This is a genomic window from Shinella sp., assembly GCF_049651085.1.
GTDB lineage: Bacteria > Pseudomonadota > Alphaproteobacteria > Rhizobiales > Rhizobiaceae > Shinella.
The window spans coordinates 1-57,671 of the sequence record NZ_JBASBL010000018.1 but is presented as its reverse complement, the minus strand read 5'-3'; the positions used below and the strand labels follow the sequence as shown (position 1 = coordinate 57,671).

At 64.2% G+C, this 57,671-nt stretch carries 41 protein-coding genes (1 of these 41 running past the window's edge); 11 read left to right on the top strand and 30 right to left on the bottom strand.

Annotation, left to right across the window (positions count from 1 at the left end; genetic code table 11):
- The 5 genes in view from kdpA to WA950_RS10270 are tightly spaced (at most 10 nt apart) and all read left to right on the top strand, a layout consistent with a single transcriptional unit that may run on beyond the window.
- Positions 1–517: the end of a potassium-transporting ATPase subunit KdpA gene (gene kdpA, locus WA950_RS10290; RefSeq protein ID WP_424551618.1), read on the top strand. It extends 1,193 nt beyond the left edge of the window; only the last 517 of its 1,710 coding nucleotides appear in the window; the start codon falls outside the window, past its left edge; it ends in the stop codon at positions 515–517.
- A 10-nt stretch (positions 518–527) separates the two neighbouring features.
- Positions 528–2,564, top strand: a complete 2,037-nt coding sequence (kdpB, locus tag WA950_RS10285) for a potassium-transporting ATPase subunit KdpB (RefSeq protein ID WP_424551617.1) — start codon at positions 528–530, stop codon at positions 2,562–2,564.
- A 2-nt stretch (positions 2,565–2,566) separates the two neighbouring features.
- On the top strand, positions 2,567–3,136 hold the full coding sequence (kdpC, locus tag WA950_RS10280; protein ID WP_424551616.1) for a potassium-transporting ATPase subunit KdpC: 570 nt from the start codon (positions 2,567–2,569) through the stop codon (positions 3,134–3,136).
- 8 nt (positions 3,137–3,144) lie between these two features.
- Positions 3,145–5,838, top strand: a complete 2,694-nt coding sequence (locus WA950_RS10275) for an ATP-binding protein (protein ID WP_424551615.1) — start codon at positions 3,145–3,147, stop codon at positions 5,836–5,838.
- The gene (locus tag WA950_RS10270; protein ID WP_424551614.1) at positions 5,835–6,530 is read left to right on the top strand and encodes a response regulator; all 696 of its coding nucleotides are present in this window, start codon (positions 5,835–5,837) and stop codon (positions 6,528–6,530) included. Before WA950_RS10275 ends, WA950_RS10270 begins: the two co-directional genes overlap by 4 nt.
- A gap of 294 nt (positions 6,531–6,824) precedes the next feature.
- Here the strand turns inward: WA950_RS10270 and WA950_RS10265 are convergent, their stop codons facing one another.
- The 5 genes from WA950_RS10265 to cyoA form a co-directional block, all read right to left on the bottom strand.
- Positions 6,825–7,574: an SURF1 family protein gene (locus tag WA950_RS10265; protein ID WP_424551613.1), complete on the bottom strand. Its 750-nt coding sequence runs from the start codon at positions 7,572–7,574 to the stop codon at positions 6,825–6,827.
- 16 nt (positions 7,575–7,590) lie between these two features.
- Positions 7,591–7,989: a cytochrome o ubiquinol oxidase subunit IV gene (gene cyoD / locus WA950_RS10260; RefSeq protein ID WP_424551612.1), complete on the bottom strand. Its 399-nt coding sequence runs from the start codon at positions 7,987–7,989 to the stop codon at positions 7,591–7,593.
- Positions 7,986–8,606: a cytochrome o ubiquinol oxidase subunit III gene (gene cyoC, locus WA950_RS10255; RefSeq protein ID WP_424551611.1), complete on the bottom strand. Its 621-nt coding sequence runs from the start codon at positions 8,604–8,606 to the stop codon at positions 7,986–7,988. The genes cyoD and cyoC overlap by 4 nt, the downstream gene beginning before the upstream one ends.
- Positions 8,607–8,609: 3 nt before the next feature.
- Positions 8,610–10,613, bottom strand: a complete 2,004-nt coding sequence (cyoB, locus tag WA950_RS10250) for a cytochrome o ubiquinol oxidase subunit I (protein ID WP_424551610.1) — start codon at positions 10,611–10,613, stop codon at positions 8,610–8,612.
- A gap of 89 nt (positions 10,614–10,702) precedes the next feature.
- Entirely contained in the window at positions 10,703–11,806 is a 1,104-nt protein-coding gene (gene cyoA, locus WA950_RS10245) for a ubiquinol oxidase subunit II (RefSeq protein WP_424551609.1), read from the bottom strand.
- A gap of 262 nt (positions 11,807–12,068) precedes the next feature.
- Here cyoA and WA950_RS10240 point away from each other — a divergent pair, with 262 nt between their 5' ends.
- The 3 genes from WA950_RS10240 to WA950_RS10230 all read left to right on the top strand — a co-directional run bounded on the left by WA950_RS10240 (position 12,069) and on the right by WA950_RS10230 (position 21,860).
- A complete protein-coding gene (locus WA950_RS10240; RefSeq protein ID WP_424551608.1) occupies positions 12,069–13,394 on the top strand; it encodes an MFS transporter in 1,326 nt (441 codons plus the stop codon).
- Positions 13,395–13,542: 148 nt separating this feature from the next.
- A complete protein-coding gene (locus WA950_RS10235; RefSeq protein WP_424551607.1) occupies positions 13,543–14,928 on the top strand; it encodes an NAD(P)/FAD-dependent oxidoreductase in 1,386 nt (461 codons plus the stop codon).
- Positions 14,929–15,050: 122 nt separating this feature from the next.
- The gene (locus WA950_RS10230) at positions 15,051–21,860 is read left to right on the top strand and encodes a beta strand repeat-containing protein (RefSeq protein ID WP_424551606.1); all 6,810 of its coding nucleotides are present in this window, start codon (positions 15,051–15,053) and stop codon (positions 21,858–21,860) included.
- On the opposite strand, the gene WA950_RS10225 is transcribed toward WA950_RS10230, so the two are convergent.
- Positions 21,845–23,119 carry a GGDEF domain-containing protein gene (locus tag WA950_RS10225; protein WP_424551605.1) on the bottom strand — a complete coding sequence of 425 codons (1,275 nt, stop codon included), beginning with the start codon at positions 23,117–23,119 and terminating at the stop codon, positions 21,845–21,847. The two genes, WA950_RS10230 and WA950_RS10225, sit on opposite strands and share 16 nt — an antisense overlap.
- 223 nt (positions 23,120–23,342) lie before the next feature.
- On the bottom strand, positions 23,343–23,747 hold the full coding sequence (locus WA950_RS10220; RefSeq protein WP_424551604.1) for a MerR family transcriptional regulator: 405 nt from the start codon (positions 23,745–23,747) through the stop codon (positions 23,343–23,345).
- A 53-nt stretch (positions 23,748–23,800) separates the two neighbouring features.
- On the opposite strand from WA950_RS10220, the gene WA950_RS10215 reads away from it, so the two are divergent.
- Complete coding sequence (locus WA950_RS10215; RefSeq protein WP_424551603.1) at positions 23,801–24,583, top strand: MauE/DoxX family redox-associated membrane protein; 783 nt, start codon at positions 23,801–23,803, stop codon at positions 24,581–24,583.
- Between the two features lie 45 nt (positions 24,584–24,628).
- Here the strand turns inward: WA950_RS10215 and WA950_RS10210 are convergent, their stop codons facing one another.
- Genes WA950_RS10210 through WA950_RS10190 form a run of 5 tightly spaced genes read right to left on the bottom strand, consistent with a single transcriptional unit; the run spans position 24,629 to position 30,838 of the window.
- On the bottom strand, positions 24,629–26,359 hold the full coding sequence (locus WA950_RS10210) for an acetyl/propionyl/methylcrotonyl-CoA carboxylase subunit alpha (RefSeq protein WP_424551602.1): 1,731 nt from the start codon (positions 26,357–26,359) through the stop codon (positions 24,629–24,631).
- A gap of 10 nt (positions 26,360–26,369) precedes the next feature.
- Positions 26,370–27,962 carry a 5-oxoprolinase/urea amidolyase family protein gene (locus WA950_RS10205; RefSeq protein WP_424551601.1) on the bottom strand — a complete coding sequence of 531 codons (1,593 nt, stop codon included), beginning with the start codon at positions 27,960–27,962 and terminating at the stop codon, positions 26,370–26,372.
- 7 nt (positions 27,963–27,969) lie between these two features.
- Positions 27,970–28,779 (bottom strand): putative hydro-lyase, encoded by an 810-nt coding sequence (locus tag WA950_RS10200; protein WP_424551600.1) that lies wholly within the window; start codon positions 28,777–28,779, stop codon positions 27,970–27,972.
- A 9-nt stretch (positions 28,780–28,788) separates the two neighbouring features.
- On the bottom strand, positions 28,789–29,556 hold the full coding sequence (locus WA950_RS10195; RefSeq protein WP_424551599.1) for a LamB/YcsF family protein: 768 nt from the start codon (positions 29,554–29,556) through the stop codon (positions 28,789–28,791).
- Between the two features lie 16 nt (positions 29,557–29,572).
- The gene (locus tag WA950_RS10190) at positions 29,573–30,838 is read right to left on the bottom strand and encodes an NRAMP family divalent metal transporter (RefSeq protein ID WP_424551598.1); all 1,266 of its coding nucleotides are present in this window, start codon (positions 30,836–30,838) and stop codon (positions 29,573–29,575) included.
- A 242-nt stretch (positions 30,839–31,080) separates the two neighbouring features.
- On the opposite strand from WA950_RS10190, the gene WA950_RS10185 reads away from it, so the two are divergent.
- Entirely contained in the window at positions 31,081–31,743 is a 663-nt protein-coding gene (locus WA950_RS10185; protein WP_424551597.1) for a GntR family transcriptional regulator, read from the top strand.
- A 33-nt stretch (positions 31,744–31,776) separates the two neighbouring features.
- Here WA950_RS10185 and WA950_RS10180 read toward each other — a convergent pair whose 3' ends face one another.
- From WA950_RS10180 to WA950_RS10130, 11 genes are all read right to left on the bottom strand, one after another.
- Entirely contained in the window at positions 31,777–33,402 is a 1,626-nt protein-coding gene (locus WA950_RS10180) for a GMC family oxidoreductase (protein WP_424551596.1), read from the bottom strand.
- Entirely contained in the window at positions 33,399–34,928 is a 1,530-nt protein-coding gene (locus WA950_RS10175; protein ID WP_424551595.1) for an FGGY-family carbohydrate kinase, read from the bottom strand. The genes WA950_RS10180 and WA950_RS10175 overlap by 4 nt, the downstream gene beginning before the upstream one ends.
- Before the next feature lie 31 nt (positions 34,929–34,959).
- Complete coding sequence (locus WA950_RS10170; RefSeq protein WP_424551594.1) at positions 34,960–35,802, bottom strand: class I fructose-bisphosphate aldolase; 843 nt, start codon at positions 35,800–35,802, stop codon at positions 34,960–34,962.
- A complete protein-coding gene (locus WA950_RS10165; protein WP_424551593.1) occupies positions 35,775–37,523 on the bottom strand; it encodes a glycerol-3-phosphate dehydrogenase/oxidase in 1,749 nt (582 codons plus the stop codon). Before WA950_RS10165 ends, WA950_RS10170 begins: the two co-directional genes overlap by 28 nt.
- Positions 37,524–37,535: 12 nt before the next feature.
- On the bottom strand, positions 37,536–38,531 hold the full coding sequence (locus WA950_RS10160; protein ID WP_424551592.1) for an aldo/keto reductase: 996 nt from the start codon (positions 38,529–38,531) through the stop codon (positions 37,536–37,538).
- On the bottom strand, positions 38,528–39,535 hold the full coding sequence (locus WA950_RS10155) for a sugar-binding transcriptional regulator (protein ID WP_424551591.1): 1,008 nt from the start codon (positions 39,533–39,535) through the stop codon (positions 38,528–38,530). Before WA950_RS10155 ends, WA950_RS10160 begins: the two co-directional genes overlap by 4 nt.
- 1 nt (position 39,536) lies before the next feature.
- Positions 39,537–40,526 carry an ABC transporter permease gene (locus WA950_RS10150; RefSeq protein WP_424551590.1) on the bottom strand — a complete coding sequence of 330 codons (990 nt, stop codon included), beginning with the start codon at positions 40,524–40,526 and terminating at the stop codon, positions 39,537–39,539.
- A 22-nt stretch (positions 40,527–40,548) separates the two neighbouring features.
- Positions 40,549–42,075, bottom strand: a complete 1,527-nt coding sequence (locus WA950_RS10145) for a sugar ABC transporter ATP-binding protein (protein ID WP_424551589.1) — start codon at positions 42,073–42,075, stop codon at positions 40,549–40,551.
- Between the two features lie 64 nt (positions 42,076–42,139).
- A complete protein-coding gene (locus WA950_RS10140; RefSeq protein ID WP_424551588.1) occupies positions 42,140–43,168 on the bottom strand; it encodes a substrate-binding domain-containing protein in 1,029 nt (342 codons plus the stop codon).
- Positions 43,169–43,378: 210 nt separating this feature from the next.
- A complete protein-coding gene (locus WA950_RS10135; RefSeq protein ID WP_424551587.1) occupies positions 43,379–45,820 on the bottom strand; it encodes a GcvT family protein in 2,442 nt (813 codons plus the stop codon).
- A complete protein-coding gene (locus WA950_RS10130; RefSeq protein ID WP_424551586.1) occupies positions 45,817–46,728 on the bottom strand; it encodes a phosphotransferase in 912 nt (303 codons plus the stop codon). Before WA950_RS10130 ends, WA950_RS10135 begins: the two co-directional genes overlap by 4 nt.
- Before the next feature lie 228 nt (positions 46,729–46,956).
- Between WA950_RS10130 and WA950_RS10125 the strand changes: the two genes are divergently transcribed.
- Entirely contained in the window at positions 46,957–47,718 is a 762-nt protein-coding gene (locus WA950_RS10125) for a DeoR/GlpR family DNA-binding transcription regulator (RefSeq protein ID WP_424551585.1), read from the top strand.
- An 88-nt stretch (positions 47,719–47,806) separates the two neighbouring features.
- Here WA950_RS10125 and WA950_RS10120 read toward each other — a convergent pair whose 3' ends face one another.
- From WA950_RS10120 to WA950_RS10090, 7 genes are all read right to left on the bottom strand, one after another.
- Positions 47,807–49,969, bottom strand: coding sequence for a TonB-dependent siderophore receptor (locus tag WA950_RS10120; RefSeq protein WP_424551584.1), 2,163 nt, complete (start codon positions 49,967–49,969; stop codon positions 47,807–47,809).
- A 158-nt stretch (positions 49,970–50,127) separates the two neighbouring features.
- Positions 50,128–51,012: a helix-turn-helix domain-containing protein gene (locus WA950_RS10115; protein WP_424551728.1), complete on the bottom strand. Its 885-nt coding sequence runs from the start codon at positions 51,010–51,012 to the stop codon at positions 50,128–50,130.
- 124 nt (positions 51,013–51,136) lie between these two features.
- Positions 51,137–52,642 (bottom strand): tripartite tricarboxylate transporter permease, encoded by a 1,506-nt coding sequence (locus WA950_RS10110; protein WP_424551583.1) that lies wholly within the window; start codon positions 52,640–52,642, stop codon positions 51,137–51,139.
- Positions 52,643–52,651: 9 nt separating this feature from the next.
- A complete protein-coding gene (locus WA950_RS10105) occupies positions 52,652–53,113 on the bottom strand; it encodes a tripartite tricarboxylate transporter TctB family protein (protein WP_424551582.1) in 462 nt (153 codons plus the stop codon).
- A gap of 91 nt (positions 53,114–53,204) precedes the next feature.
- On the bottom strand, positions 53,205–54,188 hold the full coding sequence (locus WA950_RS10100; protein WP_424551581.1) for a tripartite tricarboxylate transporter substrate-binding protein: 984 nt from the start codon (positions 54,186–54,188) through the stop codon (positions 53,205–53,207).
- A 197-nt stretch (positions 54,189–54,385) separates the two neighbouring features.
- Positions 54,386–55,741 (bottom strand): sigma-54-dependent transcriptional regulator, encoded by a 1,356-nt coding sequence (locus WA950_RS10095; RefSeq protein WP_424551580.1) that lies wholly within the window; start codon positions 55,739–55,741, stop codon positions 54,386–54,388.
- On the bottom strand, positions 55,738–57,561 hold the full coding sequence (locus WA950_RS10090; protein WP_424551579.1) for a sensor histidine kinase: 1,824 nt from the start codon (positions 57,559–57,561) through the stop codon (positions 55,738–55,740). The genes WA950_RS10095 and WA950_RS10090 overlap by 4 nt, the downstream gene beginning before the upstream one ends.
- Positions 57,562–57,671: the final 110 nt, after the last annotated feature.

Sequence of the window (57,671 nt, the reverse complement as noted above, 5' to 3'; positions counted from 1 at the left end):
TGCCGGTCTCATGGTCGGGCGCACGCCGGAATTCCTCGGCAAGAAGATCGAGGGCCGCGAGATGAAATATGCCATGCTCGCCGTGCTCGTCCTGCCGCTCGCCATTCTCGGCTTCACCGCGGTTTCCGCCATGCTGCCCGTCGCCGTGGCAAGCATCGGCACGCCCGGCCCGCACGGGCTTTCGGAAATCCTCTACGCCTACACTTCGGCGGCCGGCAACAACGGCTCGGCGTTCGGTGGCCTCAGCGGCAACACTGTCTGGTACAACACGACCCTCGGCATCGCGATGCTGCTCGGCCGCTTCGCCTATGTTGTGCCGGTCATGGCGATTGCCGGATCGCTTGCCGCCAAGATCAAGGTACCGCCGTCCGCCGGCACCTTCCCGACAGACGGCCCGCTCTTCGTCGGCCTCCTCATCGGTATCATCCTCATTCTCGGCGGCCTGCAATTCTTCCCCGCGCTCGCCCTCGGCCCCATCGTCGAACACCTCGCGATGCTCGCTGGCCAGACCTTCTAAGGAAAGAGCCATGTCCAAGGTCCATCACGCTCCCAGCCTCCTCGACCCCGCAATCCTCCTTCCGGCCGCGCGCGACGCTTTCGTCAAGCTCGACCCGCGACAACTGGTGCGCAACCCCGTGATCTTCGTCACCGAAGCCGTCGCGGCGGTCGTCACCGTCCTCTTCCTGCGCGACCTTTTCACCGGCAGCGCGCAGGCCGGCTTCTCCGGCCAGATCGCCGCCTGGCTCTGGTTCACCGTGCTTTTCGCCACCTTCGCCGAAGCCGTGGCCGAAGGACGTGGCCGGGCGCAGGCCGACAGCCTGAAGCGCACCAAATCGGAACTCGTCGCCCGGCGGCTCACGGCGGCCGGCGTGACGGAGGCGATCCCGGCGACCCGCCTTGCGGTCGGCGATGTCGTGCTGGTCGCAGCCGGCGAGTTGATCCCCGGCGACGGCGAGGTGATCGAAGGCGTCGCCTCGGTCAACGAAAGCGCCATCACCGGCGAATCCGCCCCGGTGATCCGCGAATCCGGCGGCGACCGCTCGGCCGTCACCGGCGGCACGCAGGTCCTCTCCGACGAGATCAAGGTGAAGATCACCGTCGCGCCCGGCTCCTCCTTCGTCGACCGCATGATTGCGCTCATCGAAGGCGCGCAGCGGCAGAAGACACCAAACGAGATCGCCCTGTCGATCCTGCTCTCGGGTCTCACGCTGATTTTCCTCTTCGTCTGCGTCGCCATCTGGGGCCTTGCCGGCTATTCCGGCACGGTGCTGAGCGTCACGGTGCTTGCCGCCCTGCTCGTCACCCTCATTCCGACGACGATCGGCGGCCTGCTGTCGGCCATCGGCATTGCCGGCATGGACCGTCTCGTGCGCTTCAACGTCATCGCCACCTCCGGCCGCGCCGTGGAAGCTGCCGGCGACGTCGATACGCTGCTGCTCGACAAGACGGGCACCGTCACCTTCGGCAACCGCATGGCCAGCGACTTCCTGCCGGCGCCGGGCGTCTCGCCGTCCGATCTTGCGGAAGCAGCGCTCGTCGCCAGCCTTTCCGACGAAACGCCGGAAGGCCGCTCGGTCGTGGCGCTCGCCTCCGGCGAATTCGGCATCGCCGTGCCGCAAACCCGCTTCGACGCGGTGATCGACTTCACCGCAGAAACCCGCCTGTCCGGCGTCGATGTCGCCGGCCGGCGGCTGCGCAAGGGTGCGGTCGATGCGGTGTTGCGTTTTGCCGGGCTTGAGGAGAGCGAGGCCCCGGCCGACTTCCGCCGCGCCGTCGAGATGATCGCCCGCAGCGGCGGCACGCCGCTCGCCGTGGCCGACGGGTCCCGCCTCCTCGGCGTCATCCATCTCAAGGACGTGGTGAAGCCGGGCATCAAGGAGCGTTTCGCGGCGCTGCGCGCCATGGGCATCCGCACGGTCATGGTGACCGGCGACAATCCGGTCACCGCCGCCGCCATCGCCTCGGAAGCCGGCGTCGACGATTTCCTCGCCCAGGCCACGCCGGAAGACAAGCTCGCCTATATCCGCCGCGAGCAGCAAGGCGGTCGCCTCATCGCCATGTGCGGCGACGGCACCAATGACGCGCCGGCCCTTGCCCAGGCGGATGTCGGCGTCGCCATGCAGACCGGCACGCAGGCAGCCCGCGAGGCGGCCAATATGGTGGACCTCGATTCCAGCCCGACCAAGCTGATCGAGATCGTCGAGATCGGCAAGCAACTGCTGATGACGCGCGGCTCGCTGACGACCTTCTCCATCGCCAACGACGTCGCGAAATATTTCGCGATCATACCGGCGCTGTTCGTGGCGACCTACCCGGCCCTCGACGCGCTCAACATCATGAACCTCGCCTCGCCGCAATCGGCCATTCTCTCGGCCGTTATCTTCAACGCCTTGATCATTGTCGCGCTCATTCCGCTGGCTCTGCGCGGCGTCGCCTACCGCCCGGCCGGTGCGGCTGCCCTTCTTCGCCGCAACCTCCTCGTCTACGGCCTCGGCGGCCTCGTCCTGCCCTTTGCAGGCATCAAGGCTATCGACCTTGCCGTCAGCGCCCTACATCTGGTGTAATCATGCTGAATCATCTTCGCCCGGCCATCACCCTCGTCCTCGCCCTGACCGCGCTTCTCGGGCTCGGCTACCCGCTTGCCGTAACCGGCCTGGCGCAGGCTCTCCTGCCGGCCACCGCCAACGGCTCGCTCATCGAAAGGAACGGGACCGTCGTCGGTTCCGCCCTGATCGGACAGGCCTTCACCACGGAGCGGTATTTCTGGCCGCGCCCCTCGGCGACAGGTCCGGATGCCTATAACGCTGGTGCCTCCTCCGGCTCCAATCTCGGCACGACGTCGGCCAAGCTCAAGGAACGCGTCGAGGCGGATATCGAACGGTTGAAGGCCGCAAATATCGCGACGCCCGTCCCGGCGGAGGCGGTAACGACCTCCGGCTCCGGCCTCGACCCACACATCTCCCCCGCCTTTGCACGGGCGCAGATCGCACGGGTGGCCCTGGCCCGCGGCCTTTCGGAAACGGACGTGGCCAACCTTGTCGAAAACCGTATAGAAAATCGGCTTTTCGGCTTCATCGGCGAGCCAAGAGTGAATGTGCTACAACTCAATCTGGCGCTTGACGCACACGGAACATGAGACCGCGAATGACGGACAACGACCGCGACGACAGTCGCAGACCGGATCCCGATGCATTGCTTGCCCTGGCGGAGAAAGACCGCCGGGGCAAATTGACTGTTTTCCTGGGGGCTGCGCCGGGCGTCGGCAAGACCTACGCCATGCTGGCGCGCGCCAGCCGCCTGAAGGCCGAAGGCGTGGATATCGTCGTCGGCCTCGTTGAGACCCACGGGCGAAGCGAAACGGCCGCCCTGATCGCGGGTCTGGATATATTGCCGCGCCTGCGCGCCACCCACCGGGGCAAGGAACTCGAGGAATTCGATCTCGACGGCGCGCTCGCCCGCCGCCCGCGCATCGTGCTGGTCGACGAGCTTGCCCATTCCAATCCGGAGGGAAGCCGCCATCCGAAGCGTTATCAGGACATCGAGGAACTGATCGCCGCCGGCATCGACGTGTGGACCGCGCTCAACATCCAGCATCTCGAAAGCCTCGCCGATCTCGTGGCGCAGATAACCGGCGTGACCGTGCGCGAGCGGGTGCCGGACACTGTCCTGAAAAAGGCCGACGAGGTCGTGCTGGTCGACCTGCCGCCGACGGAACTGATCGAGAGGCTGAAGGAAGGCAAGGTCTACCTGCCGGAAAGCGCAAGTCGCGCCGTCGACCGGTTCTTCCGTCTCGGCAACCTGACGGCGCTGCGCGAACTTGCCCTGCGCCGCACGGCCGACCGGGTCGATGACCAGATGGTCGACTATCTCAAGCAGAACGCCATCGAAGGCCCCTGGGCGGCCGGCGAGCGGCTGCTCGTCTGCGTCGGGCCGGACGATCTGTCGGAAAAGGTCGTGCGCGTGGCAAGTCGCCTTGCCTCCGGCCTGAACGCACCGTGGATCGTCGTCTCCATCGACCGGGCAGACCGTGAAATGGAGACGACTGAACACTTGCAGCGCATGGAGGCGCTGTTCCGGCTGGCCGAACAGCTCGGCGCGGAAACCCGCCGGGTGGTCGGCAACGATTTCGTCGAGGAAATCCTGAAGCTGGCCCGCCGCGAGCATGCGACCCAGATCGTGATCGGTGCAAAGCGCCATCGCGGCTGGACGCGGCTGCTTTCGCCGTCGCTGCCGGACGCGCTCTCGCGCCGCGCCGCCGGCCTCGGCGTCTATTTCGTGACGCCGGAAAAGAACGAGAAGCCGCCGGCACCGGTGCGTTTCCCGCGTTTCAACATTGCATCCTTCCGCCAGTCCGCCCTGATCGCCGCCGGGCTCACCGCCGCCACCGCAATCGTGGGCAAGCTTGTCTACGTCTTTGCGGAACTGCCGAACATCTCGCTGCTCTTCCTGCTCGCCGTTCTCGGCGCGGCAGTGCTCGGCGGCTATGCGTCGGCCTTCATCGCCGCCCTCCTGTCGGCGCTCGCCTATAACTTCCTGTTCATCGATCCGCTGCACACATTCACGATCACCGCGCCGCACGAGGTTTTCGCGCTGATCGTCTTCCTGTCCGTCGCCATCATCGCGGGCGGGTTTGCCTCGCGCATCAAGGAACAGGCAGGGGTTGCCCGCGTGCGCGCCACCGCACTGCAATCGCTCTACGATTTCTCGCGCAAGCTTTCGACGACCGCCAAGGCGGACGACGCGATCTGGGTGGCGGTCTCGCATCTGCAGGCAAGCCTCAAGCGCAACATCGTGCTGCTTCTGCCCGACAAGAGCGATCTCAAGATCGCCGCCGTCTGGCCGCCGGACACGGACCTTGACGTGACCGACTTCACGGCGGCGCGCTGGACGCGTGACAAGCAGGAAACCGCCGGTTTCGGCACGGGCACGCTACCGAACAGCCGCTTCGAGTTCCGCCCGCTGATGGGCCCGCACGGGCTGGTCGGCGTCTGCGGCATCCAGCAGGTAGAGGAACGGCTCGACCTCAACGCCGAGCGCGCCCTCTCGGCGATCCTCGACCAGACGGCCATCGCCCTCGACCGTGCGCGGCTTTCGGAAGAAAGCGTCGCGCAGGCGGCCAAGCTTGAGGGCGAACGCTACCGGGAGGCACTGCTGTCCTCGATCTCGCACGACCTGCGCACGCCGCTCGCCACCATCATGGGAGCCGTCACCAGCCTGCGCCAGCTCGGCGACAAGATGACACCCGAAAGCCGCACCGACCTCCTCCAGTCGATCGAGGAGGAGGGCAGCCGCATGAGCCGCTTCGTCTCCAACCTCCTCGACATGACGCGCATCGAATCCGGCACGCTGAAGCCGAAGAGCGACTGGGTTGACGTTTCCGATGTCGTGCAGACCGCCATCGAGCGGGCGCGGAAATACTTTCCGGGCAAGCCGATCGAGAGCGGTATCGCACCCGACCTGCCGCTCGTCGAGGGCGACAGCGTGCTGCTCGGGCAGGTCCTGTTCAACCTGCTCGACAATGCCGTGAAGTACGGCGGCGACGAGCCGGTCAACGTCTATGCCCGTCGCGACGGGCAGGACGTGCTGATTTCCGTGACCGATCTCGGCAAGGGAATTCCACCTTCCGAGATCGACCGTGTCTTCGAAAAATTCTATCGTCGCGGCAAGCCGGATGGCCGTGCGCCCGGAACGGGGCTCGGCCTTTCCATCGCCCGTGGCTTCGTCGAGGCGATGGGCGGCCATATTCATGCGGAAAGTCCGGCGGTGAAGAAGAAGGGCACACGTATCGTCATCCGCTTCCCGACGGGTGAGAAGACGAAGGCTGACAGGGCGAAATGACGAGCGAGCGCATTCTGGTGGTGGACGACGAACCGCAGATCCAGCGGTTCCTGAAACCTGCCCTCAAGGCGGCGGGCTACGAGGTGGTGGAGGCCGGTACCGGCGGCGAAGCGCTGAAGGCGGTGGCGACCACCGCGCCCGATCTCGTCATCCTCGATCTCGGCCTGCCGGACATGGACGGCAAGGAGGTCATCAGCAACCTGCGCGGCTGGACGACCATTCCCATCATCATCCTTTCCGCCCGCGAACGGGAAAGCGAGAAGATCGCCGCGCTCGATCTCGGCGCCGACGACTATATCGAAAAGCCGTTCGGCATCGGCGAACTGACGGCCCGCATCCGCACCGCGCTGCGGCACCGCGAGCGCGCGGCGGCGGCACCGGCTGCTCTTTCCACCGACGGGCTGGTCATCGACACCATAAAGCGGCTGGTTTTACGGAACGACGAGGCGATCCGGCTAACGCCGAAGGAATACGATCTCCTGACGCTGCTTGCCCGCCATGCCGGCAGGGTCGTCACGCACAAGACCCTGCTCACCTCCGTCTGGGGGCCGGCGCATGGCGAGGACCTGCACTATCTTCGCGTCTTCATCGGCCAGCTTCGCCAGAAGATCGAGCGTGACCCGACCCGCCCCACCATCGTGCGCACGGAGCCCGGCGTCGGCTACCGCCTGATGGCCGATCAGGAAACCTGACACCCTGCCTGTGCCGCCCTTTTGGCCGCTTCCCGGGGCATGGAGGCGATGAAAACCGCCGAATGTGCAGTTTATTTACCCAACCGTACCGGATTCACCGAATCAGACCTTCCCTGGTGACAGGGGAAACCCTAGTTGGGAAGCACTCGCGCAACCCGCGAGCTTCCCCGCGTCATTGGGAGCCAAACCGTGGCGCTTGCTGCCCCGCTTCGTGCGGGGCTCTTTTTTCTCTTCTCCTCACGACCCGACGACCATCGCAAAACGCGCCGTTTCCTGCGTGCGGCATCCGGCCGCCTAGCCGATCCGCCGGCGATGGACGAACGAAGCGGCCACGGCGCTCATGGCCGCCAGCGCATACCAGGTCAGGGCATAGACGAGATGGGTATTGCGGAAAGCGACGACCGTGAGGCCGCCGACCGGCAGGCCGCCCGGATTGGGGGTTGCGTCCGCATCGATGAAATAGGGGGCAACATCGGCCAGCCCCTTCGCGGCGGCTATGGCCGCGACGTCGCGGGAGAACCAGCGATCGTTTGCCGGATCGTTGGAGCGCAGGAACGCGCCGCCCGGTTCGCTGATGCGCAGGAGGCCGATGATCCCGACAGGGCCAGCGGCAAGCTCACTCGCCACCCGCGCTGCGGGATCGCGCCTGTCGGCGGGCACGAAACCACGGTTGATGAGAACGGCCGTATCGTCGGCAAGGATGAGCGGGGTCAGCACCCAGAAGCCCGCCCCGCGCTCCGTCACGGCCTGCACCAGCACCGTCTTTTCGTGCCGGAAGAGCCCGGTCACGCTGACACGGCGGTACTCGTCCCGTTCCGCGCTCACGGTACTCCACTCGGCGCGGGATGGCGCGGGCACGGCGTCGGCATGGATGCGCGCGTCCACGCGCTCGATGAGGTCGAGCTTCCAGAACAGCCGCTGCACCTGCCACGTACCGAGCGCCAGAAAGATGGCGGCGAGTATCAGCAGGAAGCCCGTCAGCGCCCGCCGGGCGCGCGGGGACGGTCCTGTCCCGTTCGGAGCCGGCTGGTGATCGACATTCATCAAAACGTGTTCCGCCTCACGGCATGTTCTTCATCATCTCATGGGTCATCGGCATCATATTCACATTGAGGTGATGCATGACCCAGAGGGAACCTGCAAGCGCGATGCCGACGATGACGAGGGTGAAAATCAGCGCCATCAGCGTCCAGCCGCCTTCCGAACGCGGATTCATGTGCAGGAAATAGACCATATGCACGACGATCTGCACGACGCCGATCCCCATGACCAGCACCGCGGTCAGCAGCTTGCTGTCCAGCACGCCGCCCATGACCAGCCAGAAGGGAACGGCCGTCAGGATGACCGACAGGATGAAGCCGATCATATAGCTCTTGAACGTACCATGCCCGGCGCCGTGCCCGTGGCTGTGCGCATGATGGGTTTCAGAAGCGCTTTCGTGGGTGGGATGCGTGCTCATCCGACAACTCCCAGGAGATAGACGAAGGAGAAGACGCCGATCCAGATGACGTCGAGGAAGTGCCAGAACATCGACAGGCACATCAGACGGCGACGGTTTTCCGGGATCAGGCCGCGCTTGTGCACCTGCACCATCAGCGTGATCAGCCAGATGATGCCGAAGGTGACGTGCAGACCGTGCGTGCCGACCAGCGTGAAGAAGGACGACAGGAATGCCGAACGGGTCGGACCGGCGCCTTCGAGGATCAGGTGATAGAACTCGTAGAGTTCCAGCCCGAGAAAGGCCGCGCCGAAGAGGCCGGTAATGGCGAGCCAGACCAGCGTCTCCATCTTGGCGCCGCGCTCCATCTGGAGCATGGCGAAGCCGTAGGTGATGGAGGACAGCAGCAGCATCGCCGTGTTGATGGCGACGAGCGAGAGGTCGAACAGGTCGGCCGGCGACGGTCCTGCCGCATAGTTGCGCCCGAGCACGCCATGCGTGGCGAACAGCATGGCGAAGATCAGGCAGTCGCTCATCAGGTAGAGCCAGAAACCCAGCATGGTGCTGTTTTCCGGGTGGTGGTCTTCCGTCAGGTAGAAGGTCGGCTTTTCGTCGGTCTGGACTTGGGTCGCGCTCATGGCTCAGGTCCGTTCTGCAAGCAGTTGCGTGCGGGCCTCTTCCGTCGCCGTCACGGTCTCGGCGGGGATGAAGTAGTCGCGGTCATAGTTGAAGGTATGGCCGATCGACACCGCGATGATGGCGATGAAGGAGACGGCCGCCAGCCACCAGATGTACCAGATCAGGGCGAAGGCCAGCACGACGCTGATGCCGGCCAGGATGACACCCGTGCCGGTGTTCTTCGGCATGTGGATCGGCTTGAAGCCGCCGAGCGGGCGCTCGTAGCCACGGTTCTTCATGTCGTACCAGCTGTCATGATCGTGCACGACCGGCGTGAAGGCGAAATTGTACTCCGGCGGCGGTGAGGAGGTCGACCATTCGAGGGTACGGCCGTCCCAGGCGTCGCCCGACGTCTCGCGCAGCTGGTCGCGCCTCAGGAAGCTGACGACGATCTGGATGATGAAGGAGGCAATGCCGATCGCAATCAGCACGGCGCCGAAGGCGGCGATGACGAACCAGATCTGCAAAGACGGATCCTCGAACTGGCTGACACGGCGGGTGACGCCCATGAGGCCGAGCACGTAGAGCGGCATGAAGGCGAAGAAGAAGCCAATCTGCCAGAACCAGAAGCTCATCTTGCCCCAGAAGGGATCGAGCTTGTAGCCGAAGGCCTTCGGCCACCAGTAGACGAGACCCGCCATCAGGCCGAACAGGACGCCGCCGATGATGACATTGTGGAAGTGGGCGATGAGGAACAGCGAGTTGTGCAGCACGAAATCGGCCGGCGGGATGGCCAGCATCACGCCCGTCATGCCGCCGATGACGAAGGTGATCATGAAGCCGATGGTCCACAGCATCGGCAGCTCGTAGCGGATGCGGCCGCGATACATGGTGAAGAGCCAGTTGAACATCTTCGCCCCCGTCGGGATCGAGATGATCATGGTGGTGATGCCGAAGAAGGCGTTGACCGAGGCGCCCGAGCCCATCGTGAAGAAGTGGTGCAGCCACACCAGGTAGGACAGGATCATGATGACGCAGGTCGCGTAGACCATGGAGGCATAGCCGAAGAGACGTTTGCCGCAGAAGGTCGCCACCACCTCGGAGAAGATGCCGAATGCCGGCAGGACGAGGATATAGACCTCCGGATGGCCCCAGATCCAGATGAGGTTGATATACATCATCGGATTGCCGCCGAGGTCGTTCGTGAAGAAATTCGTGTCGACATAGCGGTCGAGCGACAGCAGCGCGAGCGTGGCGGTGAGGATCGGGAAGGTCGCGACGATCAGGATGTTGGTGCAGAGCGACGTCCAGGTGAAGATCGGCATCTTCATGAAGGTCATGCCCGGCGCGCGCATCTTGACGATGGTGGCAATGAGGTTGATGCCCGACAGCGTGGTGCCGACGCCCGCCACCTGCAGGCCCCATATGTAATAATCGACGCCGACGCCCGGACTGTAGTCCGCGCCGGAGAGCGGCGGATAGGCGAGCCATCCGGTGCGCGCGAATTCCCCGACGAAGAGCGACATCATGATGATGATCGCGCCCGCCGTCGTCATCCAGAAGGAGAAGTTGTTGAGGAAGGGGAAGGAAACGTCGCGCGCGCCGATCTGCAGCGGCACCACGTAATTCATGAAACCGGTGACGAAGGGCATCGCCACGAAGAAGATCATGATCACGCCATGGGCGGTGAAGATCTGATCGTAGTGATGCGGGTTGAGATAGCCCTCGTTGCCGTTGAAGGCGATCGCCTGCTGGATACGCATCATGATCGCATCGGCAAAGCCGCGCAGCAGCATGATGATCGCCAGGATGATGTACATGATGCCGATCTTCTTGTGATCGACGCTGGTGAACCATTCGTGCCAGAGATAGCCCCAGAGCTTGAACTTCGTGATCAGGGCGAGGACCGCGAGGCCGCCCAGCGCCACGGCCGCGAAGGTCACGACGAGAATCGGCTCGTGATAGGGGATCGCTTCGAAGGTAAGCCGTCCGAAGATGAATTGCGTGAGGCTGATGTCGCCGAACATGGGATCGTCCAATATCGTTTCGAATGCGGGCCCTGAGGCTCATGAGGGCACTGGACGCCTGCCGGAGCCGGCGAGCGTCGGGAAGCCCATTACATCTCGTGCATGTCGTGGTTCATCTTGGCCGGCTCTTCCGGCCGCTCCTCGATGCCTTCGGCCGGTTCCTCGCTGCGCGCGGGATTGCCGGTTTCCGGGAAAGTGGCGGCGGGCGCCTCCTCCTCGGCGTGGCGGTTGTCGTGCTGGAGCCGGGCCTTGTTGTCGTGGCTTTCGACGCCCGCGCCGCCCATCATGTCGATATGCATCATCTCCTTCATGCACATCTGCCCTTCCCGCACACACATGTTGAGAACCGCCTCGTAGAGCCCGTCCGCGACAGTGGCGTAGTAGCGCACCGGCTCCTTCACGCTCGGCTTTTCGAGCTTCAGGTAGGCGTCGCGGTTGAGCGCCGTGCCGTTCTGCTTCACGCGGGCGACCCACTGGTCGAAGCCGGCCTGGTCCACGCCGTGGAACTTGAAGCGCATGTGGGAGAAGCCGTCGCCGCTGTAGTTGGACGACAGGCCTTCATATTCGCCGGGCTTGTTGATCACGGCGTGCAGCTTCGTTTCCATGCCCGGCATCGTGTAGATCATGCCGGCAAGTGCGGGAACGTAGAAGGAATTCATCACCGAGGAGGCGGTGAGCTTGAAATTGATCGGCACGTCGACGGGCGCGGCCATCTCGTTGACCGTCGCAATGCCGTAGTCCGGGTAGAAGAACAGCCATTTCCAGTCGAGCGCCACGACCTCGACGGTGATCGGTCTGGTTTCTGCCGAAACGGGCCGCGCGGCATCGATCCGGTCGAGCGGACGGTAGGGGTCGAGCTTGTGGGTGCTGACCCAGGTGATCGCGCCGAGCGCGATGATGATGGCGAGCGGCGCCGACCAGATGATGACTTCGAGGCCCGTGGAATGATGCCACTCCGGGTCGTATTTGGCCGCCGTGTTCGACTGGCGGTATCGCCAGGCGAAGAACAGTGTCAGGAAGATCACCGGCACGATGATGATCAGCATCAGGACCGTCGAGATGACGATCAGGTCTCTCTGCTGCGCCGCAATATCGCCAGACGGAGACATGACGACCATATTGCAGCCAGAGAGGGTGGCGAGCATCAGGGCCAGAATTGTGGAGCGTCGGGCTAAACTGAATTGCTTCGGCATTTCGGCCTCAACTTGCGTTCTGTCTAGTCGGCAATAATCGGGCACTGTGGCACGTGGAATGAGGTCCATCGTCGCAGCGCAGCAATCTGTCGCACATGGCAAGCCATGAAACGCTTTCTGTCCATGCGTGTTTGTATTAGCGCAACAGAAATGCATGTTGTCAATTTTCGTGCCATTGTCGAAGTGACCTGCCTGTCCTTGATATCTGGCGCGGTTTGATCAACATTCTAGTGACATGACGCAAATCCCTGTGGAGGAGTTCATGACTACGGCCACCAACCCGACATCGTCCGGCCTGGAGCGCGACGCCCGCCGCATGCACGAGGACGACAAGCCGCTCTCCCCGGGCAGCGTCGCCATCGGCGTGGTGATCGGCCGTACATCGGAATTCTTCGACTTCTTCGTCTACGGCCTCGGCTCCATCCTCGTCTTCCCGAAGCTGATCTTCCCCTTTGCGGGAAGCGCGGTGTCCGCGACGCTGATGTCCTTCGCGCTGTTTCCGCTGGCCTTCCTCGCGCGCCCGGTCGGCTCCTTCGTCTTCATGTGGATCGATCGCAACTACGGGCGTGGCACCAAGCTGACGGTAGCGCTGGTCATCCTCGGCGGCTCGACCGCATCGATCGCCTTCCTGCCGGGCTATGACACGATCGGCTACTGGGCGGTGGCGTTGCTCGCGCTCTTCCGGCTCGGCCAGGGGTTTGCGCTGGGCGGGGCCTGGGACGGGCTTGCCTCGCTGCTGAACCTCAGCGCGCCGCCGAACCGCCGCGGCTGGTACGCCATGATCCCGCAGCTCGGCGCACCGATCGGCTTTGCGCTTGCAAGCGTGCTCTTCGGCTATTTCGTCACCAGCCTTTCGGAGGCTGACTTCCTCGCCTGGGGCTGGCGCTATCCCTTCTTCGTCGCCTTCGCAATCAACGTCGTGGCGCTCTTCGCGCGCCTTCGTATCGTCGCCAGCAAGGAATTCGGCGCGGCCATGGAAGCGCAGGAACTGGAAGCCCGCCCGGTCTTCGAAATGCTGAGCAAGCATGCGATGGACGTCGTGCTCGGCGCGTTCGTGCCGCTGGCGAGCTTCGCCATGTTCCACCTCGTCACCATCTTCCCCTTGAGCTGGATCATGCTCTACGGCGGCCAGTCGGTGGCAGAATTCCTCTGGGTGCAGGTGGCAGGCGCGGCCGTCGGCGCGGTCGCCATCGTGCTTTCCGGCGTCATCGCCGATCGGATCGGCCGGCGCAACCAGCTGATGATCGGCGCGATCCTGATCGCGATCTTCTCCTTCTCGGCCCCCTTCCTGCTCGATTCCGGCGGCAAGGGGCAGGATGCCTATATCCTGATCGGGTTCTTCGTCCTCGGCCTTACCTTCGGCCAGTCTTCCGGCGCCGTCTCCTCACGCTTCACCAAATACTATCGCTATACCGGCGCGGCGCTGACGTCGGACCTCGCCTGGCTCGTCGGTGCTGGTTTTGCACCGCTCGTCGCGCTCGGCCTTGCCTCCAGCTTCGGCATCATCTTCATCGGCGGCTACCTGATCTCCGGTGCGATCTGCACCATTGCCGCTCTCAGCCTGACGCGGGCGCTCGACCAGCACTAGGGATCGTGCCGCGCTGTTGGAGACATAGCGAGGGCGGCGGTTGATGCCGGCCGAACGGTGCACCATACTCATCGAATCCTCGACGCCGCGCGGCTGGAATCGCCCGCCGCGCCCGCATCCCGCGCCGCCATGAACTGAAAGCACACATATGGACGTCAAGACCAACGGCAACGTTTCCTTCTGGTATGCCGATATCGGCGGCATTCCGAAGAAGCGTCCAGCCCTTCCCGGCGACCGCAACACCGATGTCTGCATCATCGGCGCCGGCTATACGGGCCTGTGGACCGCCTACTACCTCAAAAAGGCCGATCCGAGCCTCGACATCATCATCGTCGAGCGTGAATTCGCCGGTTTCGGCGCTTCCGGGCGCAATGGCGGCTGGCTGTCCGGCGGTTTCGGCTGGTCGCGGGAAAAATATCTCAAGACCTCCACGCGCGGCGCGGTCGTCGACATGCAGCGCGCCATGGCAGGCACGGTGGACGAGGTGATCCGCGTAAGCGAGGCCGAGGGCATCGACGCCGACATCCTGCGCGCCGACAACATCACCGTCGCCACCAACCAGCCGCAGCTCGACCGCGCCCGCGAGGAATACCAGTTCTATCTCGACTGGCAGATGCCGGCAGACCAGATCGAGATGCTGTCGGCGGCGGAGGCCGCAAAACGCATCCGCATCGCCGATGTCCAGGGAGCCTTCGTCATCCGCGACATGGCGCGCGTGCAGCCCGCAAAACTGGTGCGCGGCCTTGCGAAAGTGGTCGAAAGCCTTGGCGTTTCGATCTTCGAGAGCACATCCGTCACGACCTTCGAGAAGGGCCGCGTGACGACGGATCGCGGCACCGTGCGCGCGCCCTTCATCATCCGTGCCACGGAAGGTTTTTCCGCCGGCCTGCCGGGTGAGGAACGCACATGGCTGCCGCTCAACAGCGCGCAGATCGTTACCGAGCCAGTGCCGGATGCTCTGTGGAAGGAGATCGGCTGGGAGGGCCATGAACTGCTCGGCGACGCAGCGCACGCCTATTGCTACGCCCAACGCACCCGCGAAGGCCGCATCACCATGGGCGGGCGCGGTGTTCCCTATCGCTTCGGCTCGAAGACCGATGTCAACGGCCAGACCCAGCAGGCGACCATCGACGCCCTGCACAACATCCTGACGCGCCTGCTGCCGCAAACAAAGTCGCTCAAGATCGACCATGCATGGTGCGGCGTGCTCGGCGTGCCGCGCGACTGGTGCACCACCGCCGGCTTCGACCGCGCGACCGGCATCGGCTGGGCGGGCGGCTATGTCGGCCTGGGCGTCTCCAGTTCCAATCTCGCCGGGCGAACGCTGGCGGACCTCGTGCTGAACCGCGAGACGGAACTGACGCGGCTTCCCTGGGTCAACCGCACGGTGCGCAAATGGGAGCCTGAGCCGTTCCGCTGGCTCGGCGTGCATTCGATGTACCAGCTCTACCGCATCGCCGACGAACGCGAATTCGCCGGCTTGTCGCAAACCTCCAAACTCGCGGCCATTGCCGACAGCATCACCGGCCACTGAGCCGGGTCCGAGAAATCCGGACGGAAGACACTTACAGGTTCAGGCAAGCTCACCCCTGTATCGAGCAAGCTGCCGTACCGTAATTTGCGTGATCTTCCGCTTGTTTTCCCAGGACTTTGCCAATGACGTCGATCGTTTCCTCGCTTAGCCCCAGCCAGATCAGGCAGCTCTCGACGACGGCGATCCAGAGCTTGACGACCGACGACGTGGCGGCGCTTTCCTCCAGCCAGATCGGCGCCTTCTCGTCCCGGCAGATCGCCGCGCTGGACGTGGAGGACATCGAAATCCTCAGCGCCGGCCAGATCAGCGCCATTGCGCAGGGCGCCGTCATCGGCCTGTCGCTCGACCAGATCGGCGCGCTCAACAAATACAACGAAGGCCAGATCGAAAGCCTCACCGCCGCGCAGATCGCCGCCATGAGCGCGAGCCAGATCGGCGGGCTGACGCCCGAACAGACAGAGGCGCTGACGGCATCGCAGGTCAAGGTCATGAGCGCGGCGCAGCTTGCGGCGCTCAGCGTGGCAGACCTCCAGACCTTCTCGCTCGAGGACATGGCCGCGATCAGCTACAAGGCCGTGCAGGGTATCAGCAACGCGGCGCTCGCGGGGCTTTCCGACGGCCAGATCGGCGCGCTCAGCCCGCTGACCGTCGCCGGCCTCACTCAGTCACAGGCCGGGGGCCTGACGCCCGATCAGATCAGGGCTCTGACGCCCGAACAGGTCGCGCTCCTGAAGCCCGCGCAAATCGCGGCCTTGAGCGAAGCCGCCGTCACCGCCCTTTCCGAAGAGCAGATCGCCGCGCTCAGCACCAGCGCCATCACCGGCCTTGCACCCTGGCAAGTCAGCGCGCTGGGCACCTCGCAAATAGAGGCCCTGACGCCCTCGCAGGTAAAGGCCCTTTCGGCCCAGCAACTCGCCGCCATGAGCCCCGCGGCCTTCGCCACCTTCTCGCCCGAGGATATTGCCGCGATCTCCAGGAAGGCGCTCTCCGGCCTCAGCACCGAGGCCATCGCCGATCTCACGACGGAACAGGTCGCCGCGCTCAGCGTCCAGACCATCCAGGGCCTGACAGCCGCCCAGATCGCCGCCTTCACCCCGGAGCAGACCGCGGCCCTGAAGCCGGCGCAGATGGCCGCCATGAGCGCAACACAGCTCGCTGCGTTCAGCGCCGATGATATCGTGGAATTGTCCGACGAAGCCGTGGCCGCCATATCCGTCAAGGCCATCAAGGGATTGAGCGCGGCGGCAATTACCGCGCTCACCGCGGGACAGATTCAGGCGTTGACGCCCAACCAGATGGCCTCCCTTGACGCCCGGCAGGTCGCCGCCCTCCACCCGGACAATATCGAGTGGTTGTCCACCAGCCAGATCGCCGCCCTCAACAGCAACGCGGTTCGCGGACTGACAGCCGCGCAGATCGGCGCCATGAGCCACGAGCAGATCGCCGCCTTCTCGCCAACGCAGATAAAGGGCTTCACCGCCCAGCAAATCGGAGCCCTCGACAGCGACGGCATCGCGGCCTTCTCCACCGCCGATATCGCCGCGCTTTCGGCAAATGCCATTTCGGGCCTCAGCCCCGACGCCATTTCCGGCCTCACCCCGGCTCAGATCGCAGCACTCAGCGTCAAGGCCATCGCCGGGCTGACGCCGCAGCAGATTGCCATGCTGGACGAAGACCAGGTCGAGGCGCTCGTCCCCGTGCAAATCAGGGCGCTTTCGGCCGCGCAGATCGGCGCCTTCAAACCCTCGACGCTCGCGACCTTCTCCAGCTCCGACATCGCCGCGATCCAGAACAAGGCCCTGCCCGGCCTTGGCGCCGATGCGCTCGCCGCCTTGACGACTGGGCAAATCATGGCCCTGACCACGGGCCAGATCAGCGCGCTCAAGCCCACGCAGATCTCCGCACTCGATACAGAACAGGTCGAGGCCCTGACACCGGCGCAGGTGAAGGCCCTCAATGCGGCCCAGCTTGCCGCCCTGTCTCCTGATGCGCTCGCGACGTTCTCGACGGCCGATCTCGCCGCGCTGAACAACCGGGCTGTTACCGGCATCGGCTCTGCCGCGCTCGCGGAACTTTCGCCCGACCAGATCGGCGCCATCAGCCCCGCCGCGCTCGCAGGCTTCACGGCTGCCCAGATTCGCGCGATGAGCGCATTGCAGATCGATGCCCTGTCGCCCGCACAAATGGCAGCGCTGACGTCGTCTCACCTTGCGGCGATGGACCCTGCAATACTCGCGGAACTTTCGCCGGAACTCCTGGGCGCCATCAGCGGCAAGGCTATTGCCGGCCTGCCGACCTCAGCCATTGCCGCTCTCTCGCCCGAGCAGATCGCCGCGCTCAGCCCGAGCGTCATTGCCGGCCTCTCCACCGTTCAGATCGGCGTGTTGGGCACCGCGCAGATCGAAGCGCTCACACCGGAGCAGATCCGTGGAATGAGCGCCAAACAGCTGACGGCGGTCGGGCCGGAGGGTATCGCGACCTTTTCCACCGAGGACATGGCGGCGATCAGCGCAAAGGCCATTCCTGGTATTGGCAACGCGACGCTCGCCGAGCTTTCCGCCGAGCAGATCGCGGCTCTGACGACCGCGCAGATCGGCGGCATGAAACCGTCGCAGATCGCCAGTCTCGACGCGGACTTCCTCGCCTCGCTGACCACCGGACAGATTGCCGCCATCGCGACGAATGTCATTGCGAGCCTGACACCCGACCAGATCGAGGCGCTGACCACGGCGCAGATCGAGGCCCTGTCGCCGCTGCAGGTCAAATCCCTGACATCCGCCCAGCTCGGCGCACTTAGCGCCGCGGACCTGGCAACCTTCTCCACCGACGACATTGCGGCGATCACCAGCAAGGCCATCGGGGGCCTGACCGGTGAGGCGATCAAGGGGCTCTCCGCCACGCAGACCGCCGCGCTCAACCGCACGACGCTTGCCAGCATGACCGCCGATCAGATCGATGCGCTGTCCACCGCCCAGATCGCGGCCCTTTCTCCCGCGCAGGTCGGCGCCTTCACCTCGTCGCAGGTCGCAGCGCTGACGCCGGAGGACATCCAGGCCCTTTCGACTGCGCAGATTGCGGCCCTTTCCACCCGCGCCGTCTCCGGTTTCGCACCCGATACCTTCGCCTCGCTGACTTCCGAGCAGATCGGGGCGATCAGCACAGGCAGCTTCACCGGCCTTACAGCAGACCAGATCGAGGCGCTGAGTTCGCTCCAGGTAAGCCAGCTTTCCACGGCACAGCTCAAGGCGTTGACCGCCGCGCAGGCCGCCGGGCTCGACAATGACATCAAGGCGCTCTCCTCCGAGCAGATTGCCAGCCTCAGCCCGGCCGCCGTCGCCGGACTGCGTGCCGACCAGATCGGCGCGCTCAGTGCCAGCCAGATCGCCGCCCTCACGACGGCCCAGGTCGGCGCGCTTTCCTCCGGGCAGGTGGCAGCGCTCTCCTCCAGCGACGTCGCCGCGCTTTCGACCGCCCAGATTGCAGCGCTCAACGCTTCCGGCATTGCCGGTCTGACCTCAAGCCAGATCGCCGCCCTCAGCCTGGAACAGATCGGCGCGCTCGGAACAAAGCAGATGTCGGCGCTCACCTCGTCGCAGATCCCGGCCTTCGGCACGGACAAGATCGCGGCGCTGACGACCGCGCAGATCGCCGCGCTCAATTCGGGCAGCATTGCGGGCTTCACATCGCAGCAGCTCTCCGTGCTCAGCACCAGCCAGGCCGAAGCCCTGACCAGCGCCCAGGTCGGCTCGCTCAGCTCCGAACAGATCGCCGAATTCGGCACCGAGGACATCGCAACCTTCTCCACGAAGGACATTTCGATGATCACCTCCGGCGCCATCCGGGGCCTGTCGGCGGCAATGATCGCCTCGCTCTCCACCGTGCAGATCGCGGCCTTCAGCGCCGCAGCTATCGGCGCGATGACCACCCAGCAGATCGCAGCGCTCTCCACAGCCCAGGCCGAGGCGCTCACCAAAACCCAGATCGCCGCGTTGAACTCGACGCAGATCGCCGCCTTCGGGCCGGATGAAATCGCGACCTTTACCCCCCAGGAAATCGGCGCCATCACATCGAGCGCAATGCCGGGCCTGTCGACCGATGCGATCGCAGTCCTTTCGACGGCGCAGATCGCGGGGCTCAGCGCCACCGGCATTCCGGGCCTGACCACCAGACAGATCTCCGCGCTCAACGCTACACAGGCCGAAGCGCTGACGACGAGCCAGATCGGGGCATTCAGCGCCGTCCAGCTTGGAGCCTTCTCCAGCGACGAAATCGCCACCTTCACCACCCGCGAGATCGCGGCCATCGGTGCAGACGCCATCACCGGCCTGTCCGCGGAAACGATCGCTTCACTCTCCACGTCCCACATCGCCGCACTAAGCACCGCCGCCATAGGCGGGCTTGAGCCAAAGCAGATCGCTGCCCTCACCAGCGAACAGCTCGATTCGCTGACCCCGGCGCAGGTCCGCGCGCTCGACGCCCGGCAGATCGCCACGCTCGGTCCGGAATATATCGCAACGCTCTCACCGGAGCAGATAGCCGCCCTCAGCACCGCCGCCATCGCCGGCCTTTCGACCGAACAGGTCGCCGCCTTCACGACCGCGCAAGCCGAGGCACTGACCCCGCAGCAGGTCGCCGCCCTCACTGCACGACAGCTCGGTGCGCTGGACATGGACAAGCTCGGCACCTTCTCCGTCGCCGACATGGCGGCCATCAGTTCGAGTGCGATGTCCGGCCTTTCGACAGCCATGCTCGCCTCGCTGACGACGAGCCAGATCGCCGCCCTCGGGCCGGCCGGCCTCTCCGGCATGACGAGCGAGCAGGTCGCCGCCCTTTCGAGCGCCCAGGTCGCGGCGCTGACCACGGCGCAGGTCGCCGCTCTCGGTTCGAAACAGGTCGCCGCCCTCGGTACGGACGATATCGCCGCGCTCTCACCGGCACAGATCGCCGCCTTCGGCTCTGCCGGCATCGCCGGCCTGACGACGGCACAGATCGGCGCGCTGACAGAGGCCCAGGCCGAGGCGCTGACGGGTGAGCAAATTGCAGCACTGAACTCGACGCAGGTCTCCGCGCTGAGCACCGCGAATCTCGACACCTTCACGACCGCCGAGATCGGAGCGATCAGCTCGCGCGCCATCGCCGGCCTTCCCACGGCGATGATCGCCGCGCTCAGCACGGCTCAGGTATCGGCAATCAACACGGCGGGCCTGACGAGCGCCCAGATCGCCGCCCTCAGCAGCGATCAGCTTGACGCCCTGACGAGCCTGCAGATGGCCGCGTTCGGGTCCGCCCAGATCGCCGCCTTCAGCACCGATGACATCGCTGCCTTTTCGCCCGAGCAGATCGCGGCGCTCAGCACCGCCGGCATCGCCGCCCTCAGTACCGAGCAGATAAACGCCCTCAGCACGGCCCAGGCGGAAGCCCTGACAAGCACGCAGGTCGGTGCGCTGAACTCGCGGCAGATCGCAGCGCTCGGCACCGACGATCTCGCACTGTTTTCGGCCAGTGACATCGCCGCCATCGGCTCGCGGGCGATCGCCGGGCTTTCCACGGGCATGATCGCCTCGCTCACCACGGCGCAGATCACGGCGCTCAGCACGGCCGGCGCCTCCGGCCTGTCGAGCGAGCAGATCATGGCGCTCAATGCCGATCAGGTCGAGGCGCTGTCCGCCGCCCAGATCGGCGCCTTCACCTCGCGGCAGATCGCGGCCTTCGATGCCAGCGACATCGCCCTGTTCACCACGGCGGAAATCTCCGCCATCAGCGCGGCGGCGATCGGCGGCCTTTCGTCCAGCATCCTCGCCGGCTTTACCCCGGAACAGATCGAGGCTCTCAGCCCGGCCGGCATCGGCGGGATGACCACGGGCCAGATCGCGGCGCTCAACCCAAGCCAGGTTGCGGCCCTTTCCTCCGCGCAGATCAATGCCCTCACCTCCAAGCAGGTGACAGCCCTTGCCGTCGAGGACATCGCAGCCCTGACGCCCGGCCAGGTCGCAGCGCTGAGCGTGGGCGGTATCGCCGGCCTTACCGGCATGCACGCCGCGAGCCTCACCTTCGAGCAGGCCGAAGCGCTCTCCACCAGCCAGATCGCGGCGCTTACCGCCGCTGCGCTCGGCGGCTTCTCCAGCGAGGCCCTCGACACCTTCTCGACGGAAAAGCTTGCGGCAATCGGCTCAAGCGCCATCAAGGGCCTGCCGCCGGGCTATCTCGCGACGCTCTCTGAAGCGGAGATCGCCGCACTCAGCACCGAGGCCATCTCTGGCCTCAGCAGCGCACAGGTCGCCGCACTGTCGACAGACCAGGTCGAAGCCTTCTCGCTCGCCCAGATCGGCGCGTTGAGCATGCCCGGCACCGCCGGCCTGACCCCCGGGCAAATGCAGACGATCTCCACCGAAGAGCTTGCCGCCATGAGCCCTTCGGCCATCAAGGGCCTGTCGGCCGCAATCATCGGCGCAATGTCGTCGGACAGCATTGCCGCACTGACGAGCGGCCAGATCGCCGCCCTCACCTACGGCCAGATGAACGCCATGAGCGCATCGCAGGTCGGCGCGCTGTCGACCGATCAGGTGGGCGCGCTGACGGCGACGCAGGCGGCCGCCCTTGGCGCCGACGATCTCGGCACCTTCTCCGTGGAGCACATTCTCGCACTCGGCTCGAACGCCATCGCGGGGCTGAGCACGGCCGCGCTTGCCGGCCTCACCAACGAGCAGGCGAACGCATTCACGCCCGGCCAGCTTGCCGCGATGACTTCGGCACAGATCGATGCATTGCCACGCGGCCCCGGGCCTGCGGCAAGGGGCTTCGAGACTTCCGGCACGAACGCGGCAACGACGCAAGCGACCGAAGACAGCGGTGCGGCGCCGGACATGTCGCAGGCGGCCAGCGATCCCCAGTCCGAGATCGCGGCGATCATCTCGTCCTATCTCGATATCTGAACGGAGGCGGACCCGATCTGCGGGTCCGCGCTCGGCGAAGGCCAACCTTCTGCCAACATGGCGGGCGGAGCGACCACGACCCGCCCGTCCGGTGCATAGGCCGAGGCCGTCTCAAGGCGGTCGCGGCCATTTGCCTTCGCCCGATAAAGCGCGTTGTCGGCCCGGCGGAGCACGTCGTCATAGACCGCATCCTCCGTCTCGGCAAAAGCCAGTCCTGCCGAGATGGTGAGCTCGATCCTCCTGCCGTTCACCGAAAAATCACTGTTCCCGATTGCCACCCGCATGCGCTCGGCAATCGAAAGCACGTCAGCCTTGGCAAGATCACGGAAGAGCACGACGAATTCCTCGCCGCCCGTACGCGCGATCATGTCCGTCGGGCGCAGCTCCCCGCGCAGCCGGTTCGCGACATGGACGAGCGCCCGGTCGCCGACATCATGGCCATGGCTATCGTTGATGACCTTGAACTTGTCGACATCGAAAACCGCGACCGCAAAATCGCCGGCCTTCGCCCTGGCCTCGTGGAAGGCATCGATGGCGATTTCCGCGAGGCTGCGCCGGTTCGGCAGGCCCGTCAGGTAATCGGTAGACGCCGCGCGTTCCAATCCGCGCCTCAGGCGATCCGAGCACATCAGCAGGAAAGCCGTCGTTCCCATCACCGGCAGCATGGTCAGGAAAAGCGCAGAGAAAACGTTCAGCCAGTTCCCGCCCGCCTCGACGGCAAAGCTCTCCGGCAGATTTCGAGACAGATAGAACACGCCCCTCGCGGCGGAATAGAGAGCGATACCAATGAACATCGCCGCCAGAATGGACCGAGCCAGCGAGGCATGCCCCCTCGATTTGTCGAGGAGATCTCTCAGGCACATCAGCATCACGCAGATCCAGGCGACGGACACGGCGGCCATGCGGATATGAAAATTCGGGTCGACGGTGGAGAACCAGATCACCGCGCCCGTCGCCACGACGGCGGGCGCAAAGTGCCAGGGCGCGACCTTCAAGCCGAGAAACTGGCGGATCGACACATAGTAGGCCGTCAGCCCGAAGGCGAAGCCAGCATTGGCGATCGACAGCACGAGCGGCCGGGGTAGCGGCCCGCCAAAGGCAAAAACGACACATCCAAGCGCAACGAGCAGCGTACCAAGACACCAATGGCTGGCGGAAGACCGGAGGCTTGCCGGAAGCTCGCGGCCGATGATCGCGAGAATCGCGCCATTGGCCAGCACCATCACCGATGCGGTTGTGAGTATGGTTTTCGCATCCATCGCGAACACGCTCCTCCAGATCCGGAGATTTTCGACAGCCCCGCAGACGACACGGCCATCGGACATGAACAGCGGCACCAAGGCGCCGCACTTGCCCGATACCATAGCCGCGAGACTCCTAAATGCATGTTGCGAGATGAGGCCAACAGATCGTTAAGATGGTCATGTGCCTCGTCCTCCTGCCAGAAAGGAGGGGACGGATGCCGTCATCGGAGACAGCCGGTCACGCTTCGAACGATTTGAGGATGGGGCATGGCCCCTTCTTGCCGACGGCACATTCCGAAACGAGCGTCTGCAGCGACGACCTTGCCCGTTGCAGCTCTTCCATGCGGGCGTCGAGCTCGGCAAGCCGCTTCGTCGCCATTTCCCTCACCGCCGCGCGGTCCTCGCCGGAATCGAGCGCCAGCAGCTGGCGGATTTCCTCGAGCGTGAAGCCCGCCGTCTGCGCCTGCCGGATGAAACGCAGGCGCGAGACGTCCGCTTCGCCGTAGTGCCGGGTCCCATCGATCCGCTTCGGTGTCGCAAGCAGGCCGCGGCGCTGGTAGAAACGCACGGTCTCGACGCCGACATTGGCGGCGGCCGCAAATTTTCCAATCGTCAGCTCTTGAGGGTGTTGACTCCGTACCATGGTACGGAACCTATAGTCCTTCCAACAGTTTCACAAGACAGGAGACGTGAGAGATGTTGGACAAGGTACAAGACGCCGGCCGCAAGGCCATTCTCTACCGCATGGTGATGCCGGGCCACACCTGCCCCTATGGCCTGAAGGCAAAGGATCTGCTGCAGCGTTCGGGCTACGAGGTCGATGACCGCCACCTGACGACGCGCGAGGAAACCGACGCCTTCAAGGCCGAGCACGACGTCGCCACCACCCCACAGTCCTTCATCGACGGCAAGCGCATCGGCGGTTACGACGACCTGCGCCGCCATCTCGGCAAACCCGTCGCGGACCCGAAGGCGACCACCTACCGCCCGGTCATCGTGCTCTTCACGCTGACGGCGCTGATGGCGATGGCCGCGAGCTTCGCAGTCAGCGGCTCGCCCTTCACGCTACGGGCTGCCGAATGGTTCATCGCCTTCTCGATGGTGGTGCTCGCCCTCCTGAAGCTGCAGAACGTCGAAGGCTTCGCGACGATGTTCCTCAACTACGACCTGCTCGCCAAGCGCTGGGTGCCCTACAGCTATATCTACCCCTATGCGGAAGGTCTTGCGGGGGTGCTGATGGTGGCCGGTGCGCTCAACTGGCTGTCCATCCCGGTCGCGCTCTTCATCGGCACCATCGGCGCCGCATCGGTGTTCAAGGCGGTCTATATCGACAAGCGCGAGCTGAAATGCGCCTGCGTCGGCGGTTCGAGCAACGTTCCGCTCGGCTTCATCTCGCTGACGGAGAACCTGATGATGATCGCCATGGCGATCTGGATGGCCGCCGCATCGCTCGGCTATGTCGGCGCCCACACGATGTAGCAGCGGCATGCACGGCGCCCTGAGCGCCGTGCATCTGCCTTGAGGTCAGCCCTCGAAAACCACCAGCGTGTCGCCGGCCTGAAGATAGTCGCCTTCCTTGACGCGAAGGCGCAGGCGACCGGCTTTCGACGCAAGAACCTGCGTTTCCATCTTCATTGCCTCCATGACGGCCACCAGCTCGCCTTCGGCGACATCGGCGCCATCGACAATCTTGAAGGACTGCAACGTGCCCGAAACCGGAGCGGCAATGCCGTCCTCGACAAGTTTGCCGCTGGCGCCGCCAGCCGATGCCGAGCCCTGGCCCGCCGCCCCAAGCCCGGCAAGAAGCAGGCTGGGCAAGGCGAGCGAGACGCGCTTGCCGTCGATTTCCAGATGGGTGCGGATCAGCGACGGATCGGCCACCGCCTCCGGCCGCGCCATGGCGTCCGGCATGGCAGCGAAATCGGTCTCGATCCAGCGGGTATGCACCTTGAAGCCGTCCGTTCCGATGAAGTCCTCGGTGTCGATGGCCGCACTGTGGAACGGCAGGACCGTCGCTACACCCTCGATGCGGAATTCCTTCAGGGCCCGGCGCGCACGGCGCAGGGCTTCCTCGCGGGTCGCACCGGTGACGATGAGCTTGGCCATCAGCGAATCGAAGACGCCCGGAATGCTGGACCCGCTGACGACGCCGCTATCGACGCGCACGCCGGGGCCGGAGGGCGGATCGAAGGCCGTGATCGTGCCCGGCGTCGGCAGGAAGCCGCGGCCCGGGTCTTCCGCATTGATGCGGAATTCGATGGAATGGCCACGCGGTTCCGGCGTTTCGAGAACGCGGAGCGGCAGGCCCTCGGCGATGCGGAACTGCTCGATGACGAGGTCGATGCCGGTCGTCTCTTCCGTGACGGGATGTTCCACCTGAAGACGGGTGTTCACCTCGAGGAAGGAGATCGTGCCGTCGACGCCGAGCAGGAATTCCACGGTTCCCGCGCCGCAATAGCCGGCAGCGGCGCAGATCGCCTTGGCGGCGGCATGGATCCTTTCGCGCTGTTCCGGTGTCAGGAAGGGTGCCGGAGCCTCCTCGATGAGTTTTTGGTTGCGGCGCTGCGCCGAGCAATCGCGGGTGCCAAGCACCAGCACGTTGCCGTGCCTGTCTGCAATGACCTGCGCCTCGATGTGGCGAGGGCGATCGAGGAACCGTTCGAGGAAGCATTCACCGCGGCCGAAGGCGACGGTCGCCTCGCGAACGGCGGATTCGTAGAGATCGGCGATCTCCTCCATCTTCCACGCAACCTTGATGCCGCGCCCGCCACCGCCATGCGCCGCCTTGATGGCGACCGGCAGGCCATGCTGCTCAGCAAAGGCGATCACCTCGGCCGCCGACGAGACAGGGCCGTCGCTACCGGCAACGAGCGGCGCGCCAACGCTTTGCGCGAGCCGGCGCGCCTCTACCTTGTCGCCAAGCGCCTCGATCACATGCGGGTCGGGACCGATCCAGATGAGGCCCGCATCCTGTACCGCCTTGGCAAATTCGGCGCGTTCCGAAAGGAAGCCGTAGCCGGGATGCACCGCGTCGGCGCCCGAGCGCCTGGCGATCGCAATCAGCTTTTCGATATCGAGATAGGTTTCCGCCGGGCGCACGCCGCCAAGCCCGTAGGCCTCGTCGGCAAGGCGCACGAACAGCGCGTCCGCATCCGGATCGGCATAGACGGCAACCGACTGGAGACCATGGTCGCGGCAGGCGCGCACGATGCGCACGGCGATTTCGCCACGATTGGCGATCAGGATTTTCTTCATGCTATTCCTCCTATCGGGTCGCAGCGATTTCGGCGAAGGGGCCGATCGGGCGGAAACGGATCTTTGCATTGATGGGAATCTGGCCGGCGAGATCCAGATGATACTCGGCGACAGCGCCGATGACGGGATAGCCGCCGGTCAGCGGATGGTCGGCGAGGAAGAGCACCGGCTGGCCGCTATGCGGCACCTGGATCGCGCCGGTGGCCGTGCCTTCGCTCGGCAGTTCCGCACTGTCCTTGCGCTCCAGCGGCACGTCGCCTGCAAGGCGGATGCCGACACGGCTCGACTGAGGCGTCACCTGCCAGAGCTGGGCCGTCAGCGTCTCGAGCCCCTTCTGCGTGAACCAGTCCGTGCGCGGGCCGAGCACCACATCGAGCGTCACGACGTCGCCCGCCGCCGGCAGGTCGAAGGCGGGGGCCTCGTCGATGGAAACGCTGGCGAGCTCGTCCTTGCTGCCGTTCAGCGCCAGCACGGTTCCCGCAGTCACGGGCTCGGGGCCGACCACGGCCAGCGTGTCGGTTGCCGCACTGCCGAGAACCGGCGCGACCTCGAAGCCACCGCGAACCGTGAGATAGGAGCGCATGCCGCTTTTCGGATGACCGATGGTCACGACGTCGCCGGGCTCCAGCGCGATCGGCTGGTAGGTCAAAAATTCGCGACTGCGCCCGGCACAGTCAAGAACCGTCACGGGACAGGACGCGCCTGCAAGGCCGATGACCGCGCGGACATTGCTCTCGAAGGAAAAGCCGCCGAGGGTGATTTCGAGGGCCGGCCTGTTGGCCGGATTGCCGACAATGCGGTTGGCGGCATTGAAGGCGCCGCGATCAAGCGCACCGGAGGCCGAAACCCCCTGCCCCGTCTGGCCGAAGCGGCCGAGATCCTGAAACACGGCGGGCATGGGCGCTGCAAGCACCTTGAACCGGGGCGCATCCGGCGATGCCGCCTGTTCCACGCGCGCGGCAGGCTGGGGTATACTGATCGTCCTACCGGACGTCGCCATGTCGAAGAAGCGCACGCGGTAGCCGGGCTGGAACAGCGCGCCGGGATCGCGATCGATATCCCACATCTTGACCGGCGTCGTGCCGATGATCTGCCAGCCGCCGGGGCTAGCCTGCGGGTAGACGCCGCTGAACGCACCGGCAAGCGCCACGGAGCCCGCCGGAATGCGGGTGCGCGGGCTCTTGCGGCGCGGCACATGCAGGGCCGTATCGCCACCGACGAGATAACCGAAGCCGGGCGCAAAACCGCAGAAGGCCACGGTGAATTCGCTTTCCGCGTGGCGGCGGATGACCTCTTCCACACTGAGGCCCGTCAGCTCCGCGACATCGCCAAGATCTTCGCCGTCGTAGCGCACCGGGATTTCCACCAGATGCTCGGACGGCGCGATCTTCGCCGAAAGGTCGCGGGTGGCGATGCGGGCGGCCAGTTCCGTCGAAGAAACCTTTTCCGGGCGGAAGCGGATCATCAGCGTGCGCGCAGCCGGCACCATTTCCTCGACGCCGTCGATGGTGTCCGCCTGCAGCGAGGCGAAAAGGGCAAGCGTCTCGTCGAGATCGGCGAGCTCGACGAGAACAGTGGTCAGGCTGACGGGAAGAAAGCGCATCATGCCCTCATGCGTGATAGGCGGAATCGGGAATATCGGTGATGAACATATGGCCCGGCGCATGGGTGATGGCAAAGGGAACGCCGGACGCCATCACAGCGGCCTGGGGGGTGACGCCGCAAGCCCAGAACACCGGCACTTCACCCGGCTCGATGCGAACGGGATCGCCAAATTCAGGCCGCGAAAGGTCGGCAATGCCGATTTCTTCAGGCGCCCCGACATGCACGGGCGCCCCATGCACGGCCGGGAAGCGGCCGGAAATGGTTGCGGCATCGGCGACGCGCGAGGCCGGAACGGGGCGCATGGACACGACCATATTGCCCTTCAGCCGCCCGGCGGGACGGCAAGCCCGGTTCGTCAGATACATCGGCACATTGGTCTTGTCCGTCATGTGACGGATTTCGATACCCGCCTCCACCATCGGTGTTTCGAAGGTGAAGGAACAGCCGATCAGGAAGGCGACGAGATCGTCACGCTCGGCCCAGGCCGCGGTCGCATCCGCGGTTTCCTCGACCAGCTTGCCGTCACGCCAGATGCGGTAGAGCGGCAGGTCCGTGCGCAGGTCCGCGCCGGGCGCCAGCAGCGTGGTCGGCGAGCCCGGATCGGAAACGTCGAGCACCGGGCAGGGTTTTGGATTGCGCTGCGCATAGAGCAGGAAGTCGAAGGCCCAGTCGCGCGGCAGCACGATCATGTTGGCCTGCGTGAAACCGGGCGCGACGCCCGAGGTCGGCTCGACGCGGCCGCCGCGATAGACGGCCCGCGCCTCGCGCGCCGCCGTTGCGTCGGTGTGGTCGAGATAGGCGGTAGGGATGGTCATGGCCGCACCTCAGGCTTTTTCGGCAAAGGAGCGGATGGCGATGCCTTCCGCCTCGAAACGGCGGCGGATTTCCTGCGCGATGGCGACTGCGCCGGGGCTGTCGCCATGCACGCAGATCGACTGCGCCTCGACGCGGATCGTGCTGCCGTCTATGGCTTCCAGCGTGCCCTCACGGGCAAGCTGGACCATACGGTCGGCAATCTTCGCCTCGTCGTGCAGCACGGCACCGGGCTCGCGGCGCGAGACAAGCTCGCCCTTCGGCGTATAGGCGCGGTCGGCAAAGGCTTCCGCAACGACGGCAAGGCCGGAGCGGCGCGCAAGATCGAGGATCGGCGCATTGGCAAGCCCCATCAGGATCAGCGACGGATCGACGGCCTTGATGCCATCGATCACCGCCTGGCCCTGCCTGGCGTCGAAGGCGATGCGATTGTAGAGCGCGCCGTGCGGCTTGACGTAGCGGACGGTCGTGCCGGCGGCTGCCGCCACGCCCTTGATCGCGCCGATCTGGTAGATCACGTCGGCGATCAGTTCTTCGGAAGTCGCGTCGAGATCACGCCGGCCGAAGCCGACGCGATCCGGGTAGGAGACATGAGCGCCAATGATGACGCCGTTCCCGGCCGCCGCTTTCACGGTGCGGTAGATGCCGGCCGGATCGCCCGCATGGAAACCGCAGGCGATGTTGGCGGAGGAGACGACGGCGAGCATCGCCGTATCGTCGCCCATGCGCCAGGCGCCGTAGCTTTCGCCGAGATCGCTGTTGAGATCGATCGCTACCATGATCCGTCCTCCCCTCTTAGAGACCCAGCAGGCCGAAGATCGTGCCGGCCGACTTGTAGCCCATATACCATGTCAGGGCGCAAACCAGGATGCCAAGGAGCAGCAGCCAGCGCGGATAGCGATAGCCACCCATCAGGTCTTCACGCTTCCAGGCGGCGAAGAGGAAAATGCTGAGACCGATCGGCAGGATGAGGCCGTTGAGACCGCCGACGAAGACCAGCATGGCGGCCGGCGGCGTCGTCATCAGCAGGTAGCAGACCAGCGAGATGGCGATGAAGACCACCGTCGCCATGTTGCGGGCATGTTCACTGACGTCCTGCTTGAAGACGGTGATGAAGGAGATCGAGGTATAGGCCGCGCCGATGACGCTGGTGATTGCAGCCGCCCAGAAGATGATGCCGAAGAGACGCAGACCAACGTCACCCGCAGCGGCCTGGAAGGCCTGTGCGGCCGGGTTTGCCGCCTGGCTCGCCGTGTCGATGACGACGCCGCTTGCAACGACGCCGAGGATGGCGAGGAAGAGGACGTAGCGCATCAGGCCGGTCACGGCGATGCCGGTCAACGCGGCGCGGTTGACCGCCGGCAGGTTCTCGACGCCGACCATGCCGCGGTCGAGCAGGCGATGGGCGCCGGAATAGGTGATGTAGCCGCCGACCGTGCCACCGACGATGGTCGTGATGGTGGCGAAATCGATCGTGTCGGGCAGGACGGTCTGGAAGAGCGCATCGCCGACCGGGGGACCGGAGACGAAGGCGACATAGAGCGTCAGCACGATCATCAGGATACCGGCAAAGACGATGAAGCGGTCGACGGCCAGGCCGGCGCGCTTCGACAGGAAGATGCCGATGGAGAAGATTGCGCTGATGGCGCCGCCGATCTTCGGATCGAGACCGAAGACGGCGTTGAGGCCAAGGCCCGTGCCGCCGATATTGCCGATGTTGAAGAACAGGCCGCCCACGATGACGAGGATGGCAAGCAGATAGCCGGAACCGGGAATGGCGGCATTGGCGATATCGGAGGCGCGCATGCGCGTCAGCGTGACGATACGCCAGATGTTGAGCTGCACGACGAAGTCGATGAGGATCGAGGCGAGGATGCCGAAGGCGAAGGCCGCGCCGAGCTTCGTGGTGAAGGTCGCCGTCTGCGTGATGAAGCCAGGACCGATGGCACTGGTCGCCATCAGGAAGATCGCGGCGATCAGCGCCGAACGACGCGATTTAACGGTGTGCAGGCCTTGTGCGACGACACCCGCAGCAGCAGGCGTTGCTGTGTTCTGTTCCATGAGATTTCTCCGGTCTCATCCACCCGCCCCTCGCGAGTTCTGAATGACTAAATGATGACTTGCCACACAAAAATGTCAATATTGTTCAACAATATTTTGATATCGTTCCATATTAAAGCCTCTTTTCCAACCACATAGCTCGGGATTGGCGGCAAATTTCACCCCCATTGCTCCCACATCCGTGCTAAGCCAGCCGATGAAAAAGGGGCCCGACGGATGGAATCGGGATCGGAGGGAAAGAGATGACCGACGACGGGAATGGCCTGCCACTTGCGGATAGATTGGCGCGGCACATTCGTACCCTGCTGATCTCGGGCGAACTCACTCCTGGCCAGAGGCTGTCGGAAGCAAGCTTCAGCGAGCGCTTCGACGTCTCGCGCAATTCACTTCGGGAAGCCTTCCGCCTGCTCACCAAGGATGGCCTGCTTCGCCATGAAGCCAATCGCGGCGTGTTCGTCGCTGTCCCCAGCATGGCCTCGATCATCGACATCTACCGGGTGCGCCGAATGCTGGAATGCGGGGCGCTCCGCCAAGCCTGGCAGCAGCATCAGGCCATCAAGGTGATGCGCAAGGCGGTGGACATGGCGCGGCAGCAGCGTGAAAAGGGCGACTGGGTCGGTGTCGGCAGCGCCAACATGATCTTTCACACAGCCATCATCGACCTTTCCGACAGCGTGCGGTTGAACGAGTTCTACGAGCGGATTTCGGCGGAACTACGACTTTGCTTCGGTCTTCTCAACGATCCCGAGCACCTGCATGCGCCGTTCGTCGACATGAACGACGCCATCGTCACCCTGCTTGAGGAAAACAAGCCCCACGAGGCGGCAGAGCAGATGGAAATCTATCTCAACCTTGCCGAACGGACGATGCTGAAGGCACTCGAGCGCGCCTCCGAGCAGGTGTGACAAGAGCGGGAAGAACGCCTGAAAATCAGGCGCTTACGTCCGCTCCAGAATAGCTTCCGCCGCTTTTTCGGCAATCATGATCACCGGTGAGTTGGTGTTGCCGGAGACGATCGTCGGCATGATCGAGGCATCGACGACGCGCAGCCTGTCGAGACCGTGCACGCGCAGCTTGGCATCCACGACGGCCATCGGGTCGCTGCCCATCTTGCAGGTGCCGACCGGGTGGAAGATCGTGGTGGCGATATCACCGGCGCGCTGGATCAGTTCCTCGTCGCTGGCAAATTCCGCACCGGGCAGCATTTCCTGCGGGCGGAAGCGCGAAATCGCCTTCGTCTGCATGAGGCTGCGGGCATGGCGGATGGATTTTGCCGCAAGCAGCCGATCGCCCACCGTCGAAAGGTAGTTCGGCCGAATTTCCGGCGGCAAGGCCGCATCGCGTGCCGTCATATGGACCGTGCCCCGGCTTTCCGGCCGGAGGTTGCAGACGGAAACCGTGACCGCCGGGTAGCGATGCAACGGCTCTCCGAGCCGGTCGGTGCTGAGCGGCTGGACATGGTATTCGAGATCGGCGGTCGCGACGGCCGGATCGCTCCTGGCAAAGATCCCGAGCTGGCTCGGCGCCATGGAGAGCGGGCCGGACCGGTTGATTGCATATTGCAGGCCCATGCCGGCGCGGCTCAGAAGATTGTGGTAGAGCTGGTTCAGCGTGCGCGCGCCTTCGATCTTGAAGACGGTGCGGATCTGCAGGTGATCCTGAAGGTTCTCCCCGACCCCCGCAAGCGCATGATGAAGCGGAATGCCAAGCGCCGCCAGCAGGTCCGCCCTGCCGACACCCGACAGTTCGAGGATTTTCGGCGAGTTGATCGCCCCCGCCGAAAGGACGACCTCGCGCGACGCGCGGGCAAGGCAGACACGACCGTTCAGGCGGAAACGCACGCCGGTCACGACCTTGCCGTCGAATTCCAGCCGCTCGGTCTCCGCACCGGTCAGGACGCGCAGGTTCTTGCGCTTCATGGCGGGGCGCAGGAAGGCCTTCGTCGTGTTCCAGCGCAGGCCGCCGCGCTGGTTGACCTCGAAATAACCGGAGCCCTCGTTGTCCCCGTCGTTGAAATCGTCGGTCTTCCGGATGCCGAGTTCTTCGGCCGCATCGCGGAAGGCGTCGAGAATCGGCCAGGAGAGGCGCTGGCGCTCGACGCGCCATTCGCCGCCCGCGCCATGCATGGCGGACCCGCCGCGATAATTGTCTTCCGACTTCAGGAAATAGGGCAGCACATCGTCCCAGCCCCAGCCGGCATTGCCGGACTGCCGCCAGCCGTCATAGTCGGCCGCCTGGCCGCGCATGTAGATCATCCCGTTGATCGACGAGCAGCCGCCCAGCAACTTGCCACGGGGATAATTGAGCGAGCGACCGTTGAGGCCCGCCTCCGCCGCCGTCTTCATCATCCAGTCGGTGCGTGGATTGCCCATGCAGTAGAGATAGCCGATCGGCACATGGACCCAGTGATAGCGATCCGAACCGCCCGCCTCGAGGAGAATCACCCGGTTCTTCGGATCAGCCGACAAACGATTGGCCAGGACGCAGCCGGCCGAACCGGCACCGACGACGATGAAATCGTAAGTGCCTTCGTCTGCCGGCGTCTCATTGACATGCCTGTTCACGCCGCAACTCCCGCTGCCATGGTTTGCGATTCCGACAATCGCCGCCAGAGCGGCGTCATCGCCTCGGCGATATCGTTATAGAGTGCGTAGCGCCGGTTGTAGTGGGCGGCAAGTGCGACGTTCGGCTTGTAGTGCCGCTCGACCCGCACCATGGCATCCGCGCCTTCCGTGAAGTCGGCAAACAGGCCGACACCCGTTCCCGCCGCAATCGCCGCGCCGAGCGCGCCCGTTTCGCGCGAGACGGCGACACAGACGGGCACGCCGAGCGCATCGGCGAAAATCTGCGGCCAAAGCCGGCTGCGCGAGCCACCACCGGACAGGACCGCCTCCTCGAAACGCGCCCCCGCCTTGCGGATCGTCTCGATGTGCTGGCGATGGCCGAAGGCAACCCCTTCCAAAAGAGCACGAACCAGATGGCCCTTGCTGTGCCAGCCGGCAATGCCGTAGAAGCCCGCCCGCGCATGGCCGTCCTGCTGGGCGCCGTAGAGATAGGGATGGTAGAGCGGATCGTCCGCCGCGGGCTCGATCGCCGCCGCCAGCGCGCAGCAGGCGTCGAAGGGCGAGACATCGGCCTGGTGATCGCCCTCGATGAACTCCCGCACCAGCCATTCGAGATTGGCCGCCGAGGTGGCGCTGTTTTCCATCGCCATGTAGCGGGTGCGATCGAAGGTCGAGGACATGAAGACGGGGCCGTCGAGAACGGGACTGTCGATGATGACCTGGTTGACGCTCCAGGTGCCGGCGATGATCGAGGCGCTGCCGGTGCGCGAGACGCCGGAGCCGAGCGCCGAGGCCACAACGTCGAACAGCCCGCCAACAACAGGCGTTCCGGCTGCAAGCCCGGTTTCCCGCGCCACCTCTTCCGTCACCCGTCCGGCGATGTCGGCACTTTCGATGAGCCTCGGCAGGAGGTCCATGCAATCGCCAAGGCCATAGGCCTCCATCAGCGCCCCGTCGTAGCGCCGGTTGGCCAGATCGAGCAGGCCGGCGCCCGACATGTCCGACATCTCGCTGACGCGCTCGCCGGTCAATCGGTTGACCACGAAATCCTTGGAAAAGAACACCGTGCCGATACGCCGGAAGACCTCTGGCCGGTGGCGTTTCAGCCAGGCAAGCAGGGTCGGCGTCTGCGAGGGCCAGGGACGCTGGCGGGCGATGGGATAGACCCGCTCGCCGACGCCGGCCGCCGCCCATTCCTCGACGAGGCCAGTCGCCCGCGTATCGAGCGACTGGATACCGATGAGCGGCTCGCCATCCCGGTCGAGCGCATAGAGCCCGTTGCCATGCCCGGCGCAGCCGATGGCGGCGATATCGCCTGCCGCAATCCCCGCCTTGTCGAGGCAGGTGCGGATGACGCGCCGGGCATTGGCCCAGAGTTCATTCAGGTCACGCTCGACATGGCCGGGGCACGGCATGCGGCTATGCCCCTCCTCCCCCGCATAGGCCAGTTCCCGGCCTGTGCGGTCGAAGATCACCGCCTTGATGACGGTGTTGCCGGCGTCGAGCCCCAACAGATACTCTCCCATTCGCAACCCCTCCCAAGGTTGGTGTCGTCTGTCAGCCCTGCTGATAGACCGCAAAGGCTTCCTCGCCGCTCGCATCCCTATGAATGATCGCCATCAGCCCGCGAACCACCGCGCCCGGATTTGCATGCTGATAGATGTTGCGCCCGTAGACCATGCCCATTGCGCCCTGCTGCATCAAGGCGGCGGATTTGTCGAACACGGCGCGAAGGTCCTCCTTGCCGCCGCCGCGCACCAGCACCGGGCAGCGCGCAGCCTCGACGACACGGTGGAAATCCTCCGCATTGGTCGTCGGGTCGGCCTTGACGATATCGGCGCCCATCTCGCGGGCGAGCCGCGTCAGGGTAACGATCTTGTCGGCATCGCCGTCGACCATGTAGCCGCCGCACTCCGTGACGGGCTGCATGACCAGCGGCTCGATCATCAGTGGCATGCCGTATTTCTCGCAACCGGCCCGCACGCGCGCGATGTTCTGCACGCACTGGCGGAAGAGATCGGGCTCGTCCGGCAGCATGAAGAGGTTGACCACGACGCAGGCCGCATCCATCTGCAAGGCCCCGATCAGCGGTTCTTCCTCGTTCTGCAGCACGGCCCACATGTCGCGATGACGGATGCGGTTATAGGGGTTGCCCATGTCGATGCGCATGACGAGCGCCGGCTTGTCCTTGCCGGGGATGTCCTGCAACAGGTCGGCCTGGCCGTAGTTCATCTGGATGGCATCGGGCCTGGCATCGACCAGCGTCTTCAGAACGGCGGGCATGTTCTCCAGCCCGTCGAGGAAGGACGGCTCGTTGCATACGCCGTGATCGATCGCCACGTCCAGGCAACGGCCGTTGCCGAACAGCCGGTTCATCCGGACCTTGCGGGTGTCTCGCATAGTTCACTCCTTTGTTCATTCCTTGCGGAAAGGGTTTCCTCCGCGACGCCGTGGCGCTCGCGCATGAGGGTGAGAAATCGGGTGCGCTCTTCGGCCCGTCGCGGCGGCGTCCAGGCCTTTTCCGTGACCATGAGATCGAGAACGGCCTCGCCCATGGCGAGGGAAAGTTCGCCGCTGATGGCGAGCGTCGTGCGGCGCAGCAGCAGGTCGTCCAGATGCTCGACCGCTTCAGTGCGCAGGAGATAGAGCACTTCGCGTGCGCTATAGCCCGCATGGGGCAAGGGGTGATCCGGCCCGGCCGTGACGAAACCTGCAACATCCTCCGCCTCCGTGCCGTAGCGTTCGAAAAGCGTTGCCACGCGGTCGCAAGCAAGTCCGGTCACTGCCGACAGTCCGCTGATCCAGTTGCCGTGGTCTTTCGGAAAGGCCCTGCCCCCACCGAACGGACGATCCGCCGTATCGACCCGGCGCGACAGGCCGAGCCGCTCCAGCGCCATATCGGCGGCAAGCTCGCCGAAGGAGCGGAACGTCGTCCACTTGCCGCCGATCATGCAGAGCACCGCCGGCCCGCCGTCCCGGCCTTCGAGCACCGTACAGAAGTGATCACGCGGAATGCGGCCGGTGAAACTGTCCTTGCTCGCCGGAAGCGGGCGCACGCCAGCGAACTGGAAGACAACCTCCTCCGGCCGGATGGTCACGCCCGGCAGCACGAAGGCGAGCGATTGCAGGATGTAGTCGCGCTCGTCCGCCTCGCAGCGCACCGTGCCCGGATCATCGACGCGGATATCGGTCGAGCCGACCAGCACCTTGCCGAGATAGGGGAACAGGATGCAGATGCGCCCGTCCTCGTTCTCGTAGTAGATCATGTGCCCGTCGAGCATGTCGCGAAGCGCCGGATTGTCGACGATGAGGTGCGAGCCTTTCGTGCCACCCATCAGTGGCGCGGGCCGCGCCCCTTGAGGTAACAGGGAACCGTTCGCAATGTCGATCCAGCCGCCCGTTGCGTTGATCACCAAACGGGGCTGGATGGAAAGGGTTTCGCCGGAAACGCTATCGCGCAGCAGGAAGCCGCCCGGCCCCGCCTGTTCGACGGACGCGTAGTTCAACGCCTTGGCATTCTGGCCTGCCGAGAGGCCGTCGCGCAGCAGTTCCATACCGATGCGCTCCGGATGGCTGACCCAGGCATCGAAATAGGTCGCGGAATTGCGGATCGCCGGGTTGAGCGCAGGCCATTTTTCGAGTGTCGTCTTGCGGCCGCGAAACTCGTGCCTGGGCATCAGCGCCCGCTTGCGCGTCAGGAAATCATAGATGCCGAGGCCCGCCTTGATGGCGATGGCGCCGCGCCGGCTCGGACGGCGGGTGAGGCCGAGAAACCGCACGATACCGTTGGCAAGACCGGAGAACGTATCGAAGATAGGCACCGTGGTCGGCAGCGGTGCCACATAGTGCGGCGCGTTGCGCAGCAGCCGGTCACGCTCTACGAGCGATTCCTTGACGAGGCTGAACTCGCCGTTTTCGAGGTAGCGCAAGCCGCCATGGACCATGCGCGAGAGCGCCGCGCTCGCACCGGAGCAGTAATCGGCCTTCTCGACCAGCAGCACGTTGACACCCTGCAGCGCCAGCTCACGAAAGACGCTGAGCCCGTTGATGCCGCCGCCGAGGACGCACACGTCCACGCTCGGGCTCTTGCGGAGCCCGTCCAATGTATCTTTCCGGTTCATGATGGCAGTCCGCTATCCGTCCATATTGGCCAGTTTCGCCGCTACGGCAGTGTCGATGGCCGAAAGGTCATCCGCCCCGAGCCGGAGCATGCCGGCCCGCGCATTGTCCAGCGCCTGCGCCGGGTTCCTCGCACCGCAGAGCGCGAAGGTCACGCCCGGCTGCGCCAGCGTCCAGGCGATGACGACCTGGGCGATGCTCGCGCCATGCCGTTCCGCGACGGGCCGGATCGCATCGGAAAAATCCTTCGCTTTCTGCCGGTTTGCGACGGAAAAGCGCGGATTGTCCTTGCGCTGGTCATCGCCGGCAAAAATGCGGTCCGGCCCGATCGTGCCGGAGAGCAGGCCGAGCGCCAGCGAAGAGTAGCTGAGCGTCGACACGCCGTTCTGAACAGTGAGCGGCAGCAGGTCCGCCTCGATCTTTCGATCGATCATGCTGAACCGCTCCTGGATCGCATCGAGCGACCCGGTTTGGATGTATTGCTCCAGTTCCGTCCGGTTGACGTTGCTGGCGCCGATGGCGCGGATCTTTCCGGCCTTCTTCAGTTCCTCCAGTGCCGCGACGGTCTCCTCGATGGGCGTCGTCGGGTCCTGCCAATGGGTGATGTAGAGGTCGATATAATCCGTGCCGAGACGGCGCAGGCTTTCTTCCACTTCATGGATGATCGCGTCCCGGCCGAGATAGCGGTGGACCGGCTTGCCGTCCTGGTCGAAGAAGTGATTGCCCTTCTGCGTGTGCCAGACAAGACCGCATTTGGTGGCGATCACCGCCTTGTCGCGCCGCCCGGCAAGCGCCTTGCCGACGATCTCCTCCGAGCGGCCGAGACCATAGGCCGGGGCCGTGTCGATGAGCGTCACGCCCGCATCGAGCGAGGCCTGGATGGCGGCGATGGATTCCGCCTCGTCCGTGCCGCCCCACATCCAGCCGCCGATGGCCCAGGTGCCAAGGCCGACGGCCGAGGCGTTGACGCCGGAGCGCCCGATTTGACGGATCAACTGTTCGCCGCTCATGCGGAAAGTCCTTCTTCGGATGCCAGTTCAAGGATACGCGCGCCGGTCGCCTCGTCGGTGACGAGCGTGTCGAGATGGTTGCCGCGCAGGACGCTGAGGATGGAGTCCGCCTTGTTCAATCCACTCGCGACACCGATCTTCGTCGGGATCGAAGCGAACTCTTCCAGCGTCAGCGACACCAGCGCGCGGTTGAGGCTGTAGTCGCAGACCCGCCCCTCCCCGTCGAGCAGATGGGCGAGCAGCTCCGCGCTTGCACCGGAATGCTCAATGGCCGACCGGTCGGTGCTGGAGGACGGATGCAGGTCGTAATAGGTCGAATCCGCGCTCAGGATCGAGCCGATACCGACCACGGCCACTCTTGCCTCCCGCGCCCGCTGGAAGACTTCCGCGACGGAGCGCATGTTCATCAACATCGCCCGCTGTGCCGCATCGTCGGCAAAGAGCGGCGCATGGATCTGCCAGGAGCGCCCGCCGAGCCGCTCGGCCATCAGCGTCGAGACGTGATTGACGTCGGTATAGTGCTTGCCCTGCACGCAGCCTGTGCCCGGGATGACTTCGATATCGAAGAGGCGCTGCGCCTGCAGGCCGGCAACGACAGCGCTGACGCCCTTGCCGCCGGTGATGCAGATCGTGTCGCCGTCGGCGATCTCCTCGAGAAGCAGCCGCGCAGCCGCCTCCCCTACTGCCTGCAGTGCGGTCTGCGGATTGTCCGAGACGGTCGGCACCACGACAGCGCGGCTGATGCCGCCGAGCGCCAGAAGCCGTTCCTCCATGTCGACCAGCGGCTCGACAGGCGACTTGATCTTGATCTCGACGAGGCCGAGTTGGCGGCCGCGCTTGATCAGGCGGTTGACCGTGGCGTGGGAGATGCCAAGCTGGTCGGCGATCTGCGCCTGTGTGAGGCCTTCGAGAAAGTGCAGGACGAGCGCCTGGTGCATCTGGCGGGCGATGACGATCTCCTCGCGCGGCGCTGTCGTTCTGGGTTTCAACTTGGCGATCGGCATGTCAGGCAGCCTTCCGCTTGTGCAGGAAGTGATCGATGGAGACGGCAGCGAGCAGAATGCAGCCCTTGATCATGTCCTGCCAATAGACCGAGACGTTGAGCAGGATCAGCGACGAGGTGACAAGCGAGAGCAGCGCGATGCCGAGGATGGCGCCGAGGATCGTTCCCGAGCCGCCGTTGAGCGATGCGCCACCGATTACCGCCGCGGCGATGATGTTGAGCTCCATGCCGACGCCGAAGGTGGGCGTCGCCGCGCCGAAGCGGGACATGTAGATGACGCCTGCGACACCGGCGAGTGTGGAGCACAGCACCGTCACCCAGAATTTCACCTGGTTGGTCTTGATGCCGGAATAGAGCGCGGCCTTCTCGTTGCTGCCGGTGTAGAAAACCTTGCGGAAGGCGGTCGCCCGGCGCAGCAGGAAATCGAACAGGACGACGACGGAAACGAAGATCAGGATGACATAGGGCACACCGTAGAAGGTGCCCTGCCCCACCGCCTTGAAGCCGGCGGGCAACGTGAAGAGCGAAAGCGGCGTGCCCTTGGTGATGATGAGGCAGAGACCGCGCACGATCACCATGGCCGCGAGCGACGTGATGAAGTGATTAAGCCCGACGACCGTCACGAAGAAGCCCATGATGCCGCCGATGGCGCTACTGGCCAGGATGCCGATCAGCGAGGCCGTCCACGGATCGAGCCCGGCCAGGAAGAGCGAGCCGGAAAGCACCATCGCGAAGCAGACGACGGAGCCGACCGCCAGGTCGATGCCGCCGACGATGAGCAGGATCGTCATGCCGACGACCACGATGCCCTCCACCGAAAAGCTCATCAGCATGGCGCGGAAATTGCCGAGCGTCAGGAAGTGCGGCGAGGCAAAGCTCATGACCAGCCCGAGCGCCAGGATGATTGCGATCAGTCCGGCCTCACGCATCGTGCCGATGCGCTTGAAGGACGATGTTCCCGGCGCGCCTGCCGCCATCGTGTCGATTGCCATTTCCCTCTCTCCCGATTTCTCTTCACGCAGCATGATTTGCCGCCCTTGCCGTACCCAGCCCCGAAGCGAGGCGGATCACGGCCTCTTCCGACATCTCGCCTGCGCTCAGTTCGCCCGCAATATGTCCTTCCCGGACGACCAGCACACGATCGGCAAGGCCGAGCAGTTCCGGCATTTCCGACGAGATGACGATGATGCCGATGCCCGAGCGTGCGAGCTCGCGCAGCAGGCGGTGAATTTCCGTCTTGGCGCCTACGTCGATGCCGCGCGTCGGCTCATCCATCAAGATGACCTTCGGCTTCACGGCCAGTTGCTTGGCGATCGCCACCTTCTGCTGGTTGCCGCCGGAAAGCGATTTGACGGGCGCCTCTATGCCGCCCATGCGCACGCCAAGCCGGCGGGCGAAGTCCTCGGCAAGCGCCGCCTCCGCACGGCTGTTCAACAGGCCTGCGGAATTGGTCAGTGATTTCAGGTCCAGCACTGAAATATTCTGCGCGATGGACAGGTCGAGAAACACGCCCGAGCCCTTGCGGTCCTCGGACAGATAGACGATGCCGGCCTTCACGGCGTCGGCATAGGCATTGATCCTCTGCGCCTTGCCATGCAGGCGCACCGCGCCCGTGCTGCGGGGCCTGAGCCCGCAGATGCCTTCCGCGATCTCCGTACGGCCAGAGCCGATCAGGCCGCCAATGCCGAGGATTTCGCCCTTGCGTAAGCTGAAGCTGACGTTCCGGAAGCGGTCGCCATCGCCGATGCCATCGATTTCCAGGATGGTTTCGCCGGTCGCGTCAGACGCACCGAGCTTGTCGGGATAGAGCTGGGTGATTTCGCGGCCCACCATGCGGCGCACCACATCGTCCGGCGTCACGTCCGCGATGCGGTCGGTGCAGACATAGCGACCGTCGCGGAAGACGGTGACCCGGTCGCACAGCGAGAAAATCTCCGCCATGCGGTGGCTGATATAAATGATCGATATGCCGTTCGCCTTAAGGTCGCGGATGATCGAGAAAAGCTGCTGCGCCTCGGTTTCGGTCAGTGCTGCGGTCGGCTCGTCAAGGATCAGCACGCGGCAGTCGAGCGTCAGCGCCTTGGCGATCTCGACGAGCTGCTGGCTGGAAATCGGCAGGTCCGCCACCTTGCGGCGAACGTCGATGGCGGCAAGCCTGTTCATTACGGCCTGCGCATCGCGCTCAAGCGCGCGGTAGTTCATGAAGGGCATGCGCCGGCGATTGGTCGCCGCCATGAACATGTTTTCGGCAACCGTCGCATCGGGGCAGAGGGCGATTTCCTGATGCACCAGGCCAATGCCGAGCGACTGGGCAACGGCGGGAGACGAAACACGCACCACCTTGCCGTCGACGCGGATTTCGCCTTCGGTCGGCTGGAGCACGCCGGCGATGATGTTCATCAGTGTCGACTTGCCGGCGCCGTTTTCGCCGCAAAGCGCATGGACCTCGCCGCGTTCGAGCGTGAAGTCGACATCCGTCAACGCCTTCACCGCTCCGAAATGCTTGGTCACGCCATGAATGGTGAGCACCGGCTCCGCCATCGTCTTCCTCCCTGTCCGTCCAGACCATCCGCGCCAGAAGGCGCGGATGGCGTTTGTCAGGAGCTTACTCCTCGATGCCCTTGGTGCCGCGGCGCTTCAGGTACTTGTCCCAGTAGAAGTCGTCGGCATTTTCCGCCGTCACGATGGACAGGCCGTTGTCGACGACCGGAATGCTCATCGGGTTGAAGCCGGAGCGCTTGGCGTCGTTCATCGGGTCGATCAGTTCGGGATGCTTGGCGAGCCAGAGCAGCATGAAGCCCATATAGCCCTGCATGCCCTGGTTCGGGTTGATCGAGCCGAAGACTTCGCCCGCCTTGATCATGTCGAGGATGTTGGCGTTGACGTCCGCGCACATGACGAGGACCTTACCGCCGCTTTCCTTGTTGGCCTGCGCCGCGCCGATAGCGGAGTTCGCTTCCGGCATGAAGACAGCGCCGAGGTTCGGATTTGCCTGGATGAGGCTGGAAAGCCCCTGATAGGCCTTGGTCGGATCCTGGTTGGAGGCGGCGCGGCCGACAAGCTTCATGTCCGGCCACTTCTCCTCCATGCGCGCGACGAAGGCGGCAATGCGCTTGTCGTGGTTGTCCTGGCCCGGATTTTCCAGAACCGCATATTCACCCTTGCCGCCCATCTTCTCGGCGATCGCGTCTGCGGCATAGGTGCCTTCGCGGGTATTGTCCGAGGTGATGAAGGAAACGCGCTTGGAAAGCGGCGAGTCGGCCGCGAAGGTCACGACGGCTGTGCCCTGATCGATGGCGCGGTTGATCGGCTCGATGAACGGGTCGGAATTCATCGGATGAACGAGAATGCCGGCCGGGTTCTGTGCGAGCGCCTGGTCGAAGGTGGCGATCTGCTTGTTGACGTCATATTCCGGCGTGCCGGTATATTCCGTCTCGCAGCCGAGCTGCTGGCCCGCCTGCTTGAACATTTCATAGACCGGGAACCAGTATTCGACGCCCGAAACCATGACGTTCATGACATATTTTTCACCCGGCTTGCAGCGGAACGGGTTCTCCGTCTCGGCGGCCGCGGAACCGGCAAAAAGCGTTGCTGCGAGGACCGCCATCGCGGTCGTGCTGAGAAAAGTGCGCAAAAGTCCTCCTCGAGGCCGAAGCCCCTCCCAAAAAGCCCGAGGGCGTCGGAACGACGCCGCTGATCGCGTTGAAGACCGGATTTCCTCCTCGAAGTCCGGTATGGGCAGCTAACTGCAAAGCGCATTGCGTGTCAATATAATTCACGCATTGAAATATATTTCATATCGTGGCGGTGAAATCAAGCGTGCAGGATGAAATATCTTTCATGCCTATCCCCTAACCCGGATGCCGGAAGGGTCGTAAAGCGGGTCGAGGTGGATTTTCGCCGGTGTGTGCTGCATGGCGACAACGAGTTCATAGTCGCCATCCCCGAGGAAATCGTCAACGAGGCCCTCGGCGCAACGGACATAGCCGTAGCCGATGTTCTGGCCGACCGTGTAGCCGTAACCGCCGCTGGTCAGATAGCCGACAGGCTCTCCGTTGCGCAGGATGGTTTCGCGCCCGACGAGCACGATATCCGGATTGTCGACGGTGAAACCGGCGAAGGCCTTCCGGCGCGGCGCGCTCTGGGCGGCTTCCAGCGCCCGACGACCGAGGAAATCGGTGTTCTTGCGCAACTTCACCGCCCAGCCGAGACCCGCATCGAAGGGCGTATCGTTGGGCGTGATGTCTGAACCCCAGGCACGGTAGCCTTTTTCGAGGCGGAGCGATTCCAGCGCGCGGTAGCCGACAGGGCGGATACCGAAGGGTTCGCCTGCCGCCATCAGCGCGTCAAAGACGCCCCCGATGGCATCGATCGGCATATGCAGTTCCCAGCCGAGTTCCCCGACATAGGTGACGCGCAGCGCCCGGACGGCATGGCCTTCTATGTCGATTTCACGGACATGGCCGAAGGGGAAGCAGGTGTTGGAGACATCCGCATCCGTCACGGCGGCGAGCACGTCGCGCGACCTCGGCCCCATCAGCGAGAGGGTGCCGAAGTCCTCGGTGACGTCGCGCAGCGTGACGTCGAGACCGGCGGGAATATGGTCGGCGATCCAGCCGAGATCGTGCGTGCGGAAGCCGGTGCCCGTGACGATATAGAACGTCTCATCCGTCAGTCGCGCCACCGTCAGGTCGGCCTCTATGCCGCCGCGGCTATTGAGAAGTTGGGTATAGGTAAGCCGCCCAACCGGTTTGCTCACATCATTGGCGCAGATCCAGTCGAGCACCTTCTGCGCGTCCGGCCCACTCATCTCGTATTTGGCGAAGGAGGACTGGTCGAAGACGCCGACGGCCTCGCGCACATGGCGATGCTCGTCTCCGACGGCGGCAAACCAGTTCTGCCTTCCCATCGAATAGACATCCTTCGGCTCGACACCTTCCGGCGCAAACCAGTTCGGCCGCTCCCAGCCGAGTTTCGAGCCGAAGACCGCGCCTTGCGCCTTCAGTCGCGCGTAGAGCGGCGAGACGATGCGCGGACGGCCGCTTTCGTATTCCTCGTGCGGGAAGCCGATCGTGTAGTGCTTGCCATAGGCCTCCAGCGTGCGGTCGAGCACCCATTGGCGATCGCGGTGCATGCCGGAAAAGCGGCGGATATCGACCACCCAGAGATCGAGGGGGGCCTCGCCGTCGATGACCCATTGCGCCAGCACCCAGCCAGCCCCTCCCCCCGAGGCAATGCCGAAGGCGTTGAAGCCCGCGCCGACGAACATGTTCGCGCATTCGGGCGCCACCCCGAGGATGAAATTGCCGTCCGGCGTAAAGCTCTCCGGCCCGTTGATCATCTGCTTGACGCCCACGTTCTCCAGCGCCGGTACGCGGGCGATCGCCGCGCCCATATGCTGTTCGAAATGGTCGAAATCATCATCGAAAAGCCGATAGGCCCAGTCGTCCGGCACGTCACCCGTCGTCCAGGGTTGCGGGTTCGGCTCGTAGCCGCCCATCACCAGCCCGCCGACCTCCTCCTTGAAGTATGTGCGGCGATCCGGGTCGCGGATGGTCGGCGCGTCGGTCGAAAGGCCGGGCACCTTCCCGGTAATGATATACTGGTGCTTGACGGGCTGGAGCGGCACATTGATACCCGCCATCGCCCCCACTTGCCGCGCCCATTGGCCGGCGCAATTGACCACCTTCTCGCAGGCAATATCGCCAAGCGTGGTGCGCACACGATGGATGCGGCCGTCCTCCATGTCGAAGCCCGTGACGCGCACGTTCTCGACGATCTTCGCGCCGTTCATGCGCGCCCCCCGGGCGAGCGACTGCGTGATATCGGAGGGGCTTGCCTGCCCGTCTGTCGGCAGCCAGCTCGCGCCGACGAGATCGCCGACTTCCATCAGCGGCCACATCGCCTTCACCTCCTGCGGCGTCAGCAGGTGCATGTCCATGCCGAAGCTTCTGGCCGTCGTCGCCAGGCGGCGGAACTCCGTCCAGCGGTCCGGGTTGGTCGCAAGGCGCAGGCACCCCGTCATCTTCCAGCCGGTCGCCAGCCCCGTTTCGGCCTCCAGTCCCTTGTAGAGATCGACGGAATATTTCAGCACGCGGGTGATCGATGCCGAGGAACGCAGCTGGCCGACGAGGCCTGCCGCATGCCAGGTGGAGCCGGAGGTCAGCGTGCCCTGCTCCAGAAGGACGACATCCGCCTTGTGATCGCGCGCAAGGTGGTAGGCCGTCGAGCAGCCGATGATGCCGCCGCCGATAACGACGATCCCGGCATGGGATGGCAGGATCATGTTGTGCTTTTCCCGTATGTGGTTCTGAAATGGTCGAGCGCCCTGTCGAGGCGTTCAAGGTTTTGCGCGGTGTAGCCGACATAGTCGACGCCGGGCGTGGCAAGGTGCAGCTCGGACACCATGCTCCACATCGCCTCGCGCAGCAGCGAGGCACATTGCATGGCGGCATGGGAACGACGGATTGCCGGATCGGGCGCACCGCCGAAATAGGCTTCCAGAAAATCCTCGGCCTCCTCCGCCGAAAACCCGGCATTGGAGGTCGCGCCGGCCAGGTCGAACATGGCGGTGGAGAAGCCGGCATATTCGAAATCGATCAGCCAGAGCCGCTCGCCATCGTCGAGTATGTTTGCCGGCAGCAGGTCATTGTGGCCGAAGACGATGGGCAAAGGCACCTGCGCTGCTTCCAGCTCCTGCGCAAGCGCCCGATAGTCGGCTAGATGCGGCATCATACGGCTGCCACCCGCCTCCAGCGTGCGGGCATAGTCACGCACCACATGGAACGGCCAGAAGAGGAAGGCGGCACCACTCACCGCCGCCGGCATCTCGCGGTGGAAGCGGCGCAGCAAATCCGCCACGCGGCGGCGCTCGGCGACGACGTCCCGGCCGCCAAACGTTTTGGCGCCAAGATAAGCCGAAACCATGGTGCCCGGCTCGGCATATCGTACCGCCGGCCCGAAGCCGGCCGCATGCGCGGCGCGCGCCGTCATCAGCTCCCGTTCTCGAAGGACATGGTGAAAGGGAAAGTCCCTGCCGAAGCGCACGACATGTCGCCCCGCTCCGTCGCCGACAAGATAGCTCTCATTGCTGATACCGCCCTTCAGCGGCGTGATATCCAAGCGTCCGCTCCAGCACGGCAAGGCCCGGATGCGGTCTTCCACGGCGCGGCTGAGCTCGACGTGCCCCTCCATCAAACTCACCTCCCCGCAGCAACCGATGGCCAGGCTGGTCTGCTTGTCGCTGAAGCCGTTCCCGGTTTGTCTTGTGGCTGCCGCGTAGCGTCAATGTCATGCCGGATCGAAGAAACTGTCAATCCAGAAATGTGGCTTTTCTTGCTTTTGTGACCGATTTTGCGGCTTTCTTGCCAGACAGCCCGCAACGGATTATGAAACAGAAGAACCCTTGCGGACCGGAGAGCCATGAACCATTCCAAGCGCCATAGCGACATCCTCCGGCTTCTCCAGCAGGAAGGAACGGTGAGCATAGCGGACCTTGCCCAAAAGCTCGACGTGTCGCTGGAAACCGTGCGGCGGGACATCAAGCCGCTGACGACGAGCGGGACCGTCGTGAAGATGCATGGCGCCGTGGCCTTGCCCTCCGTTGTCGGCGAAGCGCCCTTCGAAAAACGCATGCGCGAGAACAGCGAAGCGAAGAAGGCGATCGCGGTTGCCGTTGCGGCGACGATCCGTGACGGCGATTCCATCATGCTCGATACCGGCACGACCACGAGCTACCTTGCCCGCGAGCTGCTCAGCCACCGGCAGCTGACCGTCGTCACCAATTCCTCCGACATCGCCAGGACTCTCTCCACGGTCAACGGCAACCGCGTCTACATGGCGGGCGGCGAGTTGCGCAGCGACAACGGGGCCGCGTTCGGCATCTCCGCCATCGAGTTCATCAGCCATTTCACCGTGGGCCACGCCGTCATCACCACCGGCGCAATCGATGCGGCGATCGGCGTGATGGACTACGATCTGGACGAGGCAGAATTCGCCCGCGCCGTCGTTTCGCGCGGCAAGCGCGCCATCGTCGTCACAGATCACACCAAGTTCGGCCGGCAGGGGCTGGTGCGCGTCTGCGAGTTCAGCGCGCTCACGGATCTCTTCACCGACAAGGCCCCGCCGCGTGATATTTCCGCCGCGTTGAAAACATCCGGCGTCAACGTCACCCTCGCCCGCTAAGTTGCCTGCAGTAAACTGAAAAACCCGGCGAATCACTTCGCCGGGCCTGCCGTTTTCAGCGACGCCGGAACCGTCCTGCGGCCCGCGTTCACCAGGTCGTGCTTGCCTTGAGCATAAAGGTCCGGCCGGCGCCATACCCGCAGGACCCCGTCCCCTTGCAGCTTGCCACATAGTCCCTGTCGAAGAGATTGGAGGCATTGAGCGCGATCGCCCAATTGTCCTTCTCGAAACGGATCGCGGCATCGACAAGCGTTGCCGAAGGCACTTCGAGCGTGTTCGCCTGATCCGCCCAGGACTTGCCGATATGACGCACGCCGGCCGCCACGCTGAGACCCTCCAGCACACCGCTCTGGAAGGCATAGTCGAGCCACAGCGACGCCGTGAGATCCGGCACCTGGATCGGCGTATTGCCGGCAGGGGTGGAATCGGTCTCGCTGAGAACCTCCATGTCGAGATAGGTCAGCGCGCCGATCACCCTCAGGCCCGGCGTCAGGTTCGCCTGTATCGACGTTTCGAAGCCACGGGACTGAACCTCCCCGAGCGCAGCCTGGAAGAGCGGGTTCGACGGATCGGGCGCCGCCGCGTTCTTACGGGTGACGTCGAAATAGGCCGCCGTGATGATCGCGTCCATGAAGCCAGGCTGATACTTCACGCCGGCTTCCCATTGCTCACCCGTTTCCGACTTGAGCAGCCTGCCGTCCGCGCCGGTCGTCGTCGTCGGATTGAAGGAGGTGGAATAGCTGACATAGGGCGTCAGGCCGTTTGCAAATTCATAGGCGAGTGCAGCCCTACCCGTGAACTTCCGTTCGTTTCCATCGACGGAATTCACCGCCGTGATGTTGTCTTCGAGGTCGGTCGAGACGAAATCATAGCGGCCGTTAAAGGTCGCAATCCAGCCGCCGCCGAACTTGATCTGGTCCTGCGCGTAGAGGCCAAGCTGGCTCTTGTTGAGGTCCTGATCAAGATAGGTCGCGAGCGGGCCCGGAACCGTGCCGTAGACCGGGTTGAGCGGGTCCAGCGATGCAGCGCCGCCGGCCCCTTGTGTCTGCTCAATCGTGTAATTGCGGTAATCGAGGCCGACCAGCAGTGTGTGATCGAGAGCCCCGGTCGAGAAACCGCCCTCAAGCTGGTTGTCCACCGCGAAAAGGCCGACATCGGTGTCGTGCCCGAAGCGGAAACGGTCGAGCATGCCGGCGGAAATGCCGTTGCCATAGAGACCGTCTTCCTCCAGCGAGACATTCGCGTAACGCAGGTTCTGACGCACCGTCCAGTCGTTGTCGAATGTGTGCTCGAACTCGTAGCCGATCATCGCCTGCCGGCGCTTGTAGGTGTCGAAGTCCGGCTCGCCATAGAACAGGTCGCGCGGGATACGTCCGACGCCGGGCGCATCGACGACCGTGCCGACATAGGGCAGGAAGCCGGTGCTGGTGTGGGTCAGGTCGATGTCCTGATAGGAACTCAGGATGGTGAAGCTGGTGGCCTCGTCGGGCTTCCATGTCAGGCTGGGGGCAATGGTGCCGCGGAAGTCCTTCGCCTTGTCGGTCTCCCAGCCGCCGCCGGAAATTTTTCCCGTCAGGCGGTAGTTCACCACATCGTCGCTGCCGAGCCGGTCACCGATGTCGAGCCCGAGATAGCCATTGCCGAAGCTGTTGATGCCGGTCTCGATATAGCGCAGCGGCTCGTCCGTCGGACGCTTGCTGATGTAGTTGACGAAACCGCCCGGATTGGCCCCGCCATAGAGCGCCGAGCTTGGACCCTTCATGACCTCGATGCGCTCGAGGAAGAACGGATCGATGAGGAACGTCCCGAAGCCGCTCTGGTGCAGCGACAGTCCGTCAAGGAACACACCGGTCTGATCGGCCTGGAAGCCGCGAATGAACAGCCAGTCCGTATCCGAATCCGTGCCATAGGTGGACGGATTGACGCCGGCGACATAGCGCAGCGCCTCGTCTATTTTCTGCGGGCTCTGGGCATCGATCTGCTCGCGCCCGACGACGGTTACGGATTGCGGGATTTCCTTGAGCGTGGCGATCGATTTGCTGCCGGTGCGCGTCGTCTTGGCGACGAGGCCCTGCACGGGCTCGACCCCTACCCCGGTGGAAGCGCCCTGCTCTACGCGGATTTCTTCCAGACGTGTTGTCTCCCCCACATCCTGCGCAACCGCGCCCAGCGGCGCAAGCAGGGCGATTGCGGCCGTGCCGCAGGCCAGAGCAAGCCTCGACCGTTGTTCGTTCTTCGACTTCTGCACCATCCGACAAACCCCACTCACGCCCGATCCCCGCACCGGGCAAGCCAATCACAATAAGATGAGTGATTAACTCGATTTTAATTGCCGGGCTTGTCGCATTCCCCGGAAATTGAACGTTCTTGGGCAATTTTCAGAAAGGTGGGAATTCGCCCACAGCATCGTCAGGTAAGCTGCACCTTCTGCCAATGGGCCGGAGTCGTACCGAAATTCTTGCGGAAGACGCGGGTGAAATGCGCCTGATCGGCAAAGCCGGTCTCAGAGGCGATTTCTGTCAGGGATAATTCTCCCTTCAGAATCAATCCCTTGGCATGCTGTAAGCGAGCATTGACCTGCCATTGATGCGGGGCGACCCCGGTGGAGGCCTTGAAGGCATGGCTGAAATGGGATTGCGAGAGGCCGATCAGGGCGGCCAGTTCCTCCAGCCGGATATTGCGCAAGCAGTTTTCTTCAATGAACTCCGTCGCCCGGCGCAGTTGCCAGCCGGCAAGCCGGCTGCGCTTGCGGCTCGGCGCCTTGGCGAGCTTCATGACGTCGATGATCAGCGCAAGCGCCAGGCCGTCACCGTAGAGGTCGTGCAACGGCTGGGGGTTGGTGCATTCGGCGGCAATGAGTTGCGCCAGAGCATAAAGCCGGTCGTCGGAGAAGAAGAGCTGCGGCGTCGCGAGCCGCTGTGGATCGAGGTCCTCCGCCAGCCGCCGGCTGATGGCCTCTGCATCAAAATGCAGGTCGAGATGGCGCACGAACCGATGGTCCGCAAGGTCGGCCCAAAGCTCGAAGTCAGCCGGAATATAGGCGATCGGCCGGTGCATCCAGTCCTCGACGGTTTCCGTGCCGCCCGGTTTCACGCGCATGCGGGATTGGCCCGGTCCACGCTTGTCGAGCAGAATGAAGAGCCGTGGATCCTGTCCGACATAATATCCGCCCGCATGAGGCGCGCATTCGACATCCCACACATCGGCAACGATACCGTTCCATTGCCGGCGGTTGAGATCGCCCACGACGGAAAAGCCCTCGATCCTGTTTTGCATGCGGGGCTGGAACGTCATGTCGCCGACCGAATATACCTTCATATTTTGGTCAAGTTTTGTACCGCGAAAGGCGCGGCGACGCAACATCGCCAAACGAAGAAGGGGCGGCTTGACGCCACCCCTTCCCCGCAGGTTAGCCCTGTCATTCTTCTTCCTGGAACACCTGCTCGCGCTTGGCCTTGACCGACGGCAGGAAGACGATGATCAGAACCGCGAGCGCGATGGCAAGCAGCACAGCACTGATCGGCCTTGTGACGAACGTCATCGGGTCGCCGCGCGACAGGATCATGGCGCGGCGCAGGTTCTCCTCCAACAGCGGCCCAAGCACGAAGCCGAGCAGCAATGGCGCCGGCTCGCACCGCAGCTTCACCAGCAGATAGCCGCCAAGGCCGAACAGCGCGACCGCATAGAGGTCGAAGACATTGGAGTTCACGCTGTAGACGCCGATTGAGCAGAAGGCCATGATGATCGGGAACAGCACGTAGTAGGGCACCGTCAGCAGCTTCACCCAGAGGCCGATCAGCGGCAGGTTCAGCACGACGAGCATCAGGTTGCCGATCCACATGGAGGCGATGATGCCCCAGAACAGCGTCGGCTGCTCGGAGGCCACGTTCGGCCCCGGCACGATGCCCTGGATGATCATCGCGCCCACCATCAGCGCCATGACGGGATTGGCGGGAATGCCGAGCGTCAACAGTGGGATGAACGAGGTCTGGGCACCCGCGTTGTTGGCCGATTCCGGACCTGCCACGCCAGCAATCGCACCATGGCCGAACTCCTCGGGATGGTCCGAAATGCGCTTCTCGACCGTGTAGGAGGCAAAGGCCGCCAGGATCGCCCCGCCGCCGGGCAGGATGCCGAGCGCCGAGCCGATGGCCGTACCGCGCAGCACGGGCGCGAACATCCGCTTGAAATCATCCTTCGTCGGCCAGAGGCCCGAGACCTTCGCCATCACGAGGCTGCGCGTCTTCTCGCCCTCGAGGTTGCGCAGGATTTCGGCGATACCGAAGACACCCACCGCGACCGCGACGAAGTTGAGGCCGTCGGCATATTCGCGGATGCCCAGGGTAAACCGTGGCGTACCCGTATAGATGTCCGTGCCGACAAGACCAAGCAGCAGCCCGAGCGCGACCATGGCGAGCGCCTTGACGATGGAGCCGTGCGCCAGCGCAATGGAGGAAACAAGGCCGACCACCATCAGCGAGAAATACTCGGCCGCACCGAATTTCAGCGCGACCACGGTCAACGGGATTGCGAAAATCGCGACGAGGAAGGTCGAGACCGTACCGGCGAAGAAGGAGCCGAGCGCCGCGATGGAAAGCGCCGCGCCCGCCCTGCCCTTGCGGGCCATCTGGTAGCCGTCGATGGCGGTCACCGCGGATGAGGATTCACCCGGCATGTTGATCAGGATGGCCGTGGTCGAGCCGCCATATTGCGCGCCGTAATAGATGCCGGCGAGCATGATCAGAGAGGAGACCGGCTCAAGCTGGAATGTGATCGGCAGGAGCATGGCGATGGTCGCCGTCGCACCGATGCCGGGCAATACGCCGATCAGCGTGCCGAGCAGAACGCCGATAAGGCAGAAGGCGAGGTTGGCGGGCGAGGCGGCTGTCGAAAAGCCGAGCGCGAGATTGCTGATAAGATCCACGAGCGCCTCCTACAGACGGGTCCAGGGGCCGAAGCGCTCGAACGGCAGGCCCAACGCATAGCTGAACACTGCTGCCGAGAAGATCGTGATTGCCAGTGCCAGGATGAGCGCCATGCCGGGCTTCATCCGCTGCGAGGCGAAGGCGGCAATCAGCGCCGTGAAGAACAGCGAGGGCACGAAGCCAAGGCCCCGGACAGTCAGGCCGAAGAACACGGGGGCGGGCAGGATGAAAAGCATCCCGCGAAAGGCCAGCGGGCCCATGGGCTCGCCCTTTACCCGGGCCGACTGAACGAGCACCACAATGCCCAGCATCGTCAGGATGACCGCAAGGATCAGCGGAAAATAGCCAGGCCCCATGCGGAACGCGGTGCCAAGCTCGAGGTTGAGGCATTGGTAGACAAAGAAGCCACCGAGCGCGATGAAGGTCAGGCCGCATATGGCATTGGTGCTGTCGAACTGCACTTGTTTCATGGAATCCCCTCTTCCAGCGACCGGATGAGGCCGCTCAGGTGGCAGGAATCGCGGCGGTGTTGACCGCCGCCACGATTCCATCAGACGCGTTTCAGTCGGCGTACTGACCGGCAGCTTCGATGACGGTCTTCCAGCGGGCAATCTCGCTTTCGAGCTTTGCCTTGAGGGCGGCCGGCGTCGCATCCGCCTCGGAGGAGGGCGCCGTGCCGAGCTCGGCAAAGCGCGCCACGACGTTCTCGTCCTTCAGTGCGAGCTGGAGCGACTTGGACAGGCGCTCGGTCACCTCCGCCGGCGTGCCCTTCGGAGCGTAAATGCCGTGCCAGATGCCGACCTGGAAACCGGGTAGGCCGGCTTCTTCTGCCGTCGGAACGTCCGGCAGGTTGCCGAGACGGGCAGGGGACGTCACGGCATAGGCCTTGATCGTTCCGCCCTGGATCTGCTTCGTCGTGTTGGTCGTCTGGTCGCACATCACGTCGACCTGGCCGCCGAGAAGGTCCGTCATGGCGGGGCCCGTTCCCTTGTAGGGCACGGTGGTAAACTGGGCCTGCATGGCGCTCATCAGCATCATGCCGCAAAGATGCGAGGCCGCACCGATACCGGCATTGGCCACGGTCACGGTGTCCTTGTTGGCCTTCATATAGTCGATCAGGCCCTTGAGATCGCTGGGCTCCAGGTCCTTGCGGGCGACGATCGTCATCGGCACATCGGTAACGAGGCCGACATATTCGAAGGCGCCAAGCGTGTCATAGGCCAATTTGCGATAGAGCGTCGCGCTGGTCGCCATACCGATATGATGCAGCAGCAGCGTGTAGCCGTCCGCATCAGCGCTAGCCACGCGGCCCGCGCCGAGCGTGCCGCCGGCGCCGCCGACATTTTCCACGACGATCTGCTGGCCGAGATCCTTCGACATCGCTTCGGCGACGAGGCGCGTCACCGTGTCCGTCGGGCCACCGGCGGAGAAGGGCACGACCATGGTGATGGTGCGCTCCGGATAGGTCTGGGCAAGAGCAGAGGTAGAAAGCAGCGATACGGCGATTGCTGCCGAAACGCCGACGAGGGCTTTCAAGGTCTTCATCAAATCCTCCCGATGAAATCCCAGCCGGCAGGGCTCCTCCCGAGCCGGTTCTGGAGGCATCAGAAGGGACGTGATTGTGCGCCAAGACAAGCGGGGGGTCGGATTTACGGCGCAGTTTACGGCAGTAAACCCGTCCGGCTGGGTGGAAGCGGTGACAAATTGATCGCAAGCCGGGTGGATTTCCACCCAATCTTCCGTCAGACGTCGTCCTGAAGCGGCGCAGAATTGATGTTCTTGTCGAGCCCGTACTTCTGCATCTTCTCGTAAAGCGTCTTGCGGGACACGCCGAGCTGCTCGTAAACCGGCTTTACCCGGCCGCCGTGAGCGGCTAGTGCGCTCGATATCAACCCACGCTCATACGCCGCGACCTTGTCCGCCAGCCGCTGCGGCTCCCCTAGCTGGAACCTGTTTTCCGGATTGGCGTCGAGACCGAGTACGAACCGCTCCGCCGCATTGCGCAGCTCACGGACATTGCCAGGCCAGCTGCGACCGGCAATTTCGGCAGTCAATTCTGCCGGTACATCGACCTCGCTGCGCATATAGCGCGCGGCCGCTTCGCGCACGAGCTGGAAGAAGAGAAGGGGGATATCGGCCTGGCGCTGGGCGAGCGATGGGACATGCAGGGTCGCAACATTCAGGCGATAGAGCAGGTCCGCACGGAAGCGACCGGCCGCGACCTCACTTTGAAGATCGACCTTGCTCGTCGCGATGAACCGCACATCGAGCGGCACGGGCTCGTTCGACCCGAGCCGCGTGATGACCCGTTCTTGCAGGACCCGAAGAAATTTTGCCTGCAAATCGAAGGGCATAGAGCCGATCTCATCGAGCAGAATAGTGCCGCCGCGGCCATGTTCGAACTTGCCGTATCGCGGCCGAAGCGCGCCGGGAAAGGCTCCCGCCTCATGCCCGAAGAGTTCGCTCTCGATCAGGTTTTCCGGAAGCGCCGCGCAATTGATCGCGATGAATGGTTTGTCGGCGCGCGTGCTGATGTCGTGCAACGCCCGGGCGACGACCTCCTTGCCCGCCCCCGTTTCACCGATGATCAGCGTATCGGCATCGGTCGCGCCAATGGCCCGCAACCGGTAGCGCAGGTCCACCATCACCTGCGTCCGGCCGGGCAGACGAGCCTCGATATCGTCGCGCTTACCGGCAACCGCGCGCAGGCGGCGGTTTTCCAACACCAGGCTGCGACGGTCCATCGCACGGCGGATGATGCCGGCGAGATGCTGGACCGTGAACGGCTTTTCGAGAAAATCGTAGACGCCCGCACGCATCGCGCTAACGGCAAGCTGCACATCCGCATGTCCCGTCACGAGAATGACCGGCACCTCCGCATCCACTTCGCGGATCCGCTGCAGCAGGGTCATGCCATCCATGCCGGGCATGCGGATATCGCTGACGACCACCCCGTCAAAGGCATAGCCGACAAGTTCGAGCACAGGCTCGGCGCTGGAGAAGGTGTCGACTTCAATACCGAACAGTTCCAGCGCCTGCGCCGAGGAACGCCGCATCTCCTCCTCGTCATCGATCAGGAGAATACGTCCCCCCGTCATTCCGCTGCCTCCCGCACAGTCTCCGCGCTTTCCAACACAATACGGAAAACCGCGCCACCTTCCACATGGTTCGCAACGGAGAGGCTTCCGCCGAAGTCCTTGACAATATTATAGGAAATGGAGAGGCCGAGGCCGAGCCCCTTGCCAACGCCCTTGGTGGTGAAGAAGGGATCGAAGATGCGCTCGGCAATTGCCGCCGGTACGCCAGCCCCGTGATCGTGCACTTCTATGACGACAGTGCTATCCATGCGCCGGGCGGAAAGGACGATCCTGCGATCCGGCAGGCCTTCGACTGCATCCGCGGCGTTGCTGATGATATTGACCAGCACCTGCTGCAGGCGAACCGGCCCCGCCTTCACCAGAATCCCGTCGCTTTCGAGCTCGACGGTCAGCTGCGCGTCGGCGGCCTTCAACCGCGGCGCGATGATTTCCAGCGTATCGGCTATGACATCGGGGAGGGGAACCGGCCCTAGCTTCTCGTTCGGCTTGCGCGCGAAGTTGCGTAAGTGGCGGCTTATCGAAGCCATTCGATCGATGAGCCCGGAAATCCGGCGCACATTGTCCTGCGCCTCCGGCACACGGCCGCGGTCGATCAGCATGGCGGCACTGTCTGCATAGGTCTTCGCCGCGGCAAGGGGCTGGTTGAATTCATGGGAGAGGGCGGCCGACATCTGGCCGAGACCGGCAAGTTTGCCGGCCTGGATCAGGTCGGCCTGCGTCTTGCGCAATTCCAGCTCGGTCAATCGCCGTTCGGCAATTTCCAGCTCGATCTGTTCATTGACGCGGGCAAGGTCGGCGGTGCGTTCCTCGACCCGATGTTCCAGTTCGTTGCGTGTTTCCTCCTGAAGGCGCAGCCGCTCGACGACGCGGCCACGACGCTGCCACAGCACGGCGCCGCCAAGTGCCGCAAGGCAGATGAACAGCAGACCGGCGATCAGGGTGGTTCGCGCCTGCGTGCGCACCGATGCCGTATCGAACAGGACATTCACCGTCCAATCGGCTTGCGGCATATAATGCGAGAGCCGGAGATATTCCCGCCTCGTGCCCTCGCCAGCGATCTGCATCAGATGTTGACCGTGGTAAACTGATTCGGTGACCGGCAGGGGCTTCAGCACCGCATCCGCATAACGCCGTGAGGTCTGGGTGCGGGCAAGACGCGGCGCATCGAGCGGCAGGATACCGCTATAGAGCCATTCCGGACTGCCGGTCATGAAGACGATGCCTTCCGGATCCGCCACGAAAATCTTGTATTCCCCGCCGCGCCACGAACTCTCGATCGAATCGATATCCACCTTGAAGACGATGACGCCAAGAATTTTTCCGGCGACCTCGACGGGTGACGAGAAATAGTAACCCCGTTTCAGGGAGGTCGTGCCCAAGGCATAGAAGCGGGCCGGGCTTCCGGCGATGGCATCGAGAAAGTAGGGACGATAGCTGAAATTCTCTCCGATGAACGTGCCCGGCGTATCATAGTTGCTGGCCGCGATCGTATTGCCGTCCGGGGTCATCACATAGATGTCGGAAGATTCCAGTAGAGCGTTGATTTCCTTAAGATATTGATTCGCGACTTTGCGCAGGGCCGGGTTATCCGGCGCCTGCAGAAGTCCTTCGATGTCGTCATGATCGGCGATCAGCGCGGGCAGGGGCTCATAGCGGCTGAGATGTCCGGCGAGCGCCGCAACGGCGAGCCGCAAAGCTGAACTTGCCTGCGACGACGCTTCATCCATGTAGCTGCGCGTCAGGAGCGCACCTGCCTGCAGAATAGCGAGCACGACGACGATCGGCAGGATAGCGAAAGCCAGGGCATATCGCAGCTTCACGGAATGACGGCTCCTCTCCGCTTCCCATCGGCCAAGCGGCCGATCCCGTATTCTACCGACAGGGTGACCGCTTTCCTAGAGGGGAGGGGCGGGGAGGGGAGGGGAGGGGA

What these genes read in the sequence shown, in the direction of transcription:
- kdpB (WP_424551617.1), top strand. Translation starts at nt 528, where the DNA reads ATGTCCAAGGTCCATCACGCTCCCAGCCTCCTCGACCCCGCAATCCTC.
- kdpC (WP_424551616.1), top strand. Translation starts at nt 2,567, where the DNA reads ATGCTGAATCATCTTCGCCCGGCCATCACCCTCGTCCTCGCCCTGACC.
- WA950_RS10275 (WP_424551615.1), top strand. Translation starts at nt 3,145, where the DNA reads ATGACGGACAACGACCGCGACGACAGTCGCAGACCGGATCCCGATGCA.
- WA950_RS10270 (WP_424551614.1), top strand. Translation starts at nt 5,835, where the DNA reads ATGACGAGCGAGCGCATTCTGGTGGTGGACGACGAACCGCAGATCCAG.
- WA950_RS10265 (WP_424551613.1), bottom strand. Translation starts at nt 7,574, where the DNA reads ATGAATGTCGATCACCAGCCGGCTCCGAACGGGACAGGACCGTCCCCG.
- cyoD (WP_424551612.1), bottom strand. Translation starts at nt 7,989, where the DNA reads ATGAGCACGCATCCCACCCACGAAAGCGCTTCTGAAACCCATCATGCG.
- cyoC (WP_424551611.1), bottom strand. Translation starts at nt 8,606, where the DNA reads ATGAGCGCGACCCAAGTCCAGACCGACGAAAAGCCGACCTTCTACCTG.
- cyoB (WP_424551610.1), bottom strand. Translation starts at nt 10,613, where the DNA reads ATGTTCGGCGACATCAGCCTCACGCAATTCATCTTCGGACGGCTTACC.
- cyoA (WP_424551609.1), bottom strand. Translation starts at nt 11,806, where the DNA reads ATGCCGAAGCAATTCAGTTTAGCCCGACGCTCCACAATTCTGGCCCTG.
- WA950_RS10240 (WP_424551608.1), top strand. Translation starts at nt 12,069, where the DNA reads ATGACTACGGCCACCAACCCGACATCGTCCGGCCTGGAGCGCGACGCC.
- WA950_RS10235 (WP_424551607.1), top strand. Translation starts at nt 13,543, where the DNA reads ATGGACGTCAAGACCAACGGCAACGTTTCCTTCTGGTATGCCGATATC.
- WA950_RS10230 (WP_424551606.1), top strand. Translation starts at nt 15,051, where the DNA reads ATGACGTCGATCGTTTCCTCGCTTAGCCCCAGCCAGATCAGGCAGCTC.
- WA950_RS10225 (WP_424551605.1), bottom strand. Translation starts at nt 23,119, where the DNA reads ATGGATGCGAAAACCATACTCACAACCGCATCGGTGATGGTGCTGGCC.
- WA950_RS10220 (WP_424551604.1), bottom strand. Translation starts at nt 23,747, where the DNA reads ATGGTACGGAGTCAACACCCTCAAGAGCTGACGATTGGAAAATTTGCG.
- WA950_RS10215 (WP_424551603.1), top strand. Translation starts at nt 23,801, where the DNA reads ATGTTGGACAAGGTACAAGACGCCGGCCGCAAGGCCATTCTCTACCGC.
- WA950_RS10210 (WP_424551602.1), bottom strand. Translation starts at nt 26,359, where the DNA reads ATGAAGAAAATCCTGATCGCCAATCGTGGCGAAATCGCCGTGCGCATC.
- WA950_RS10205 (WP_424551601.1), bottom strand. Translation starts at nt 27,962, where the DNA reads ATGCGCTTTCTTCCCGTCAGCCTGACCACTGTTCTCGTCGAGCTCGCC.
- WA950_RS10200 (WP_424551600.1), bottom strand. Translation starts at nt 28,779, where the DNA reads ATGACCATCCCTACCGCCTATCTCGACCACACCGACGCAACGGCGGCG.
- WA950_RS10195 (WP_424551599.1), bottom strand. Translation starts at nt 29,556, where the DNA reads ATGGTAGCGATCGATCTCAACAGCGATCTCGGCGAAAGCTACGGCGCC.
- WA950_RS10190 (WP_424551598.1), bottom strand. Translation starts at nt 30,838, where the DNA reads ATGGAACAGAACACAGCAACGCCTGCTGCTGCGGGTGTCGTCGCACAA.
- WA950_RS10185 (WP_424551597.1), top strand. Translation starts at nt 31,081, where the DNA reads ATGACCGACGACGGGAATGGCCTGCCACTTGCGGATAGATTGGCGCGG.
- WA950_RS10175 (WP_424551595.1), bottom strand. Translation starts at nt 34,928, where the DNA reads ATGGGAGAGTATCTGTTGGGGCTCGACGCCGGCAACACCGTCATCAAG.
- WA950_RS10170 (WP_424551594.1), bottom strand. Translation starts at nt 35,802, where the DNA reads ATGCGAGACACCCGCAAGGTCCGGATGAACCGGCTGTTCGGCAACGGC.
- WA950_RS10165 (WP_424551593.1), bottom strand. Translation starts at nt 37,523, where the DNA reads ATGAACCGGAAAGATACATTGGACGGGCTCCGCAAGAGCCCGAGCGTG.
- WA950_RS10160 (WP_424551592.1), bottom strand. Translation starts at nt 38,531, where the DNA reads ATGAGCGGCGAACAGTTGATCCGTCAAATCGGGCGCTCCGGCGTCAAC.
- WA950_RS10155 (WP_424551591.1), bottom strand. Translation starts at nt 39,535, where the DNA reads ATGCCGATCGCCAAGTTGAAACCCAGAACGACAGCGCCGCGCGAGGAG.
- WA950_RS10150 (WP_424551590.1), bottom strand. Translation starts at nt 40,526, where the DNA reads ATGGCAATCGACACGATGGCGGCAGGCGCGCCGGGAACATCGTCCTTC.
- WA950_RS10145 (WP_424551589.1), bottom strand. Translation starts at nt 42,075, where the DNA reads ATGGCGGAGCCGGTGCTCACCATTCATGGCGTGACCAAGCATTTCGGA.
- WA950_RS10135 (WP_424551587.1), bottom strand. Translation starts at nt 45,820, where the DNA reads ATGATCCTGCCATCCCATGCCGGGATCGTCGTTATCGGCGGCGGCATC.
- WA950_RS10130 (WP_424551586.1), bottom strand. Translation starts at nt 46,728, where the DNA reads ATGGAGGGGCACGTCGAGCTCAGCCGCGCCGTGGAAGACCGCATCCGG.
- WA950_RS10125 (WP_424551585.1), top strand. Translation starts at nt 46,957, where the DNA reads ATGAACCATTCCAAGCGCCATAGCGACATCCTCCGGCTTCTCCAGCAG.
- WA950_RS10120 (WP_424551584.1), bottom strand. Translation starts at nt 49,969, where the DNA reads ATGGTGCAGAAGTCGAAGAACGAACAACGGTCGAGGCTTGCTCTGGCC.
- WA950_RS10115 (WP_424551728.1), bottom strand. Translation starts at nt 51,012, where the DNA reads ATGACGTTCCAGCCCCGCATGCAAAACAGGATCGAGGGCTTTTCCGTC.
- WA950_RS10105 (WP_424551582.1), bottom strand. Translation starts at nt 53,113, where the DNA reads ATGAAACAAGTGCAGTTCGACAGCACCAATGCCATATGCGGCCTGACC.
- WA950_RS10100 (WP_424551581.1), bottom strand. Translation starts at nt 54,188, where the DNA reads ATGAAGACCTTGAAAGCCCTCGTCGGCGTTTCGGCAGCAATCGCCGTA.
- WA950_RS10095 (WP_424551580.1), bottom strand. Translation starts at nt 55,741, where the DNA reads ATGACGGGGGGACGTATTCTCCTGATCGATGACGAGGAGGAGATGCGG.